The organism is Arthrobacter monumenti, assembly GCF_054511255.1.
This window is the reverse complement of sequence record NZ_JBTNCY010000014.1, coordinates 1-56,402: the sequence shown is the minus strand read 5'-3', so window position 1 is coordinate 56,402 and position 56,402 is coordinate 1. Positions and strand designations below refer to the sequence as shown.

Here is a 56,402-nt window from a genome sequence, read left to right as displayed (position 1 = left end):
CCCCTGCAGGGTATGACGGCGCACTACTTGATTAACTCCACTTTCGAGGTGAAGGCGGGGCAAACCGTATTGACGCATGCCGGCGCCGGTGGTGTGGGCCTTCTCCTGACCCAGCTGCTCAAGGCGAAGGGTGCACGGGTCATCACAACGGTTTCGAGCGAAGAGAAGGAGTCGCTGGCCAGGAAAGCCGGTGCGGACGAAGTCCTGGGATATGAGGGGCTCGTGCCTAACATTAGTGAGCTGACCGGCGGAACAGGCGTGGATGTAGTGTTCGACGGCGTCGGGAAGGCGACGTTTGATGACTCACTGGCGAGCCTGCGCACCCGGGGAACACTCGTGCTCTTCGGAGGCGCCTCCGGCCCGGTTCCCGAATTCGATCTGCAGCGGCTCAACGCCGGAGGATCGCTGTACGTCACCCGGCCGAAACTCGCCGACTACCTGCTGGACGCCGACGAGCGCAGATGGCGCTCGTCGGACCTGTTTAATGCTGTCCTGTCCGGCGACCTGTCCGTCAGTATCGGTGCGACTTACCCGCTGGCCGATGCCGCCGGAGCCCACCGTGACCTCCAGGGTCGCAAGACGACCGGCAAAGTACTCCTCGTGCCGGATTCGCAGGCCGGCTAATAGTACTCTGCCGGCCGGAAGCAGTCCGGCCGGCAGAACAGCTTATCCTCGTTGTACGGCGCCGAGACGCTCGGCAGCCAGGGCCACCGCAGCTTCGCGGGAAGCGGATGCCTCGTCGGCGGTCAGGGTACGATCCGGAGCACGGAATCTCAGGCTGAACGCCAGCGACTTCCGCCCCTCCTCGATTCCCGTTCCGGAATACACGTCGAAGAGGGAAACATCCTCCAACAGGTCGCCCGCACCTTCCCGGAGAACGTCAAGCACCGCGCTGGCCGGCACCCCGGCATCAACGACAAGGGCAACGTCCTGGGTCGCAACGGGATAAGTGGGAATCGACTTGGCGACGATAACGTCCGCAGCCGCTTCGAACAGCGCATCGAGATCCAGCTCCAACGCGACAGTCCTGGCCGGGGCGTCCACGGCAGCCAGCACCTTAGGGTGCAGTTCTCCGGCGTAGCCGACCACAGTCCCGGACCGGAGCAATAGCTGCGCCGTCCGGCCAGGGTGAAACGCCTGATGCTGGCCCTGTCTCGTAATCACCTCGACGCCGAGTACTGAACCGACCAGCGCGGCAACATCCAACGCGTCCGCCCAATCGTACGGGCGGGGATCGTGTCCCGCACCGGCCGGCGAGTTGCATCCAGACATGACCACGCCCAGGTGCTGGGGTTGAGCCGGTATGCCGGCAAGGAGCGAGTCAATGATTTCCGCTGGCGGCAGCTCACCCAGTCCAGGAATTTCCGCAGTCCCGTGCTGTTCCCCGGGCAGGAACACCAGGCCCGTCTCGTAGAGCGACACATCCCGGAATCCGCGGGAAACGTTGCGTTTCAGCACATCCAGGAGTCCCGGAAGCACCGAAGTCCGCAGGAACGGTTCTTCGGCGCTGATCGGATTGGCCAGCCGGATCGCCGGCAGGTCTTTGCCTGCCTCCGCTGAACCGAATCTCTGGTTGGACTCAGCATCGACAAAGGGATACGCCAGCACTTCGGTCAGACCGGCGTCGGCCAGCGCCTGGACGACCCTGCGCCGCTGCTGCTGAACGCGCGTCAGGCCGCGCCCGGGAGGTGCGACCGGCAACCGGGAAGGAATCTTGTCGTAGCCCACCAAGCGGGCGACCTCTTCTGTCAGGTCCGCCTTGTCATTCAGGTCCGGGCGCCAGCTCGGCGCCACGACGGTGAAGCCGTCCGCCTCGGGAGAAACTTCCGCCCCCAGCTCGGTCAGCGTGGAAATAATCTCGTCCGCGGTGAATTCCATGCCGATCCGCGATGAGGTGTAGCCGGCCGGCAGGAAGATCGACCTCGGTGCCGGCGCCGTTCCGGTATCGGTGACAGCCGGGTCGGCGGTGCCGCCACCGAGTTCGGAAAGCAATCCGATAGCGCGTTCGGCCGCAACGGCGGCGACATGCCAGTCGACTCCACGCTCAAACCGGCGCGATGCTTCGGAGGGGAGCCTGTGCCGGCGGGCCGAACGGGCAATGCTGATTTCCTCAAAATGGGCCGCTTCAATCAGGACGTTGGTCGTGGCTCCCGACGTCTCCGTGCTTTCGCCACCCATGACCCCGGCGATTCCGATCGGTCCGGATTCGTCTGTGATCAGCAGGTCCTCCTGATCGAGGGCACGCTCGCGGTCGTCGAGGGTCCGCAGCTTCTCGCCCGGCTGCGCCCGGCGGACGACGATCTCGCCGGAGAGCTTGTCAAGGTCGTACGCGTGCAGCGGCTGACCCAGCTCCAGCATCACGTAGTTGGTGACATCAACAACGAGTGAAATGGAACGAATACCGGCAAGCCGCAGCCGGGCAGCCATCCATGGCGGTGTCGGCGCCGACACATCCAGGTTCCGGATCGTCCGGGCAACGAACCGGTCGCAGCCGGCCCGGCCGAGAATAGGCGCCTGGTCGTCAATCCTGACCGGATAGCCAGCAGCATCCGTCCCGGGCACCGTTACTTGCTCCGCCGGATCGGTGAAGCCTGTCCCTGTCGCGTGAGCGTACTCACGGGCGACACCCCGGATCGAGAAGCAGTATCCGCGGTCCGGGGTCACGTTGATTTCGGCGGCCTCGTCATTGAGTCCCAGGAGCTCGACGGCGTCGCTTCCGATTTCGGCATCCACCCCAATGGTGGACAACACCAAGATCCCATCGTGATCCTCGCCAATACCGAGTTCACGCACGGACGCGATCATGCCATCGGAAATGTGTCCGTAGGTTTTCCGAGGGGCGATCTTGAAGTCCCCGGGCAGCACGGACCCGGGAAGTGTCACCACAACCTTGTCGCCAACGACGAAATTATCAGCGCCACAGACAATGCCGTGCACCGCGTCGCCACCGTCCGCCGCCGTCGTTCCTTCCGGAGCCACTTGCACCTGGCACCAGTTGATGGTCTTGCCGTTGGACTGCGGCTCCGGCTCCTTGGAGAGCACCTCGCCCACAACTATGGGACCGTAGAGTTCGTCTGAGGGACGGTGGACTTCCTCTTCCTCAAGACCGACCCGGACGAGATCGGCCATTACGTCTTCGGCGCTCGCTCCATCCGGCACTTGGGCGTACTCGCGCAGCCATGACAGTGGGACCCGCATCTAAATCTCCATCCCGAAGTGTTCGCTGAACCTGACGTCGCCTTCGATCATGTCGTGCATATCGCCGACGTCATTGCGGAACATCAGCGTCCGCTCTATACCCATTCCGAAGGCGAATCCGGAGTAGATCTCCGGATCGATTCCGGCCGCCGACAGCACCGCTGGATTGACCATCCCGCACCCGCCCCACTCAATCCAGCGGGGGCCGCCCTTGGCCCCGGGGTGCCAGACATCCAGTTCCGCTGATGGTTCGGTGAAGGGGAAGAAGGCCGGACGCAGCCGGATCTCCGCCGCTTCGCCGAGCATCAGCCGGGCAAAGTGCTCCAGTGTTCCTCGGAGGTCCGCCATGCTCAGGTCCTTGTCCACCGCAAGACCCTCGAACTGGTGGAAGACCGGGGTGTGGGTGGCGTCCAGTTCGTCGGTACGGAAAACCTTGCCCGGGCAGAGCACATAAACCGGCAGTTCACGCTCCAACAGCGATCGGACCTGCACCGGCGAGGTGTGGGTCCGGAGCACCAGGTGGGCCTCCGGAGGCTCGACGAAGAAGGTGTCCTGCATGGCACGTGCAGGGTGGTCCGGCTTGAAATTCAGGGCGTCGAAGTTGAACCACTCGGATTCGACTTCGGGACCTTCTGCGATCTCCCATCCCATTCCGACGAAGATGTCACTGACCCTGTCCTGAAGCGTTGAAAGAGGGTGTCTGGCTCCGGCCCTGCGACGCCGGGGAGCGGCCGTGACATCCACGGCTTCCTCGACCAGAATGTTGGCATCGCGTTCGGCCTCAAGCACCACTGTCCGCTCGGCCAGGGCCTTGTTGACCCGTCCGCGGGCAGCGCCCATCAGCTTGCCGGCGTTGGCCTTTTGGTCCTTGGACAGCGTGCCGATTGCACGGTTGGCCAGGCTCAAGGGCGACTTGTCACCGGTATGGGCGAGGCGGACAGCCTTCAGACTTTCCAGGTCCGCCGCTGCGGCGATGGCCGCGAGCGCCTGGTCCACGGCGGTATTGACGGAAGTTTCGTCCAGCGGGTTGGCCGCCGGGGACTCGTTGGAGGGTTCAGTCATCAACAGTTCTCACTTAGAAGTTATGTCGGGCACAGCAAGTCTAGTTGACAGCTGCGACAGCTTCGAAAAAGACCGCCGGGGATCGATTGAACGCAGTTAGAATACTGCCATGCAGGGAAGTCATAGGCTCCGGCAAATCGTCAACATGGTCAACCTTTCCACCCCGCTCGGCGTCGGCATTGCGGCGGCCACCCGCAGTCCGGTCAGCAGGGGTCCGCAGGGTCTCCTGTTCGCTTCCGGATACCGGCCGCGGCTGCCCGCCGCGGCGGCTTATACTGTCGGCAACGTCGTCTTTTTCCGGCAACGGAGCCCGCAGGCAACCGCATCAGCTGCGCTGGTCGGCCACGAAGCAAGGCACAGCACACAGTATGCAATCTGCCTCGGGCTGCCGTTCCTTCCGCTGTATGCGGCGGCCGCCGTGTGGTCACTGTGGCGTTCCGGCGATCCTGCATCCCGGAACGTATTCGAGCGCCATGCAGGCCTGCGGAACGGCGGCTACCCGGAGCGGCCGGTCATCCGGCGTTTTCCGCGGCCGTCATGGTCTTTGATCAAACCTTGATTTCGCGTTTGAGGATCTTGCCGGTCGGTCCTTTGGGCAACTCGTCGGCGATGACCACCCGGCGCGGATACTTATAGGCAGCAATCCGGTCCGCCACAAAGTCCCGGATCTCCTCCGGCTCCACCGGTTCAGCGTCTTCTTTGAGTACAACGACGGCGACGACTTCCTCGCCATGCAACTCGTCCGGCTGTCCGAGGACTGCAGCCTCCGAAACGGCCGGATGTTCGTAAAGGACCTCTTCTACCTCCCGCGGATAAACGTTGTATCCGCCGCGCAGAATCATGTCCTTCTTCCGGTCCACGATGAAGAACACCCTGTCCTCATCCACTCTGGCCATGTCGCCGGTCCGGAACCAGCCATCGGGAATGGCCGCTTCGGTCGCCTCCGGGTTGTTCCAATATCCCTTCATCACGTATCCGCCGGACACCGCCAGCTCCCCTACCTCCCCCGGGGGAACGTCCTGGCCCTCCTCATTCAGGACACGTAATTCCGCCCCGCGGACGGCGGTGCCGATGGAACCAGGTTTGCGGATGCCGTCCATCTGGTTGAAACACACCACAGGTGAGGTCTCGGAAAGTCCGTATCCCTCCAGGAGAGTAGCGTCGAAGGACGATTCAAACCCGCGCAGCACTTCCAGCGGCAACGCAGCACCGCCCGAGGCTGCCATCCGGAGCGCGGAGACGTCATAATTGTCCCGGTCCGGCACCCCGAGCAGGCCAATGTACATAGTGGGAACGCCAAGGAAGATAGTGACCTTGTCCCGCTGGATTATTTCCATTGCCTTCACAGGATCGAACTTGGGCAGGATCGTGATCGTGGCACCAGCGGAGACGGCCGAGTTCAGGGCACAGGTCTGGCCGAAGATGTGGAAGAACGGAAGTCCGCCAAAAAGGACATCATCAGGGGTGATGCTGAACAGGCTGCGGGACAGCTCCGCATTGGACCGAAGGTTCTCATGCGTCAGTTCCGCACCTTTGGGCCTGCCTGTCGTGCCGGACGTGTAGAGAATGACGGCGGTGTCCGAAGGATCAGCCTCGGCGACGGCGGAAACCGCATCATGGCCGCCAAGCATTTTCGCGAAGGAAGCGTCCATACTGACCACTTCGACGCCGCTGGCCTTAGCTCCCTCCTGCACTTCCCCGAGAACCCCTTCGAAGGCGAACGCGAGTTTGGCCCCGGCGTCCTTCAAATGAAATTCCACCTCACGGGCTTTCAACAACGGATTCAAAGGCACGACGACAGCCCCGTATCGAAGGATGCCGTAGTAGACCGCGGGCATTGGCGGAATATTGGGGCTGATCAACGCCACCCGGTCCCCGGGTTGAATGTCGTTGGCCTGGAGCAGGCCTGCGACCCTCTGGCTCAGTCCCTCAATGACACCGTAACCAAGTTCAATGTCATCCATTTTGATAGCCACCTTGTCCGGATTGGACGCCGCGGACTGGACCAGGATGTTCGCCAGGTTGGACATGGATCAGCTCCTTCAAAAGTATGGAGCTTCGTTGCCCCCTAGAAGCATTCTTACCGCCAGCAGCAGCAGGTTACAAGGGATCCCTGATCGCTGTGGAAAAAATCTGCCGAATCAGTGGGTGGCCCCGGCCGCCATGGGAATGTCTTCGCCGGTGGCCACACTGACCCGGACAATCGCTGCCAGGGCCGAAGCCGCCGTCGTTATTTCCATGCTGGCAACCGAACTGTCAGCCACCTGCTCCGGCGCGAAGGGGATGTGGACGAAACCACCTTTGGCATTGCTGTGAACGCCGCGCTGTAGTTCATGCATGAGGGCGTAGAAAACGTGGTTGCACACATATGTGCCGGCGGACTGGGAAATCTCGGCGGCTACTCCCATCCCGAGCAACTCACGGAGGGATGCCTTGATGGGCAGTGAGCTGAAGTATGCGGCCGGTCCACCGTCCACTACAGGGGAATCCACCGGGCTGTTTCCTGCGTTGTCCGGGATGCGGGCGTCGTCGATATTGATCGCGATGCGTTCCAGGGACAGCCGGCCACGGCCGCCTGCCTGCCCGACGCACAAAACCAGGTCTGGCCGCTCGTCGTCGAGTGCCTGGCTGAGGACCCGGGCGGATTGCCCGAAGACGCACGGCAACTCGAAGGTGTGGACTACATATCCGGCGTCAGTCAGCCCGGCTGCCGCAAGCTGAACGGCCCGCCATGACGGATTTATGCTTTGGCCGCCGAAGGGCTCGAAACCTGTCAGCAGAATCTTTGTCGGCATAATCAGAGACTACCTTGAATGTATCTCGAAAGTATGTTCGAATACAGTATGAGGTGGAGCAATCAGACGAACGGACGCCCGCCGTCGGAACCGGCCCTGCTGCCCATGGCCGGATTCCTGCGCTCGGTGCAAACGCCCGAATTTGCAGGGGTGACTTTCCACGAGGTACAGGCCAAATCGGTTCTGAACCGTGTTGGCGGCCGTTCCGCAATGCCTTTCGAATGGACGATCAACCCCTATCGCGGTTGCAGCCATGCCTGCGTCTACTGCTTCGCACGCAAAACACACACCTATCTGGACCTGGATGCCGGTCCGGACTTCGACAGCCAGCTCGTCGTGAAGGTCAATGCCGGCCAGGTGCTGCGGGCAGAACTGTCCAAGGCTTCATGGCAGCGCCACCATGTGGCCATGGGAACCAATACGGACCCGTATCAGCGGGCCGAGGGCAGATATCAGCTGATGCCGGAAATTATCTCGGCCCTCGCCGATTCCGGCACTCCCTTTTCCATACTGACTAAGGGGACGTTGCTCGCCCGGGACATCCCTTTGCTGAAAGAGGCGTCCAAGCAGGTTGAGATCGGGATGGGAATATCATTGGCCTTGACCGATCCGGAGCTCGCCAAACGCCTTGAGCCGGGCACGCCGACGCCGAAGGCACGGCTGCAGTTGATCAGCCGGTTGCGGGACGCCGGCCTTCCCTGCGGGGTCATGGCGATGCCCATCCTGCCCTGGCTCACCGATTCGGATGAAGCCCTTGACTCGTTGCTGTCCCAGCTTGCTGACGCTGGAGCGACCGGTGTCACTGCGGGGCCGCTGCACTTGCGGCCCGGTGCCCGGGAGTGGTTTATGGAATGGCTGGCGCAAGAACATCCACAACTCGTTGGACGATACCGCCGCCTGTATTCCGGTGGAACATACGCGTCGAAGGATTACCGGCGTTGGCTCGCATCACGTGTGGGATATTTCAAGAAACGGCATGGGTTCGATGGCGGTGCCCGCTTCATCCGTTCGGGCCAGGAGGGTGAATCCAGCTACCCGAAAGGAACCATGCCAGCGTCGGTGGATCCTCCTCCCTCGCCTCAGAATGGGCGGCCGAATCAGCATCACATGGGCGATCTCCATCCGACGCTCTTCTAACTTTCCGCCCTTGGCTGGCCCCGCGGTAACCTTGTCAGTCGTCAGCGGCCCAAAGCGGGACCTGTGGTGTTCGTGATTGGCTCACCGATGACTGACAGCAGGCCGGCGACTATCGGATAATCCGCAGGAATCCATGGCAAGGTCTCAAGTGATTCAGCAGCAGCCAGATCCAACCAGTTGAGCAAGTCATGATCTTCCAGCGGACGCGGAACACCTGACGATAATTCAGCCAACCAGACCCGCATCGCTGCACTTTCGTTGAGAAGCCAGCCCTGTTCGTGGGGGCCTCTGACTTCTGTACCGAGACGAACGGCTACGCCAAGTTCCTCCGTCAATTCCCGGTGCAGGGCCTGAGTGCAAGTCTCCCCCGGTTCGACCTTTCCCCCAGGGAACTCCCACAACCCGGCCAACGCCGGCGGTGCGCTCCTTCGGGCGACGAGTAACCGGCTGGGAGAGGCCAGGGAATCGACGATGGCGGCACCGACGACTTGCTTCAATGACGTGATATTTGACTCCACGCTGCAGAGTCTACGCGCCGCGGCGGTATCCTGATGCCGGAACAAATTCACCTGTCCGTTGTTGTATAGAAGGGGTTCCTGCCCTGCAACGGCAATGAGTGATCGAATTACCGGCATTCTCAGCACCACCTCCGGCCTCGCTTCCGGACAGTCCTGCGCAGGTGGCACCGCGGCCGCTGCAGGAGCGGCCGTATCAATTTCCTTTCGACGAAAGACATCAATGCCTTCCTCCGCGCGCAACACGTCCGTCCAGCCGTCGCCGACGGCCGATGCGGGCGCCAGAGCCGTTCAGACACGAACGGCTCTCGCGATCTTTGCCCTCGCCACGGGTGGTTTTGCCATTGGCACCACCGAGTTCGCGATCATGGGTCTGCTCGGTGATGTCGTGGAGGATCTGCAAATCAGCCTTGCCATGGGCGGCCACCTGATCTCCGCCTATGCAGTGGGTGTTGTTGTGGGGGCACCATTGCTGGCTGTTCTCGGTGCACGATTGCCAAGGAAAAAGGTGGCGTTGGGATTGATCCTCCTGTTTACCCTGGCAAATCTCTCCTCTTACGTGGCACCTGATTCTGGTTGGCTGCTGCTGACGCGATTCATTTCGGGCCTGCCGCATGGGGCATATTTCGGGCTCGCGGCCATTATCGCCGCGTCCCTGGTGCCGCCCACCCGGCGTGCCCGCGCCGTCGCCTCGGTAATGCTGGGACTCTCCATCGCGAACGTCATCGGCGTTCCCCTGGCCACCTGGATCGGACAACAATTTGGCTGGCGGCTAATGTTCGTATTCGTGGGGCTTATCGGTTTGCTGACACTTGTCCTCGTAACGAAGTACGTACCGTTTCAGCATGCCGCTGCCGACGCGAGTATCAGGCGGGAGCTCGGCGCCTTGAAACGGATCCAGGTCTGGCTGGCCCTGCTGATTGGCATCGTTGGCTTCGGAGGTTTCTTCGCCGTTTACTCCTACATCAGCCCGACGATGACGCAGGTTACGGGTCTTCCTTCAACTGCTCTTCCGTTCATCGTCGCGCTCTACGGCATCGGCATGGTCGTCGGCAATATTATCGGTGGCAGAATCGCGGACCGATCCGTGATGGGGAGTATCTACGGTTGCATGGTTGCAGTGGCGACTGTTCTTTTGGTATTCAGCTGGGCGGTCCGGATTCCCTGGTCTGCCATACTGCTGGTCTTCTTGGTTGGAGCTGCCGGCTCGATGCTGGTGCCGGCGCTGCAGACCCGGCTGATGGATGTCGCCGGGGACGCGCAATCCTTGGCGGCGTCCCTCAACCATGCCGCCTTGAACACAGCCAACGCACTCGGGGCATTTCTCGGCGGACTCGTCATTACCTGGGGCTGGGGACTCGTTGCGCCGGCGCGGGTCGGTGCTGTACTTGCCGTTCTCGGTCTGCTAATCGCGCTGTTCAGCGGAAAGTTGAATAACCGTCAACGCATTTCATCGGCCGCGGCTGCCTTCGCAGAGTAAACATCCGGTTCCAGGTAAATTACCCGAGCAATCGGGACTGCCTCCCGGATCCGCTGTTCCGCACTATCAATTTCCTCGGCGACGTCTTCGCCAGAATCCGAGCGGCTAATCGCAATCTTTGCTGCCACCAGCAATTCTTCCGGTCCAAGGTGCAGGGTCTTGAGGTGGACTATTTCGGTGCCGGAGGACCCACGCAGTGCTTGCTCAATCTTCTGCACGTCTTCCTTCGTCGCCGATTCACCAAGCAGGAGAGATTTCGTTTCCATCGCAAGGACGATGGCAATGATGACCAGGAGTATGCCGATCATGGCCGTTCCGACCGCATCCCAAACGCTGTTGCCGGTAATCAAAGTGAGGCTGACGCCGAAGAGCGCAAAAGTCAGTCCGAGCAACGCTCCGAGATCTTCAAGCAGGATTACGGGTAGCTCCGGCGATTTGGCCTTGCGCACGAATTCCGCCCAGCTTTTTCCCCCACGCACACGGTTCGACTCAACGATGGCTGTGCGGAACGAGAACGACTCGGCAACGATTGCGCCAACGAGAACGGCGAGCGGCACCCACCACCAAAATCCCTCGATTGGATGCGGATCCTGAAGCTTCTGGTAGGCCTCATAGAGTGCGAAGAGACCGCCAACGCTGAACAGCACTATGGCAACGAGGAATGAATAGATATATCGTTCCCGGCCGTAGCCGAAGGGGTGCTGAGGGCTTGCCTGGCGCTTCGCCTTTTTTCCGCCGACCAAGAGCAGCACTTGGTTACCGGAGTCTGCAACGGAGTGAATCGCTTCAGCAAGCATCGATGATGATGCGGTGAGGATAAAAGCCACGAACTTGAAGACCGCGATCGTAAGATTCGCGATCAGAGCCGCGATAACCGCCTTAGTGCCGCCGCTTCCTGCCACTGCGTACCACCTGTTCTTCATACCGCCGAACATTGAGGATTCTACCTCGCTACGCTACAGCTCGGCAGCGAGTCAACTCGTTCTATGACCTCGGACCATGGATCATGGCCATCGTCGGCGGGCCGCTGGTCGCCTTCCTCTACGGTGCGGTGACCGGACGCAAAAACGCCTAATCTGCGGGACCCATAGTCCGTTGGGCACGGGCGCTGGCATAGAGACATACAGTGGCCGCCGTCGCAAGGTTCAGGCTTTCAGCAGATCCGTAGACGGGAACGGAAACACTGAAATCGGTCATTGCCAATTCCGCTTCGCTCAGACCTTGGGCCTCATTACCGAATATCCAAGCGCTTGGAAGTTCGAGAGCCGGATCGCTGCGTTCCCCTGTTTGCATGGAAGCAGGCACGTCGCCATGTTGGAGGCGCCGGGTGGCGCACTCATCCTGGAGTACGTCCAGATCATATTTCCCATACCCATGGGCCGCAAGCAACTGGAGACCGGACCCATCCAGCCGGCGGGTCAGCGTTCCCAGATCCTCTCCGACGACAACCGGCACGTGGAATATCGATCCAGCAGTTGAGCGGACAGCCTTGGGATTGTAGATATCAACACTTGAAGCAGTGATGACGACGGCGTCGGCGCCGGCAGCATCCGCGGCGCGCAGCACCGCTCCCGCATTGCCCGGATCCCGCATCCGCGAGAAAACCGCAATCAGACGCGGCCGCCGTTCCAGAACTTCAGCAAGTTCGACATCAATGGTGTTACAAACCGCGATGACGCCTTGGGAATTGACCGTATCTCCCATCACCGCGAGCACTTCATCTGTTGCCAAGCGCAGTTTCACGCCGGATACAGGAACATCGAACTCCGGAAAGCGGTTGAGGCATTCCTGCGTCGCAAACAATTGAACGACGACCGCTCGTTCCGAAGCGCCCCGATGGCGGTGAGCAGCCAGCGCCTCACGCACGGCCTGCGGGCCCTCAGCCACAAATTGCCTGCGCTTTAAACGCGCCGGGCGCCCGGCAAGCTTTGCGACATCACGGACCCGGTCTGAACGGGTGTTGGAGATGATCGGCGCTTGCGGGCGCCCGGCGTCATGCACTGTAGGCGGAGCGTTTAGCGGAAACCGGCGGCGACAGGCGCGGAGGTGTCCTCAGGCAGGTTGTCCTTGGCCAGCTTGACCAGCGCGGTGAATGCGGTGGCGTCGCTGATGGCCAACTCAGCCAGCATGCGGCGGTCGACCTCGATTTCGGCGGCCTTCAAACCCTGGATAAACCGGTTATAGGTCATACCATTGGCGCGCGCTGCGGCATTGATGCGCTGGATCCACAGTCGGCGGAAGTCACCCTTGCGCTTGCGGCGGTCGTTGTAGTTGTATACGAACGAGTGGATGACCTGTTCTTTGGCCTTGCGGTACAGGCGCGAACGCTGACCGCGGTATCCGCTTGCGCGCTCGAGAATTACCCGGCGCTTCTTATGGGCGTTGACCGCCCTCTTCACACGTGCCACGTGCGTACTCCTTCAAATTTCATATCCCTTAACCGAACACTGCGGAACAGTCAGGAAAGCTGGTAAATAAGTGGCTGCGGACCGGAAGGTCCAGCCGTTGACGGATGTGGGTTATTTACCCAGCATCTTCTTGATGTTCTTGGCATCAGCCGGGGAGACGATCTTGTCGCTGGCCAGACGGCGGGTCAGCGTCGAGGACTTGTGCTCCAGGTAGTGGCGGCGGTTCGCCTGCTGGCGCTTGAGCTTGCCTGAGCCGGTCAGCTTGAAGCGCTTTTTAGCGCCACTGTGTGTCTTCATCTTCGGCATGGCTACCGATCTCCTTACATATCTCCTCGGGCTGTGCCCTCGGCTCTTGCAATGGTCCGGTGGAACCATTGACGGTTTTTGGACTGGCCGGAACGGCTCAAGCAGGCACGCGGCCTACTTGTCAGCGTCCGACTTACTCTGGCTCGACGGCGTCTTGCCAGCAGGCTTACTGGTGGAACTGGCCCGTGGCTTCGGCGCTGCCGGTTTGCCAACGGGTTTCGGCGCTGCCGGCTTACCGGCAGGTTTCGGAGCCGCCGGTTCAGCGGCAGGTTTCGGAGTTGACTGCTCAGCTTCGGCCGGTTTCGGAGCCGCCGGTTCAGCTTCGGCCGGTTTTGGCTCGGCTTTAGCTTCGGCCGGTTTCGGCTCGGCTTTAGCTTCGGCCGGTTTTGGCTCGGCTTTAGCTGTCGATTTCGTCTCCGGTGCTTTCGGCTGCGCCTCAGCTTCGTCGGGTGCAGTCCGTTCAGCCTCGGATCCCATCGCCTTAAGACCTTCCGGCATGGTGTCCCCCAAGGTCTGCGTCATGGGGGCCTCGCCCTTGGAGACGTCGACACGCTTGGATTCCTTCTGTGCCTTGGCTTCAGACTTCTGGGTGGCCCGGCGCGCCTCGGCTTTGGCCTCCGCCTTGTTCTTCACTGGGCCAATGACCATTACCATATTGCGGCCATCGATCCTCGGATTCGATTCGACACTGCCAACGTCTGAAACGTCTTCAGCGAACTTCTGGAGCAGGCGGATTCCCATCTCCGGGCGTTGCTGTTCACGGCCACGGAACTGGATCATGGCCTTGACCTTGTCCCCCGCCGAAAGGAACCGGCGGGCGTGGCCGGTCTTCGTCTCATAATCGTGCGTGTCAATCTTGAGCCGGAAGCGCACTTCCTTCAAGACGGTGTTCGTCTGGTTCTTGCGTGCCTCACGGGCTTTGACCGCAGCTTCATATTTGTACTTGCCAAAATCCATGAGTTTAGCCACCGGTGGCTTGGCCATCGGCGCAACTTCAACGAGATCAAGGTCTGACTCACTTGCCAGGCGCAGTGCATCTTCGATACGTACGATGCCGACTTGTTCGCCTGCCGGTCCTACCAGCCGCACCTCCGGGACGCGGATCCGATCATTGATTCGTGGCTCGCTAATGTGTAGCTCCTGTTGTTCTGGTAACGGTCACCACCAGCACATGAAGAAGGCCTCCAATTGCTGGTGCAATCGAAGGCCTCAAGTTAGGGTCGGACTGCCACACGCCGGAAGCGTAAGCTCGTAGGTCGCAATGCCGCTGCCTGCGGCACTCCGGTACGCCGACCAAAACCCGGACACCCGTCATCGTCGGCAATACCGGCGGTGCTGGTGACTCAGGTGGGAGAGGACTCCGCTTGCACACTGAACAACCGATCTTCCTGGTCCATTTCCCATCGCAGAGATTTAGCACACGGAAGTACCGACATTCAGTAGGTCTGTGACAAGCTTACCATTATGAGCACTCCAGACAGTAATCAGCCGGCCGGCGGAGACACGCATAACGTTTATGAAGACCCGGCGGCTCAGCAGGAAATACGCGACATTGCTGAAGTGCCTGCGGTCGAGGTCATCAACACCGCAGCTGTCCACCTGATGAGCGCCGCCGCCATTAAATGCGGTCTTGCTGCCAGCGAGGATGCCGCGGAACTGAAGGATCTGGACGAGGCCCGCAAGCTGATCACGGCTCTGGCCGGCTTCGTCACCGCAGCCGCCCCTGAGATTGGCAGCCAGCACGCCGGCCCCTTAAGGGATGGATTACGCTCCCTCCAACTGGCGTTCCGCGAGGAGTCCAGTCATCCGGACGCTCCGGGTCAAGGCCCGGGCGAAAAGTGGACCGGTCCCGTCAACTGACAGGTCCCGGCTGGCAGACGGCTTACTGGTTATTCCGCGCTGGCCAGCTTAACCTCCAGCGAATCCACCCGGTCGACGAATTCCCGGTTGGCGGCAAGGCGGTTCTGTAATTCCCCGACGACCGCCTTTACGTTGGCCTCATCCAAGCCCGGGACAAGTCCGACGATGAGGCGCAATTCAGGTCCCGGCCCACCACCGTCGACGCGCCGCCCGTCGGACAGCAGCGATGCCACACCCGATCCGGGCTGGACCTGCACCGAATGAACCGCCGGAATTCCCTCGGCAGCCGACGCCACAGCCTGACGAACCTCGTCATCGACATACGACGGCGTCCATGCCTTCTGCTGTGCCAAGGACCAGGCGGCCGGCCGGCGGACGACGAACGTCTGCGGAGCCCCAGGATCGATCACCAATAACTGTGCATCCTCGGCGGCAGCGGACAATGCTGCCCGCGGTGTGGAAACGGCAACCGGCCGCGCTTCGGGATGCCAGGCCCGCAGGAATTCCACGCTGCTGAATACCGGAAGCGCCTTACGTCCGTCAGGAGCTTTCAGGCTGACCATCGCCATGTCTGATTCTTTGTCCGTTACCAGGCCACTCGAGGCATTGCCAGTGACAGTTACCTCGGCGACTATCGGGACAAAAACCCGTACGCCAGCCAAGGTTGCAACGACGCCGGCTTCGGTTCCCGTCCCCGAATTGAGTTCATCCAGGGCTCTGCGGTAGCTCTCAGCCGTCTTACCGTCGTCGTTCCCATACTGATGTACTGTTTCACCCTCCGGGCCCAAGTCCCTGCCAGACCACTGGCGGTTAGCGGAATCGGTCATGCCCCCGGCGCCGGCCAATGCTTCGGCAATATGTGGAGGCAGTTTTCCTTCCGGCACTCAGCGGGCCTGCTGCTGGCCTGGCCGGCCAGCGATATCGAGGGCCTGTGGGAGGGTGAAGGCGCCCGAGTACAACGCTTTGCCCACGATGGCTCCTTCAAGGCCTTCGGAGACGAGTTCCCGCAGGGAAGCTATGTCGTCGAGTGTGGCAATGCCACCGGAGGCGACGACGGGCTTGTCGGTCCTGGTAAGCACTTCGCGCAGTAATTCAACGTTTGGGCCGCGAAGCGTACCGTCCTTCGTTACATCCGTGACGACATAGCGCGAGCATCCGGCCGTGTCCAGGCGCTGGAGCACTTCCCAAAGATCGCCACCTTCCCTGGTCCAGCCCCTTGCAGCAAGCGTTGTTCCCCGCACGTCCAGTCCCACAGCGATCGCGTCACCGTGCTTGTCTATTACCCGGGCAGTCCACTCCGGATTTTCAAGCGCCGCAGTACCGAGGTTGACCCGGCGTGCCCCTAGCTTGAGCGCCGCCTCGAGTGAATCGTCATCGCGGATTCCTCCGGACAGTTCAACTTTGATGTCCAGCTGGCCGACGACGCTGCTGAGGAGGTCCAGATTGGATCCGCGACCGAAGGCAGCGTCAAGATCCACAAGATGGACCCATTCTGCTCCGTCATTCTGCCAAGCCAGGGCGGCATCCAGCGGCGATCCGTAACTGGTTTCGCTGCCCGCTTCGCCTTGGACCAGCCGCACGGCCTGACCGTCGGCGACGTCGACCGCCGGCAACAGTTCCAAGACTGGTGATTGATTGACGTTGTTCATACTATTCATGCTCAACTTTCGTTGCTGGAGGAAAATACCGCGGGCCAGGTGTTGCTCAACCGGGAAGCGTCAGGAGCCAGCCCGCAGCAACAGCCATACCGGCAAGAACCCAGAAGCTGACGACCAGGGCCGTTGGCCGCTCCTGGCGGCGGAACGATATGGCACCTCCGGCGAGCAGCCCGGCCAGACCCATCAGCGCCACTGTCCACATATGATCGTTCCCTCCTAGAGTGACTTGATCCAGTTACGCAGCAGTGCTGATCCCGCGTCACCAGATTTTTCCGGATGGAACTGCGTGGCTGACAGCGGACCGTTCTCGACGGCGGCGATAAACGGCGCACCGTGTTCAGCCCAGGTGACCATCGGAGCCTTCATCCGTGGTTGGTTAACGTCGAATTCCCACTTCTGAACGGCATAGGAATGGACGAAGTAGAAGCGCTCATCTTCGATGCCTGCGAACAATCGCGTTCCGCCCGGCACTTGGACCGTGTTCCACCCCATGTGCGGAACGACGTCGGCTGGAAGCCGTTCAACGACTCCCGGCCACTCCCCCATACCCGGCTCGCGGCTCTCATGCTCGGCACTTTCATCGAACAAGATCTGCAATCCAACGCAAATGCCGAGAACTGGACGGCCGCCAGCGACCCTGCGTCCAATCAGACGGGGTCCATCAACGGCCTTCAATTCCTTCATTACTGTGGCGAAGGCCCCGACACCGGGCACCACGAGCCCGTCGGCCTCGAGAACTTTGACCGGATCGGCCGTAAGACTGACATTCGCACCGGCCCGTTCAAGAGCGCGCACCGCTGAGTGCACATTGCCCGATCCATAGTCCAGAACGACGACGCTGGGCAGGCTCTCGTTCGGCGACGCGCTCACAGACTGCCCTTTGTCGATGGGACTCCTTCAACACGCGGATCCGGCTCCACGGCTGCCCGCAGTGCACGCGCGAACGCTTTGAACTGGGATTCAACAATGTGGTGTGGATCGCGGCCAGCTGTGACATTCATATGCAGGCAGATTCTGGCGTGCAGGGTCATGGCCTCAAATATGTGACGTGTCAGCGAACCAGTGAAATGCCCACCGATGAGATGGTACTCCTGGCCGGCCGGCTCTCCTGAATGAACCAGGTATGGTCTACCGGAGACGTCGACGACGGCGTGTGCCAACGCTTCGTCGAGGGGAACGGTGGCTTCCCCGAACCGCCGGATGCCGCGTTTGTTCCCGAGCGCCTGATGCAGCGCTTCGCCAATAGTGATCGCCACGTCCTCCACAGTATGGTGGACATCGATGTGCGTATCTCCATGCGCTTCAACCACGAGGTCCATCAGGGAGTGTTTCGCCAGCGCAGTAAGCATGTGGTCGTAGAACGGCACCGTAGTCTCGATCCGCGACGAGCCTGTTCCATCAAGGTCCAGCTCCACCACGACCGACGACTCGCTGGTTTTCCGTTCGAGGCGTGCCGTTCGTTTGGCGCCGGCTGTTGGCTCTGAACTCATCTGGTCGTTCCTTCATTTGATCTTCATTTCGACAGCAGGGTCGATGCTGGTTGGCCTGGTTCCAATTCGGACAATTCCCGGATCCCGCCCCTAACAGTCTAAGAGCGGTTGGCTACAGAAGCTTCCGGAGTGATTCAAGGAACCGTGTGGTTTCCGCTTCAGTTCCGGCACTAACCCTGAGATAACCCGGAATGCCCACATCGCGGATAAGGACACCATCGTCCAACAGGCCCTGCCAGACTCGGGACGGATTCTCTATCCCGCCGAAGAACACGAAATTCGAATCCGATGGGGCTGGCGCCAGTCCCATGTGCTCCAGTTCCTCGACGATCCGGTCCCGCTGGAGCTTGATGTCCTCAACATTTGCCAACAACGACGGCGCGTTGGCCAGCGCGGCCAGAGCTGTCGCCTGGGTTATGGCAGAGAGGTGGTACGGGAGACGCACCAGCCGCAGGGCATCCGAAATTTCCGGCGCTGCAGCCAAGTAACCGAGCCTGGCTCCGGCGAGGGCAAAAGCTTTGCTCATGGTGCGCGACACGATTAGCCGTTCACGTCCCGGAAGCAGTGCCAGCGCACTCGGCGTGCCAGTATGAGCGAATTCTTCATAGGCTTCATCGACAATGACGATCGAATTGGCCGCGTTGCCGGCTTCGTAGACTGCCTCAACTACGTCGGGGGCCAGAGCGGTGCCGGTCGGATTATTCGGTGAGCAGAGAATGACGATGTTGGGCCGGGTCTCCAGCACCTGTTTTGCTGCACTCTCCGCCGTCAGGGAAAAGTCGCTGGTTCGCTCGCCTGCAATGTACTGGGTCCCGGTAGCACTGGCAAGGAGTGGATACATGGAGTAAGTAGGAGGGAAGCTCATCAATGTACGGCCAGGACCGCCGAAGGCCTGGAGAATCTGCTGAAGCACTTCGTTGGAACCGTTTGCTGCCCACAGATTCTCTTCCGATAATCCATGGCCCAAATATGCTGCCAATGATCGGCGCAACGCCGTGAATTCCCGGTCTGGATAGCGGTTGATCCCGCTCACAGCCTCGGACACCGCATTCACTATGGCTTGGTGAACCGCTGGCGGCACCTCGTGCGTGTTTTCGTTGACGTTCAACATGATGGGAACGTCAATCTGCGGAGCGCCGTATGGCTTCAAACCCTGCAAGTCTTCCCGCAACGGCAGCTTACTGAGGCGGTGGAGCTGTTCATTCACCCTGTCAGCTTATGCTCGTGACCGCAGCCGGTGACAATTCAGTGGCGTAATAGTGATAACGCACACCGTGGACTGTTGCGGCCAGTACCGCGGAACCGGCGTTCTCCTAATCCACGGTGGGCAAGAAGAGCTGCTGACCGACCTGGATGACGGAAGTCTCGAGATCATTCACGGCCATGATGGATTGAACCACATCCCGGGTATCACGGCCGTCCGCTATCACTTCAGCGACCTTCCATACCGTGTCACCCGGCCTGACCGTGTAACTGACATTGGATGTCGCACTCAACGAACCCTCTGTACTTGCCGTGGCCGGTGAATTGAATAGTCCAAGCGTTGTCACCAGCAATGCGGCCAACAGCATCAGTGGAAGCCCGAGGAACAACAGGCGGCCGCGCCTGGTCAACCGTAACGGGGAACATCCGGCTGCAACTTGAGCTGACATGATTTCCAACCTTCCTAGCGTTTACTCAAACTCGAACGTGCGTTCGAGTTATCTTCTTCTTGTTTTAGCACGTATCGACGAACAATGTCGAGACTCGCTAGAACAAATGTTTGAAATTCCCGATCGGCTGGCTTAGCGTTGACACCAGAGTTGATCGCTGAAAACAGTGCATCAGCCACCACCGACAGTTTTCGTCGGCGACAGGAAAATAGGACCGCATGGGCGGTTGGCAGTGGTCGGATTGTTCGATGAAAGGACCGGAACGATGGTGGAACAAGGAGCGGAAGGCTCTGGGGCATCGGAGAAGCCCGTGCGCACCAAAGTGGTCAAGCACCGGCCGACCAAGGGGCTCACCGTTAGGCAGAAGAAGATCCTGGAAACGGTTCAGCGTTCGGTAAGTTCCAAGGGCTATCCGCCTTCCATGCGCGAAATCGGTGACACTGTAGGCCTCGCGAGCCTTTCCAGCGTGACCCACCAGTTGTCCCAGCTCGAACGGCTGGGATACATCCGCCGTGATCCAAAGCGGCCGCGCGCCATGGAGGTTCTCATTCCCTTGACTTTGGGGGAAGAGGCCTTGGCCGTTAAAGGTGCCGGTACACCATCACGTCCCCGGAATTCCCAGGGCACGTCTATTTCAGAGTTCACGACCTCCACCGATACGGCAATGGTTCCACTGGTCGGCCGCATCGCCGCCGGCGGGCCGATCCTTGCCGATCAGGCTGTGGAAGATGTCATGCCCCTCCCCCGTCAATTGGTCGGTCAGGGTGAACTGTTTATGCTTCGCGTCTCAGGCGATTCAATGATCGATGCTGCAATCTGCGACGGGGACTGGGTCGTGGTTCGTCGTCAGAACACTGCTGAAAACGGCGATTTTGTCGCTGCGCTACTCGATGACGAGGCCACGGTTAAAACCTTCCGCCAACGCGACGGACATACTTGGCTCCTGCCCCAGAACACGCGGTATGAACCGATCCTCGGCGACCATGCCACAGTCATGGGCAAGGTCGTATCCGTGCTGCGCAGCGTCTAGCAGCGCACCTGAGTCGCGGAGTCCAGCGGGACAGTACCCCCTGGACTCCATCGCGTAGTGGTCAAGCGTCGATCCTGGCAAGGCGGTCGAGCGCGGACAATACCGTCCCGCGGTCAGTGGTCGCCCAGAACGGTGGCAGTGCTGCCCGTAGAAAACCACCATACCGGGCAGTGGCCAGACGCGAATCCAGTACCGCCACCACACCGCGGTCGGTACTCGACCGGATGAGACGTCCTGCCCCTTGCGCCAGCCGAATGGCAGCGTGGGTTGCCGAGACGCTCATGAATCCATTCCCTCCGGCACGGGCAGCAGCGCGTGACCGGGCGGTCATCATTGGGTCGTCCGGACGGGGAAACGGTATCCGGTCAATCACCACGAGGCGACAGGAATTCCCTGGCACGTCGACGCCTTGCCACAGCGACATTGTGCCAAACAGACAACTGTCCGGTTGCTCACCAAACTGGCGCACCAACGAAGACATGGACGATTCGCCTTGGCAGAGTATTTCCAAGTCGAGCCGGTCCCGCATCGCTTCGGCGGCCTCTTCGGCCGCACGGCGGGATGAAAACAGCCCTAAAGTGCCGCCATTGGAGGCTTTCAAAAGCGCCTCGAGTTCATCGAGTTGTTCGCCTGAAGACCCACGTTCGGGTTTCGGCAGATGGGCTGCGACGTAGAGCATCCCCTGCTTCGGATAATCGAAGGGACTGCCGACGTCGATCCCGGTCCACGAGGGAGCGCCGTCACCGAGCAATCCCAGGGACCCAGCCACCGGTTCAAAGGCTGAGCCGATGGCAAGTGTGGCCGACGTCAGGATTACCGTATGGTCCTCGAACAGTCCTTCCCTCAGCCGGCCGGCGACTGACAGTGGAGCTACGTGCAAAGTTACCGGCTGTGATTCGTCAGCGATACTTGGAGCTTGTGCCGGGAACGCGTTTGGCCTCGAAGCCCAGATAACCTCTCCCGATTCCCGGGAGGCAACCATCCGCTCACACAGTTCGAGAATCACCAGCAGCCTCGATCGGGCCATTTGACGTCCACCGTCGGCGGCATTCGAACTATCTGACTTCGAATCCGACAAAGCAGTACGGGCCGCCTCCCGCACCTGGTTCAATGCTGCGGCTTGCTCCTCGTTGAGTCCGCCCGGCATTAGACCTGTTGGCGTCCCCAGGGTGGCACCCTCGAGGTTCGCTGCGGCCGAATTCAATGCCTCGCCACTGACCGCCGTGTGCTTACGGGCGCTGGAAGCGGCTGCATGGATCATTGCCACAGAGATCTCACCAGATACGGCGCCGGTGACGCGGTCCTGCAGTTCATGGGCCTCGTCGATAACCACGACGTCGTATTCAGGCAGGACTGCCAACCCTTCGAATGCACTAATGGCAAGCATGGCATGGTTGGTGATAACGATGTCGGCCTCGGCCCCCCGGGCACGGGCCAGTTCGCTGAAACAAATATCCGCCAGTGGGCACTTATTCGCTCCCAGACACTCCAGCGCACTGACAGATACTTGCTTCCATGCCCTGTCGCTGACACCGGGTGTCAGATCGTCGCGGTCACCGGTTTCGGTTTCCTCCGCCCACTCGCGAAGTCTGACGACTTCGCGGCCAAGCGCCGATGTCGGTCCTGTCTGTGTATCACCATTGACGCCGCCGGCAGGTGGATGCGGTGCGCTGGCGTCTTCACCCAGTTGGAACAGTGCCGCTTCCGGTGCGTCTTCTGAAGGAAATCCGCCCTCGAGCTTGTGCTTGCAGACATAGTTACCTCGTCCTTTGACCAAGGCGACGTCGACTTCCCGCTCGAGCTGCGGTGTGATCGCTTCGAGCAGCCGGGGGAGGTCTCTCCCCACGATTTGAGCCTGCAGCGCAAGCGTCGCCGTCGAGACGACTGCAGGTTTGTCGCTGTGTATGGCGTGGGCAATCAGCGGCACCAGGTAGGCGAGGGATTTGCCGGTGCCGGTTCCGGCCTGGACCAGCAGATGTCTTCCACTATCGATCGCTTCTGCCACCTGGCTGGCCATTTCATGTTGACCGGTCCGGTTCTGCCCACCCATAGCGGAGACCGCTGTGTCGAGAAGCTGAATGGATTTATGCGCGGCTTCCTCTGTTTCAGCCATGCGTGACGAACGGCTCCAGCTCTGCCGCCAGGGCCTCCCGCACCAGAACCTCGAGGCGGGTTCCTTCCTCCATGTGCTCTGTCGCCAGGATTTCGGAATCCTGCTCATGCAGCCGGTTCACCAAGTCGCCACGCTGGTATGGAATCATCAGTTCCAGCTTCACAGAGGGACGGGGAATTCCATCGCTGATGGCCAGCAGCAGGTTCTGGATGCCTTCTCCGGTGCGCGCGGAAACGACGACATGGTTCGGTTCACGCCGGCGCAACCGGTCGACCACGATAGGATCAGCAGCGTCGGCCTTGTTCAACACAATGATTTCCGGAATCCTGCGTGCCTCAACCTCGGCCAGAACCTCACGGACAGCGGCTATCTGCCCTTCCGGATCCGGATGCGATACATCCACCACATGCAGGATCAAATCCGCATCAGCCACCTCCTCCAGCGTTGACCGGAATGCTTCGATCAGCTGGGTGGGCAGGGAACGGACAAATCCTACGGTGTCTGAAAGCGTGTAGCCGATTCCGTCCGCGGTTTCGGCCTTGCGAACAGTGGGGTCCAGAGTCGCAAAAAGAGCGTTCTCCACCAGGGCACCGGCATCCGTCAGCCTGTTCAACAATGACGATTTTCCCGCGTTGGTGTATCCGGCGATGGCCACTGACGGAACCGAATGACGACGGCGGTTGGCTCGCTTCGTATCCCTGGCCGGCTTCATGGCAGCGATCTCCCGGCGAAGGCGCGCCATCCGGGTCCTGATTCTGCGGCGGTCCAGCTCAATCTTTGTCTCGCCTGGTCCCCTCGACCCGATACCCCCGCCTGCGACACCGACACGTCCACCGGCCTGCCGCGACAGCGATTCGCCCCAGCCGCGCAACCGTGGCAACAGATATTCAAGCTGGGCGAGCTCCACCTGCGCCTTGCCCTCGCGCGACTTCGCGTGCTGGGCGAAAATATCGAGAATGAGGGCAGTCCGGTCAATGACCTTGACCTTGACGATGTCCTCCAGACCGCGCCGCTGCGACGGAGCGAGCTCACTGTCGACGATGACAGTGTCCGCTTCCGTGGCCACAACGATGTCCTTGAGCTCCTGGGCTTTGCCTGAACCAAGGAAGGTGCCCGGATCCGGCTTCAGCCTGCGCTGGATGAGTCCATCCATCACCTCGGAACCAGCGGTCGCCGCCAAGGACGAAAGTTCACGCAGAGAGTTTTCCGCTCCTTGGAGCGTGCCCTCCGTCCAAAGTCCCGCCAGGACGACTTTTTCAAGCCGCAGTTGCCGGTATTCGACTTCGGTAACGTCTTCGAGTTCAGTTGATAGTCCGGCGACCCGGCGCAAGGCACGGCGCTCGGCCAGTTCCTGCTGATCGCCGTCGAAATCGCCATGCTCCTGGCTCTGGTCAGCTATCGCCTGCGCCTGATAACCATCCCGCGATGTGGTCTGCTGCTTTCCGGTGGCCGCGGTGTTGTTTTCCGTCGAAGCCGGGCCGGCATCCTTGGACAGGATGCGGTCGATTACCGCTTGGATCTCTTCCCGGCTCAGGTCCGGATCGGGTGTTTGCGGATGAGGGCGATTAGTGGTCATGTTCTCCTTCGAAACTTTCTACCCTTATTCTAATCCCCAAGACCCTCGCGCCAGTAGCAGCTTTTGGAGTCGGTGGATAAGTAAGGCCGGCATAAATACCGCGGCGGCAGTTCTGCGGATAGTGTTTGCGACTATGGGGTCTGATCATTACTTCAGCGCACAGCCTTCTGGTGAGGAGTCGCGCCGGCCGCTGCGGGTGGTTCTCGCCGGTGCCAGCAGGGACTTGAACACCGCGGGTGGAATTTTTAGTCCCGGCCGAATCGATCAAGGAACTGCTGTCCTGCTCAACTCCGTACCAGCCCCTCCTCCTTCCGGCAACCTGCTGGACATCGGATGTGGTTGGGGGCCGATCGCGCTCACCATGGGTTTGAATTCTCCAGACTCACGCGTGTACGCAGTGGACGTTAACGAGCGGTCCCTGGGCCTAACCCGGGATAATGCCGCGGCACTGGAACTTACCAATGTAACGGTCGCAAAGCCGGAGGACATCGACCCGGAACTTCGCTTCGACACGATCTGGTCCAATCCCCCGATCCGGGTAGGCAAAGCAGAACTTCACTCGCTGCTGAAGCTGTGGATTAACCGCCTTGCGGCCGGCGGCACGGCCTGGCTGGTCGTACAACGCAACCTTGGGTCGGATTCGCTGCAAAAATGGATGGCCGGGGAATTTGGACCAGGTTTCCAAGTCACCCGGGCACACAGCTCCCAGGGGTTCCGCATCCTGCGGATTTGGCGCGATACCACGCAGCCGTAGGTCGCCCCGGTATCGTCTCTATGGACTAAACAAGCGTCCCATTGGCCACCAGGACAGCGGGGCCGCCCAGGAGTATGTGTTCCCGGCCGTCGTCCGCCGTGAAGAAATTCACCGAAACGACGCCGCCCGGCACTTGGACAGCCCAGTTGTCCGGTGCACCGGCGCCCGCCCAGAAACGGATAGCCACAGCCGCGGCACAGGCACCGGTCCCGCAGGACTGGGTCTCGCCCACGCCGCGTTCATGAACCCGCATTGAGATCACACCAACCCCGTCGGTCACGAGCGGGTCCGCGGGCAGCACGAACTCGACATTCGTTCCGTCCGGAGGCGTCGGATCAACTATGGGCGCATGATGAAGATCCGCGGTCCGCAGCTCATCCGCATGCGCCAGCGCCACTACCGTATGTGGATTCCCCATATTCACTGACAATGCCGGCCGGACGACCTGCAAGCCACCGGCTTCTACAAGGGAATCCGTTCCCTGATTAGCGGCTTCAACCGGGAAGATAAAGTCCCACGGCCCCATATCGACGGCGTAACCCTCCGCCTCACGCTTGACGGCCTTCGGCCCGCCGCGGGTGCCGATGAGGAGGACTTCTCCCTCCGGCAGGTGGACAAGCCCCTGATCAATGAGGAAGTGCACGAATACGCGAACACCATTGCCGCACATCTCAACCGCGGAACCATCCGAATTGCGATAGTCCATAAACCATTCGGCATCGCCGGCAGTCTCGAGCAATGCCCTGCCTTCCGGTAGATTGCGGGAATGTATGGCGCGGACCAGGCCGTCGCCACCGACGCCCTGGTGACGGTCGCAGATCCTGACCACTGCAGCTTCATCGATGGCATACTTGCCATCCGGGTCGGCCACCAGGACAAAATCATTGCCGGTTCCGTGTCCCTTGCTGAAGGGCAGCCCCGCCAATGACCCGAGGGAACCCTCACTCATATTTCCGCTCATTCCTCCACAGTACTGGTTATGGATTCGAGAGCCTTCCCCACGAGATCCGGGTCCATCCACGGCAACCATTCGATTCTCGGGTCCCCCCGGAACCAGGTCAGCTGACGGCGGGCAAACTTGCGGGTGGCTGCAATTGTGGCAGCGGCCGCTTCCTCGACAGTCATCGTCCCGTCGATGACCTGCAGGAACTGGGCGTAACCGAGTGCGCGCGCGGCAGTCTTCCCGCTACGGAGTCCACGCCCCTCCAGTATCCGCACTTCCTCTTCCAACCCGGACTCCACCATCCGGTGGACGCGTTGGGCGAGCCGCTCCTTCAATTCCTCCCGGTCCACCTCAAGCCCGAGCTGCACAGCAGGTTGGAAGTACTCACGCCGGGGCATGTATGAGCTGAATTGCCGACCGGTCAGCCGGTACACCTCCAACGCGCGCACAATCCTTCGCGCATCCGTCAACCGTTCTGCCGAAATGGGGTCCACTTCGTGCAACTGCTCAAGGAGTGGACCCACCCCTGCTTGTTCAAGCTCCTGCTCGAGACCGGCACGGATGGCTGGATCGGTACCAGGAAACTCCAAGATATCCAGTGCCGCCCGGACATAGAGACCGGACCCACCCACCAGAATTGGCACGTTGCCGCGGCTACGGATGTTCTGAATGGCAACCCTCGCCTGATGCTGGAAGGCAGAGACACTCGCCTCCTCGGACACATCCAGAATGTCGAAAAGATGATGCGGTACATCCTTCCGCTCCTCGATGGGCATTTTGGCAGTGCCGATATCCATACCGCGATAGAACTGCATGGCGTCGGCATTGATAATTTCACCGTCGAGTTCCTGTGCCAATGTCACCGCCAGGTCGGACTTTCCCGATCCTGTGGGTCCGACGACGGCAACCACAGGCACGCGTGGCGTGCCGCCCGGCTCCAACAATCGGGAGCCGGTCTCAGGCACGGGGCGGCAATGTGGGCATGCCCAGTAAGACGCCTTTTCCCTCCGCGGAAGGACCGGGTACCGGCGCGCCGCACGACTCGGCCTGCGAACGGTCCCAAGCCTCGCCCGCGCGCGAGCTCCGGACAAGATAATCATTGTCATCAGCGGATGCCGGATCAGCGATCAAGTGGAAAGGGGCGGCATCGGTAATCGTCACCGTCACCAGGTCGCCCGGCCGTGGCGTCGTGCCGCCGTCCGGAATGGAGAAGTGCACAAGCCGCTGATCCCTTGCCCTGCCGGAAAGCCGGTGGGTCTCAGCAGCCTTCCGCCCCTGGTTGGCAGTGACCATCACTTCGACCTGGTTCCCAACTTGTTTCCGGTTTTCCTCGGCCGAAATCCGGTCTTGCAGGTCTGTGAGCCGTTCGTAACGCTCCTGGACTATTGCTTTTGGCAGCTGGTGGTCCATCCCGGCCGCCGGCGTGCCGGGCCGCTTGGAGTATTGGAAGGTGAAGGCGCTGGAAAAGCGGGAGGCCTCCACGACATCGAGCGTGGCTTGGAAATCCTCTTCGGTTTCGCCGGGGAAACCAACAATGATGTCGGTGGTAATGGCGGCATTCGGGATCCGTTCCCGTACCCGCTCCAGAATGCCCAGGAATTTCTTCGACCGGTAGGACCGGCGCATGTCCTTCAGCACCTTGTCGGAGCCGGACTGCAACGGCATGTGCAGTTGCGGCATAACATTGGGTGTTTCCGCCATCGCGTCAATGACGTCGTCGGTGAATGCCGCCGGGTGCGGGCTGGTGAACCGCACGCGTTCCAGACCATCGATTTCCCCACAAGCGCGGAGCAGCTTCGCAAAGGCGCCACGGTCGCCAAATTCAACTCCGTAGGAATTGACGTTCTGCCCCAGCAGCGTGACCTCAATGGCGCCGTCGTCCACGAGGGCCTGAATCTCTGCAAGGATGTCACCCGGCCGACGGTCCCGCTCCTTGCCCCGCAACGAGGGAACTATGCAGAACGTGCAGGTGTTGTTACAGCCGACCGATATGGAGACCCAACCCGAGTAGACCGCATCGCGCTTGGTGGGCAGGGTTGAGGGGAACACATCAAGTGACTCGAGGATTTCCAGCTGTGCCTCGTTATTGTGCCGGGCCCGTTCGAGCAGGGTCGGCAAGGAACCAATATTGTGGGTGCCGAATACCACGTCAACCCAGGGCGCCTTCGCAATGATCTCATCCTGGTCCTTCTGAGCCAGGCACCCGCCCACGGCAATCTGCATGCCCTCATGTGCTTCCTTCACCGAAGCCAGCATGCCGAGGTTTCCGTACAGCTTGTTGTCGGCGTTTTCCCGTACGGCACAGGTATTGAAAACGACGACGTCGGCCTGGTCGCCGCCGGCGGCGACGTAGCCAGCTTCCTCCAAGAGTCCCGACATACGTTCTGAATCATGAACGTTCATCTGGCAACCAAAAGTCCGTACCTGGTACGTCCTCGGCTGTGTATTGGAGGTCTCATGGTTTGGGGCGGGGATGGTCAGTGTCACCCTACAAGGGTAAGACGTCCCAGCCCGCAGACCACAATCGTCAGCGGCCGCCGGAACCACGAGGTCCTGCCGCTAATCCTCTTCGAGCCCGTCGATTGCTTCCCCCACCACTTGAAAGGCAAGGGAGGGCGAATACCCTTTGCGTGCCAGCATCGAAACCAACCGCCTGGTGTGCTTGTCCCGGACGGCGCGGTCGGCGTAGTCGATGTCGGTTTTCAGCTTTCTCCCGACCAGCTCCCGGGCTGCCTGCAACTCGTCGCCGTCGGTGATCTGGCTCAGCGCCTCTTCGGCCAGATCACCGGTGATGCCCTTGTCTGCAAGTTCGCGCTGGAGCGCACGGGCCGCCAACCCTTTGGTTTGGACTCTGCTGCGCACCCACATTCTGGCGAACTCGGCGTCGTCAATGAGCTGGACTTCTTCAAAGCGGTCGAGGACATCCTCGGCAACCTCGTCCGGGACGTCCCGGTCCGCCAGTTTACGGGCGAGCTGATGACGGCTTTTCGGTGAGGCAGTCAATTGGCGCAAGACTATGGACCGTGCCACATCATGCGGATCGGCTTCGGCTGTGTCATCAGCGGAGGTACCAGGCGTCGGACCCGTTCCGCTATTACTGAACGGAGCCATCCGTTCCTAGAACTTGTCTCCGCCGACTGCCTTCAGCTTTGGTTCAGTCTCCGGTGTCTCTTCAATTTTGGCGCCAACACCGAGCTTTTCCTTGATCAGGCGCTCGAGTTCGTCGGCAAGCTCAGGATTGTCCCGCAGGAACCTCCGTGAGTTCTCCATTCCCTGGCCCAGCTGGTCGCCGTCGTAGGTGAACCAGGAACCAGACTTCTTGATGAGTCCATGCTCGACGCCCATGTCGATGATTCCGCCTTCGCGGGAAATCCCCTGGCCGTAGATGATGTCGAACTCCGCCACCTTGAAGGGCGGCGCCATCTTGTTCTTGACGATCTTTGCCTTGGTCCTGTTGCCAACCGAGTCAGCCCCTTCTTTCAGGGTCTGGATGCGGCGGACGTCGATACGCACAGAGGCATAGAACTTCAAGGCCTTGCCACCGGTGGTCGTTTCCGGGCTGCCGAAAAAGACACCGATCTTTTCGCGCAGCTGGTTGATGAAGATAGCCGTTGTCTTGGTCTGGTTCAGCCGGCCAGCGATCTTACGCAGTGCCTGGCTCATCAAACGGGCCTGAAGGCCAACATGGCTGTCGCCCATCTCGCCTTCGATTTCGGCCCGCGGCACCAGTGCGGCGACGGAGTCGATGACAATTACGTCCAACGATCCGGAACCGACCAGCATGTCCATGATCTCCAGCGCCTGTTCTCCGGTGTCGGGCTGCGAGACCAGGAGTGCATCAGTATCCACGCCCAGTTTTTGCGCATACTCGGGATCCAGGGCATGTTCGGCATCGATGAATGCCGCGATGCCGCCGTTGCGCTGCGCATTGGCAACAGCATGCAGCGCCACCGTCGTCTTACCCGATGACTCGGGACCGTAAATCTCAACAACCCTGCCACGCGGCAATCCCCCGATACCAAGGGCAATGTCGAGCGAAATGGCTCCAGTGGGTATCACCTCAACCGGCGCACGGGTGTCATCACCCAAACGCATGATGGATCCCTTGCCATACTGCTTGTCAATTTGCGCCAGAGCGGCTTCCAGGGCCTTCTCGCGATCGGCTGGTGCCGGCATTATTCACCTCGATGTCTAGTGGCCTGTTGGCCGTTTATATGTCTGGCTACGACGTTAGACCCTCCCACCGACAGAACAAGAGCTCATTCGGTGATTGTGGATAAGCATGATCCGCGGGCGATGTGTCCTCTGCTTAATAGTTTAGTGCCGTCCGAACAGGTATTCGAAGAGGAACACTGGCGTGTCGCTTAGCTGCTGCGTGGCTTAATATCGCGCCCCCACCGACGTTCGGCGGGAACGTCCTGAACATCGCAGATGGCGAACCACACCCTCCTGGGGTCCTCACCGTCCCTCAGCGCGGCGGCAGCAGTGCGTCCCGAAAGGCCGGCCAGCACAAGGTCATCAGCGAGGACTTTGGAATAACCGGACCCAAACTCGTCGTCCATCAGCCGCCAGAACTCACTCATTCGCACTTGTTGAGTCTCTCATGATCCTGCCCCGCACGGCCAAGCCGGCAGCACTCTAGAATGGGTTCATGAGTGAGACCGAGGAGTCCTCCACCGGGCCGGACCCGCGCAGCGCCATCGAGCAACTGGAACAGCAACTCAGCATGCTGTGGCGCCGTTCCAGGTCGATCTCGCACCGGGTGGCTCGTGATGTTCATCCAGACATGGAGCCAGCTGCCTATGGTCTGCTCATCATCCTGCAGAGTGAAGGGGCGATGCGGCTGACGGAACTGGCGGCCAATATTGGCGTCGGAAAACCGTCGGTCAGCCGCCAGGTGACGTTATTGGAAAGCCTGGGCCTCGTCAGGAAGCAAGCCGATCCGTTCGACGGACGGGCGCAGACGATCACCTTGACGGAAAAGGGACTGAACCAGCTCTTGGCGACACAACTTGCCCGGAAGCAGGCCTTCCGCAACAGATTGTCGGATTGGTCTGAACATGATGTCGAGCATTTGGCTGTGCTGCTGGCCAGGCTCAATGAAGAGTACACCAAAGAAAAGTGAAGCCCGCCGGACGAACCAGCGGGCTTCAGCGTCTTAGTTGTTTCAGTTATGGGATCAGTACGAGCTGGGGGCGAGGCCCCGGTCCAGTTCGTCGGTGAGGTCCCCGGACAGGTCACGGGCAAACTCCCGTGAGAATTCCTGTGGAACGGTATCTGGAACGGCTACGCCTTCCGCCTCGGCCAGACGCTCACTCACTTCGCGCAACATCAGCGACAGCGGAACATCAAGTGCCGAGCAGATGGATGAAAGGAGCTCCGATGAGGCTTCCTTCTGTCCACGCTCGACTTCGCTCAGATACCCAAGAGACACGCGTGCATTATGCGAGACTTCGCGGAGGGTGCGGCCCTGGCGTTGACGGACCTGACGCAGTACCTCACCAATCTCATGGCGTAGAACGACCATTTTGCGCTCCTTCTGTTCTGGTTGGGCATTTTCTGCCAGACCCACATCACGCCAACGGACCACACCGTTTACGGATACGGGTTGCTTTACCATCTGGATCGCCTTGCTCCCTTACTCTACGGACGCTGCCTGCCGGATCTGCTTACGGCTGGGGCCGTTGTACTACATCTTATGCCGCCAGTGCACCGACTGCCGACACTATTAGTAACTGTTGCCAAAAGGAAATTGTTCCCACGCATCGATAATCTACCTGGATGAGCCCGCCGCGTCGATGGCTTGATGAAGCTGCAGCAGGGCATGCCGGCAGGCTTGGGACTGAATTTCAGCACGGCTGCCCGAGAATTCATACTTGCTCGACCATGCCCCATATTCATCTGCCAGGGCGATATATACCGTGCCTACAGCCTGGCCATCGTGCGGTTCAGGGCCGGCGACGCCGGTGGTGGCAACTGCCAGGGAAGCTTCAGCGAGACGCCGCACGCCCTGGGCCATTTGACGTGCGACGTCGGCATCAACGGATCCGTTGGTGGCCAGCAGGGCGCCGCTGACGCCAAGCACATTCTCCTTGACAGTGTTCCGGTAGGCCACGACTGCGCCGTTAAGCATGCCCGACGCGCCGGGAACAGAAGCAAGCTCGGCGCAGACCATGCCGGCAGTCAACGATTCCGCGGTTGCCACCGTAATGCCGGAGGCCAGGGCATCGGCGACGAGTTGGTTCACATCTGGAGCAGCCTCGGTCCGGTGGGAAGTCGTCACCGCTGCACCTGGTCTGTTCCGCGGGCACCAGAATGCAACCGCACCGCTTGGACCACGTAGTCAACGCCGGTGACGACAGTGACGGCCGCCGCAATCAGCATGGCCGCCAGCGCGACCCATTCCATCCAGCCGCCCAGCAGGTCCGCCAGCGGCATCAGGTACAACAGCACAGCGGCGGTCTGCAGCACCGTCTTCAGTTTCCCTCCACGGGAGGCCGGAATAACGCCGTACCTGATCACCACGAACCGAAGCACGGTAATGAACAGTTCCCTGCCGAGGATGACAATCGTGATCCACCAAGGCATCCCGTCTATAACGCTCAAAAGGATCAGGGCTGAACCGATCAGCAGCTTATCGGCGATCGGATCGGCGATCTTACCGAAATTAGTGATCAGGCCCCTGCTGCGGGCAATATCTCCGTCGAGCTTGTCGGTATATATTGCGACGGCAAATGCCAACACAGCCAGCCACCGCGCAACGCCGTTCTCTCCCTCATCGAGGAGCAGCAACCAGATAAACAGCGGCACCAGCAGCACGCGGATCACTGTCAGAACATTGGCGATGTTCAGGGTTGGAACTTTTTCAGGCTGCAGAGAAGTCACTTACTAAGGCTACAACCGCCTGGCCGGTAAACGTATTGTGTCTGGAGCCCGTGCGCAACCGGATTTCCCCGCCCGTCAGCGGCCGGTCAGGCCCCAGGCGTCTTCGGACGAATCCCCGTCGTCGCCATCTGCGCCGTCGTAATACTGCTCGGCCGTGTGCTGCAGAGACGCCTCGACCTGATCTAGCTGGCCGGTCGCGGGATCCGCTGCCTGAATGGCGTGTGGCTGGGTGGCATCGTCCCCTGCTGGAGAAGCCTGCGCCGGCGGGTCGTCGCCGCGGATGGTCGCCATGGTGGCTGCCAGATCGTCGGGGCTGACCAGCACGTCGCGTGCCTTGGATCCTTCGGAAGGACCAACCACTCCCCTGGATTCAAGCAGATCCATCAGCCGGCCCGCCTTGGCGAAGCCAACCCGGAGCTTACGCTGCAGCATCGACGTCGAACCAAACTGAGTTGTGACGACCAGCTCGGTTGCCTGCAGCAGGACATCCATATCGTCGCCGATATCGTCGTCGATCTGCTTCTTCGGCGCCACTTGGGTGACATCATCACGGTAGACGGCCTGCAACTGGCCCTTCACATGGGCGACGACGTCGTGGATTTCAGTTTCGGTAACCCAAGCGCCCTGCACACGCATTGGTTTGGAGGCTCCCATCGGGAGGAACAGCGCGTCACCCTGGCCGATCAGCTTCTCGGCGCCGGCCTGGTCCAACACGACCCGCGAGTCAGTGACAGACGACGTCGCAAAGGCCATGCGTGAGGGCACGTTGGCCTTGATCAGTCCGGTCACCACATCCACCGACGGCCGCTGGGTTGCGAGCACCAGGTGGATACCGGCGGCGCGTGCCAGCTGCGTAATGCGGACGATGGAATCTTCCACGTCCCGGGGCGCGACCATCATGAGGTCGGCAAGCTCGTCCACCATCACCAGCAGGTAGGGGTACGGCTTCATGACGCGCTTGCTGTCAGGCGGCGGAGTCACCTTCCCGTTACGCACGGCCTTGTTGAAGTCATCGATGTGCTTGAAACCGTAGGTCGACAGGTCGTCGTACCGGGTGTCCATCTCGCGAACCACCCACTGCAGCGCCTCCGCTGCCTTCTTGGGGTTGGTGATGATCGGCGTGATCAGGTGCGGGACGCCCTCGTAGGCAGTCAACTCAACGCGCTTCGGGTCCACCATGACCATGCGCACCTCGTCCGGCGTCGCACGCATCAGGATTGAGGTGATCATTGAGTTCACGAATGAGGATTTACCCGCTCCGGTGGCGCCGGCGACCAAGAGGTGGGGCATCTTCGCCAGGTTGGCGACGACGAAGCCGCCTTCGACGTCCTTGCCCACACCCATCACCATCGGATGTTCGGTGCGGCGGGCGACCTGGGAACGCAGCACGTCGCCGAGCGAGACGGTTTCGCGGTCCGAGTTTGGAATCTCGATACCGATGGCGGACTTTCCCGGAATCGGCGAAAGGATGCGGACATCGGCGCTGGCCACAGCGTACGAGATATTCTTCGACAGTGCCGTGACCCGTTCAACCTTGATGCCCGGCCCGAGCTCGATCTCGTAGCGGGTTACCGTGGGACCGCGCGAGAATCCGCTGACAGTGGCATCGACCCCGAATTCCTTGAACACCTTGGTCAGGGACTCGACGACGGATTCGTTGGCGGCCGAACGTTCCTTGGGCGGAGTACCCGGCGCCAACGCGTCCGTGGCGGGAAGGGTGTAGGTGACATCGCCGGCGAGCTGCAGCTGTTCAGTTCGTTGCGGGATGGGACCGGCGGGCATTTGCGGCTGCACCGGCGACGACGGCACGGGCGCGGGAGGCTCTTCCCTGGCGGGGCTTCCGGCAGACGGCTTTCCATTGACCATGCTGATTGCCTCGGTGGCCTGTTCGGTCGATTCCCCGAGTCCCTGCTGGCGCTTGATTTTCCTGGTGGCAAGTTCGGATGCCGTCGGCCGTTTCACACCCGGGGGCAGAGCGGGACCCGCAGCTTCCGGTTTCTGCTCGTCGTCCAGCACGGCGCGTTCGAACGCCTCATCACCGTAGTAGCCGTCCAACTCTCCGGCGTCGTGATCCTGGTTTTTCTTCCGGCGCAGTCCGCGTTTCCTGGCCGCCTTCGGCTGCTTCTTGGTCTTCTTGTCGCCGTAGAGGTAGCTTTGGTCGTGCCCGTCGTCATCTCCTTCGGCCGGATAGGCGGGCAGGTCCTGACCCATCAGGTGCTCATAGAGCGCCCGCAGCCGCGCTGGAATGGCCCGGTAAGGTGTGGCGGTGACGATCAGCATGCCGGTGAAGCCGAGCACGCTGAGCAGCACGAGTACGCCCCACTTCGTGATTGCCGCGGCCAGTGGAGCGGCGAGCAGGAAGCCCACCATGCCGCCTGCGTCCCAAAGTGGTTCGAGGCCAATGATCAGGCGTGGTTCTCCACCGACGATGTGGGAGATTCCGCAGCCGCTGAAAAGCATGACCAGCAATCCGATGCCAACCCGGTTGTTCCCCCTCGGATCTTCCGGGCGGCGGATCAGCCGGACGGCACAGATCAGTAGCACGAACGGCAGTGTCAGAGCCATCCAGCCCAAAGTTCCGGCGGCGACGGCGTGAACCCCGCGGGCGAACCAACCGGTCAGCGCCCACCATTCCACGGCAGCGACCAGCGCGCCGAGCACCAGCAGGAAAAACCCGGCACCGTCACGCCGGACGGCCGGGTCGACACTGCTGACGTCATGGCCCATCCGCCGGATACCGCCGGCGGTCAAACGGGCCATTCCCATCCAGCTCCCGGTGATCATGCGCACCGGCCAGGCGGGCCGGGTTTCAACAGGTTCAGGCTGTGATTTTGACGATCCGGAACTGCTCTTGGAACGTGCCGAAGAAGAGCGCGCAGCACTGCTTGAGCTTTTACTGCGCGACTGCGTGCCTGTCTGACGGGCGGGGGAAGTACGAGTCGCCATAGTATCTACGGTACTCCGGATCCGGCCCGGGCCCGTGGATTTGGGGCGTCCATGCCCGGTGTCGCCCGCCACATCCGCGGGCAGGCGGAGGGGTTTAAGCCTCCAGCACCACGGGAATGATCATTGGACGACGGCGATACCGCTTGTTCACCCAAGTACCCACCACGCGCCGCACCGACTGCTGCAGCTGGTAGGTGGTGTGGTCCTTGCTGTTGGTCACACCCTCCTCAAGAGCCGCATTGATTTTTGGAATGATCTCGTCGAAGACGGCGTCATCCTCGGCGAAGCCGCGGGCATGGATCTCCGGTCCGGTGACAATCTTGCCGGTCGAGCGGTTGACCACCGCGATGATGGAGATGAATCCTTCATCGCCGAGGATCCGCCGGTCTTTCAGATCCGCGTCGGTGATTTCTCCAACGCTCGAGCCATCGACATATACGTAACCGCATTCGACCGAACCCACGATCCGCGCCTTTCCATCCACCAGGTCGACGACAGATCCGTCATCGGTCAGCAGGATGTTCTTCTGCGGGATCCCGGTCTGCTCCGCAAGCCGGCCATTGGCGATCAGGTGCCGTGTCTCGCCATGGACCGGCATGACATTGCGTGGACGGAGGATGTTGTAGCAGTAAAGCAGCTCCCCCGCCGCGGCATGGCCGGAGACGTGCACTTTGGCGCTGCCCTTGTGCACGACGTCCGCGCCGAGCTTGAGCAAACCGTTGATGACCCGGAAAACCGCGTTCTCGTTGCCCGGAATCAGCGATGAGGCGAGGATGACTGTGTCGCCGTCGCCAACTTCGACCCGGTGATCGCCATTGGCCATTCTCGACAGTGCTGCCATCGGTTCGCCCTGGGAACCGGTACACATCAGCACGATCTGGTTATCGGGGATGTTGTCCACGTTCTTGATGTCGACCAGGATGCCGTCCGGCACGGTGAGGTATCCCAGCTGGGCGGCAATGTTCATGTTGCGGACCATTGAGCGCCCGACCAACGCCACCCTGCGGCCCTCCTTCTCGGCCGCGTTCAGCACCTGCTGGACCCGGTGCACATGGGACGAAAATGACGCGACAATGATGCGCTTCCGGACCGAGCCGAAGATTCCCTCCAGCGTCGGGCCAATCTCGCGTTCCGCCGTCGTGAATCCAGGAACATCCGCATTGGTGGAGTCAACCATGAGCAGGTCCACGCCCTCTTCGCCGAGCCGGGAGAAGGCGCGCAGGTCCGTGATCCGGCCGTCGAGGGGCAATTGGTCCATCTTGAAGTCACCGGTATGCAGGACGTTGCCGGCCTCGGTCCGGAGGAAGACCGCGAGCGCATCCGGAATGGAATGGTTGACGGCAACGAATTCGCATTCGAACGGTCCGAGCCGCTCGATCTGGCCTTCTGAAACCGTGAGCGTGTAGGGCTTGATGCGGTGTTCGGTCAGCTTGGCCTCGATCAGCGCCAGGGTCAGCTGGGAACCGATCAGTGGGATGTCCGGGCGGCGCTTGAGCAGGTACGGCACCGCGCCAATGTGGTCCTCGTGTCCGTGAGTCAATATGACGGCGACAATGTCGTCGAGCCGGTCCTCGATGTAGGAGAAGTCGGGCAGGATCAGGTCCACGCCGGGCTGGTGCTCCTCAGGAAACAGGACGCCGCAATCGACGATGAGCAGTTTGCCGTTCAGTTCGAAGACAGCCATGTTGCGGCCGATCTCCCCCAGTCCGCCCAGCGGAACAATCCGCATGGTTCCTTCCTTCAGGCGCGGAGGGGTCATCAGGCGCGGCATAGCTGTTTGGCTCATCGGGATAGTTCCATTCCGGCGTCAGCGAGGTCTGCCCGCATCAGCCCGTGTTCGGCGGAGGTGGGTGCAGTCAGGGGAAGGCGCACCGTGGGATCCGGCAATACGCCCTGCCAGGAAAGAATTTCTTTAGCCGCGACGGCGCCCGGAACCCGGGTCATAGCGGCGCGGATGGCGGGCTCGAGCTCAAAGTGAATGCGCCGGGCCGTCGGCAGGTCTCCCGCCCGGACGGCATCCACCAGCTGGCGGAACTGCGCCGTCGCCAGGTGTGTCGTCACGCCCACAACGCCGGCGGCACCGAGCGACATCCATGGCAAGGTGAGGCCGTCGTCGCCGGAATAAAACACCAGATCGGAGTTCGCCATTACGTAGGAGGCGGCGGCGAAGTCCGCCTTGGCGTCCTTAACGGCGACGATCTGCGGATGTTCCGCGAGCCTCAGCATGGTATCGGGCATGATCGGAACCGACGACCGGCCGGGAATGTCATACAGCATGATCGGCAGGTCGGTCTTATTAGCCACCGCTTCGAAGTGTGCCTGCACGCCTGACTGGGTCGGCTTGAGGTAATACGGGGTCACAAGGAGGAGTCCGTCGACGCCGGTCCCGGCGGCCATCTCCGACAGGAGCACCGAGTGCGCCGTGTCATTGCTGCCGGTCCCTGCTATAACACTGGCACGGTCGCCAACAGACTCGACCACGGCGCGGAACAACGACACCTTTTCCTCATCGTCAAGAGTCGAGCTCTCGCCCGTGGTGCCGGCGACCACCAGGCCGTCGCACCCGTCGGAGACAAGTTTGTCCGCGAGACGGGCGGTTTCATCAAGGTCAATCGTGCCGTCCGCGCGCATGGGTGTGACCATGGCCGTCAGCAGGGAACCGAACAGGGACCCACCGGGGGCAATGTCAGAGTCAGCCATAGGTAAAACGTTACCTGTCATGCTGCCTTTTCCGGGTATTGGCTTAATGTAAGGCTTATCGCATCCGTCCACATGAGAGCATCAAGCTATGCCAAGCGCCAGCGCCAATGCGCTCACCCACCGCCTGACTGGTATTGACGCCGCACGTGGACTGGCGCTGCTCGGAATGATGGCAACCCACATCATTCCGCTTTACGACGGCGGTGTTCCCACCTTTGTGGCAACGACTTTCTCCGGCAGGTCCGCTGCGCTCTTCGCGGTCCTGGCCGGTGTCTCGCTGGCTCTTTACACCGGCCGGGACCACCCGCACCGCGGGGAATCACTGACCGCCGACCGGCGCGGGCTGGCCGTTCGTGCGCTGGTGATCGCCGTCTTCGGCTTTGCTATCGGCGTGACGGAAACGTCGATCGCGATCATCCTGGTCCACTATGCGTTCCTGTTCCTGGTGGCACTGCCTTTCGCCGGCCTGCGGTTGCGGCCGCTGATCGCATGGGCCACAGCATGGTTGTTGGTTTCCCCCGTCGTGGCCCACCTCGTCCGGCCGCTGCTGCGGGACGCGCTGGCCGAGCCCGAACTGGGGCATAACCCCGTCTGGACGGATCTGCTCAATCCGGCAACCTTCGCCGCCGACATCTTCTTCACCGGCTACTATCCGGTGGCACAGTGGCTCGGTTACCTTCTGGTCGGCATGGCGATCGGCAGACTGGATCTGAACAAGGTCCGGACCCACGTCTCCCTGATTGTTGCTGGGATTGGGGTCGCCGCCTTCGCTAAAGGGCTGGGCGGCTTCTTCATGTACGACCTTGGCGGCCTGCTGGCGCTGATGTCTACAGAGCAGGGCAGGCAGGTGCCGCTGGAAGCCATGATGCAGGTCAGCCTGTCTCCGGTCGAGCAGTCCGGATCATGGTGGTGGCTGGCCAGCGCTGCGCCGCATTCCGGGACCACATTGGATTTGCTGCACACCAGTGCGACCGCCGCCGTCGCAATCGGTTTATGCCTGCTGGCAACCCATTGGTACCGGAACCTTCTGCTGCCGCTGTCCGGGGCGGGGGCGATGACACTGACCCTGTACACGGCCCACATCATCGCGCTCTCAATTGGTCCGGCGGACGACTCTCCGCTGGGGCAAGTGGCCCTGTTCTGGATTTACACTGCAGTTGCCTTCCTGCTCGGAACGGTGTTCTCGCTGCTCAAGTGGCGCGGGCCGCTGGAGTCCATGACCTCGATGATGACGACGACGGCGCGGGGCAGCCTGTCCGACCGGGTTTAGGCTTCGACGGGGTTAGGCTTCGACCCGGCTGCTGCGGTACATCGAAATGGCATCGCGCATGGATTTGCGGGCCCGGCGCCGGTCGCCGGCGGCATCGTAGGCGCAGGAGAGACGGAACCAGGAACGCCAATCGTCCGGAGTTGCCTGCGCTTCAGCCTTGTACTTTTCAAACTCGGCGTCCGCTGCGTCGCGGACAATGCGGCCCGCCGGCGTCCGGGGCAGAGTGTCCTCCGGCAACCCTCCTTCAGCAGCGAGGATTTTGGCGAGCTTTTCCATCCGGGCACCGAAACTGATTTCCCGCACCAGCGCCCACAAACCCACCACTGGCAACAGGAAAATAGCCGCGCCGAGGATTTTCGCGGCGGCTTCGGGGGCCATCAGCAGGATCCACCCACGGTGGGCGGTGACCACGAGGTAGAAAACGAGCAGCAGGACAACCAGGAATACCCAGATTTTTGTCTTCATCGGCGCCGTTACGCTTCCAGGTCCAGATAGCCATCGAGTCCCACCGTCAAACCGGGATGGTCCGCCACGGACCGGATACCCAGCAGAACACCGGGCATGAACGATTCCCGGTCGAAGGAGTCGTGCCGGATGCTCAACTGCTCACCCGGCGAACCCAGCAGGACTTCCTGGTGGGCGACCAGACCGCGCAGCCGCACGCTGTGCACGTGGATATCCTCAACGGTCGCCCCGCGTGCCCCGTCGAGGGCGGTCTCGGTGGCATCGGGGCCCGGACCTATCCCGGCTTCCCGCCGGGCAGCCGCTATCTGCTGCGCCGTCCGGACAGCCGTTCCAGAGGGAGCATCCACCTTGTCCGGATGGTGCAGTTCCAGCACCTCAACAGATTCGAAGTATTTCGCCGCTTTGGCCGCGAACGATGTCGCCAACACAGAACCGAGCGCGAAGTTCGGGGCGATGAGTACGCCGGTTCCGGGATGCTGTTCCAGCAGTTCGGACAATGCCGACAACCGCTCCTCATCCCATCCGGTGGTGCCAACGACGGCGTGTATACCGTGCTGGACGGCGAATCCGACGTTTTCTTCGCTGCTGGAGGGAACAGTCAAATCAACGACGACGTCGGTCCCCGATTCCGTCAGCGTCTCCAGTGAATCTCCCCGGCCAAGGGCGGCCGTCAACTCCAAGTCTTCGGCCGCCTCGACGGCACGGACGGCTGCCGAGCCCATCCGGCCCCGGGCACCCAGAACGGCCACTCGCACTCGTCTACTCATACATCCAGCGTACCGGTGGCTTTCGGCCGTTACTGACAGTCACCAACGGCCGTTAGCCGATACCGACCCACTCAACATCGCCATCGGTAAAGAACTGCTCCTTCCAGATGGGCACCTCCGCCTTAACCCGCTCAACCAGCATGGAACACGCCTCAAAGGCTGCTCTGCGGTGGGCTGCCGCCGCCGCGCAGACGAGAGCAGTATCACCAATCTGCAAGTCTCCGATCCGGTGTCCAACCCACAACCGCACACCGGGATGAGCCGCCGCGGCCTCGTCGGCGAGCCGCTGGATGACAGCGCCGGCGGTTGGATGTGAACTGTAGCTCAGCCGTTCCACTTCCCTGCCGCCGTCGTGGTCCCGGATCACGCCGCTGAAGCTGACGACGGCTCCGCACTCCTCCGAGCTGACCGCCGCCATCGCCGTCTCCAGGCTGAGCGGCTCCGCGCTGACCAGAGCGGCCAGAACCGGGCCCTCGTTAACCGTGTGCATTCTGTCCCTCCAACTGCTCACAAATATGGTCCAGCATAGGTTCCAGGACATTCAGCCCATCCTGCACCCCGCCGGGCGATCCCGGAAGGTTGATCACGAAGGTCGGCCCCGCGGTCCCGGCCCAGCCCCGGCTCAGGCTCGCCAGCGGTGTGTTGGCCCGGCCGGCGGAGCGGATGGCTTCCATCACGCCCGGGAGCTGCCGGTCAAGGAAACCTTCGGTGATCTCCGGGGTCCGGTCGTCCGGGCTCAGTCCGGTGCCGCCGCTGGTGATCACCACAGAGGGCCGCTGTTTAAGCATCTCCGCCAGCACCGCCCGCACCGGTTCGCCATCCGGAATCACCTCGGTCCGGTCCACGCTGTAGCCACAGTCCTCGAGCCAATTCCTGATCAGTGGGCCGCACTTGTCCTCATACACCCCAGCGGCGGCCCTTGTGGAGGCGATGATGATGCCGGCGGATCTCATACGGTCCAGTCTCCGCTCTTGCCGCCGCTCTTGGCGAGGACCTTGATCCCCGAGATTTCGGCGTGCTTGTCCACCGCCTTGATCATGTCGTACAGCGTCAGGGCTGCGACCGAGACGGCGGTCAACGCCTCCATCTCGACGCCGGTCACCGCCGTCGTACTGACCTGCGCCTCAATGCGGACTCCGCTTTCCTGTGGGGCAAAATCGACGGTGACCTTGCTCAGCGGCAATGGATGGCACAGCGGGATCAACGACGACGTCTGTTTGGCTCCCATGATGCCCGCCACCCTGGCAACGGCGAGCGCGTCGCCCTTGGGCAGCTCTCCTGTGCTGATCATTTCCACCACACCGGCATTGGTATGCAGCCATGCCTCAGCGGTGGCCCGGCGCGCCGTCTCGCGCTTGGCGGAGACGTCCACCATGTGCGCGGTCCCGTCCGGGCGGACATGGGTCAGCCCTGATGTTTCCGCCCTCGCGTCTGAAGGTTTTGTTGGTTCTGCCGGGTCTGTTGGCTCTGCCGGGTCTGTTGGTTCTGTCATGAATTGCCCTCTTCAGTCATTTGTTGCTGCGGATGATCCAGCAGCCAGATCCGTACCTTCTCCCCCGCCTCGACGTTGGCCGTGCCGTCAGGAATATGGACCAGCGCGTTAGCCTCGGCGAGCGCGTGCACCAGATGCGAACCTGCTCCGCCTACGAGCCGGACCGAACCGTCGTCGGAATATACCCCACGCCGCACCTGGTACTTCCCCGACGGCGAGGCCACCGTTCCGGCCAGCCGGGCTGTAAGTTCCGGCCGCGGCCGTGGGCAGCCGGTCAGGGCGGCCAGAGCGGGACGGAGGAACATTTCGAAGGAAACGAGCCCGCTGACCGGGTTGCCGGGAAAACCAATGAACGGTACCGAATCGACCAGGCCGATGGCCTGCGGGCCGCCCGGCTGCATCGCCACAGAGGTGAATTCCACCGGCTGGTGCGCCAGAGCCTGCCGGACGACCTCATAGGCGCCCTTGCTGATGCCTCCGGCGGTCAGGATCAGGTCAACATGGCCTTCGCGCAGGTCGCGGCGCAGCTGATCCAGGAAAGGTCCCACCTCGTCCGTCACCAACCGGCAGTTCCGCACCAGTACACCGGCTACCTCCAGCGAGGTGCGCAGCAGCGTGGTGTTCGCGTCGTAGATCCGGCCGGGCGGGAGCTGTTCTCCGGGCTGGACCACCTCGTCGCCGGTCGCGAGCAGCAGGACGGTGGGACGCTTCCGGACCTTTACCTCCGCCATTCCGAAGGCGGCCAGCAGCCCCAGCTGCGGAGCCTGCAGGACGGTTCCGCCGCGCATGGCGGTCGCGCCTGCGGCGATGTCGCTGCCGGTCCGGCGGACGAATTGGTCCGGCGGCGTGCCGGTGGGAAGCGCAACCACCTGACTTCCGCCGTCGTTATCCGGGAAAAATGTGTCCGGCGACGCCTGTTCAATCGGTACGACGGCGTCCGCACCTTGCGGGAGCATGGCACCGGTCATGATCGGCGCGGCATAGCCGGGTTCGAGGGGAGCCGGCTCAACTCCTGCCGGGATCGCAGCGCCAACCGAAAGCGTAACGGTTTCAATTGACCCGCCGCCGTGTCCCGCGTCCGCCAAGTCGGATGAACGGACGGCATAACCGTCCATTTGCGAATTATCGAACGAGGGCAGCGATATCGGTGCCGGCAGCTCCTCCGCCAGGACGCGATGAACCGCTCCTGCGAGCGGCACCGTTTCAGCACCCAGGGTGGCCAGCGGACGCAACAGCTCCAGCACTCTGCGTTGGTGTTCCGCAACCGTTGCCGGCATCAACGCAGCTCCTCCACTGGTCGGATTGTTCCGCTCCAGACTACTTGTTCCTGTCCGGGAGCGGGCAAAAGTCAGCCTATCGAAACGCTGATGCTGTGGTGTCCGGTTGCGCCGCTGGGGACGGGTGGGGCGAAGTCGGCAGTCTGGACGTCACCGTTCCGGTCAATGGCGCGGACCGTCAGCTCATATTCGCCGGGTTCAAGCACGACGTCGGCCACCCACTGCCGCCAGGTGTCTTCCGAGATCGCTTCGGCGAGTTCCGCCGGTTGCCACGGACCGTCGTCGACCTGCACTTCAACCGCGCGCACGCCCACATGCTGCGCCCACGCAACTCCGCCGAGGCGAAGCCTGCCAGATGGCCGGTTTGCTCCATCGCGGGGCGTATCGATCCGGGAGGACAACTTGATCGGCCCCCGAGCTGCCCAGCCCCGGGTTGTCCAATAGGCCACCTCGTCGGCGAAGCGGGTCACTTTCAGCTCTGTCACCCACTTGGTGGCGGAAACATAGCCATACAGCCCGGGCACCACCATGCGCACCGGGAAACCGTGCTCAAACGGAAGCGGCGCGCCGTTCATCCCCACGGCCAGTACGGCATCCCGCTCGTCGGTGAGGACCTCCAGCGGTGTACCGGCGGTCCAGCCGTCCGTACTGGTCGACAAGACCATGTCCGCATCACCGGCAGGGCCTGCCTCGGCCAGCAGCTCGCGGATTGGCCACCCCAGCCATCTCGCATTGCCGATTAGGTCCCCGCCAACCGGGTTGGAAACGCAGGCGAGGGTGACATAGCGTTCAATCAGCGGTTTGGACATCAGCTCCGCGAAGTCGATCTCCACCTCTTTGTCGACCAGCCCGGTAACCTTCAGCTTCCACGTGTCCGGATCCACCCTGGGAACGGTGAACGCGGTGTCGATCCGGTAGAACTCGTCTGTCGGCGTGACCAGCTCCGGCATGCCATCCAGCGGAATCGAGGCTTCGTCCGGAATGGGTTGGGCCGGTGACGACGGCGGCGGCAACATGACCGAAGCGCGCAGCTTCGCGACATTGACCTGCACGCTGCGGAGCGTGGTGCTGATATAGCCGCCGATGACGGCGACGGCGGCTCCGGCCCCGGTGGCCACCAGGAAGCGCCGGCGGGCCATAGCCGCTTCTGCAGGATCTTCCGCGGCCTTCAGTGCCCGAAGACGGTTGATCAAGGCTGGAAGGATGATGACCCCGAGCGCAGCCCCTGCCAGCGGTGCAATAACCGACGACGGTCCTGCCTGCGGCCGCGAATAAACGGCCACCAGACCAACCAGGCTGAACAACACAATGATGGCAACGCCCGAGTACCGGCGCTTGTATTCTGCAATCCCGGCGATGGCCGCCAGCACAGCAATCACCAGCACCATGGTCACCAGCAGCGCAGCCTTGTCGGCAGTACCGAAAGTGTCGATGGCCCATTCCTTCAGCGGCTGGGGCATCAGGTCGATGGTGGCCGATCCCACTGCCGAGATGGGTGACACCGCCGGGCTGATGAAGGCGGCCAGCAGTTCGCCGGCCACGGCGACAAAAGCCACCGCGACAATGCCGGCAAGGGCTGCCAGCCAGCTCGTTCTGTTCATTTGCCGCTCCTCGGTATCGCCGCCTGTAGGTGACGGCGCCTCTTTCGGCCCTGTTCCTCCAGCATAGGTTTATTCGGACCGGCCGGGGCAGGCGGATGGGTCAAACGTATGCGAATCGTAAGCTGCGGGTCTGACTACGCTCCGCACGTCTTCAGTGCCGGGGCAGGAGGCGGTCGACGCCGTACTTGGCGAGCGTCAGGATGATGAGGTACAGCCCGATCAGCATCAGTGAAATGCCGAGAGCCATCTGCGGCTGGGCGGAGTTCAGGCTCAGTTCGATCTGCAGCGGCAGAGTCCGGGTCTGCCCCTCGATGCTCCCCGCGAAGGTAATGGTCGCACCGTATTCACCCAGCGACCGGGCAAAGGCCAGCAGCACACCGACCGTCACTCCCGGCATGGCCAACGGCAGCGTCACGTGGCGCAGGATCGTCGTCGGTCCCGCCCCCAGCGTCGCAGCCGCCATCTCCAGTTCCGGATCAACCTGCCGCAGACTGCTCAGCGCCGCCACCACGAAGAATGGCAGCGACACAAAAACCTGCACGACGACGACGGCCGCCGGGGAGAAGCCCACGCCAAGACCGAAATTCTCCAACAGGCGTCCAAAGAAACCTTGCCGGCCCCAGAAGTAGAGCAGGGCTATTCCGGACACGACCGGTGAGAGCACCAGCGGGATCAGCAACAACCCGCGCAACGCCTCGATCCAAGGGCCCTCGAGCTTGCTCAGAATGATCGCCAGTGGAAGCCCCAACGCCGCGCACAGCACGGTCGAAGCGACCGCCGTACCCAGCGACAGCCCCAACGACGTCAGGGTTTCAGGGCTGAGCAGGATCCCGCCGAGGCTGCCCCATGGCGCTTCCAGGATCAAGGCGAACAGCGGGCCTGCGCAGAGGAAGATTCCGACGGCGGCTGGAAACCAGAGCCAGCGCGGCAGCGTCGCCGACGATCGTTTATTCACCGAAGCCGGCCTCCCGCAGGATCCTGCCCGATTGAGCCCCGGTCAGCCACTGCTGGAAATCCACCGCGTCCGGATCGTCCGCCCCATAGGTGGTCAATGCCGCCGGGTACTCGTTGGGCTCCACGTTCTGCAGCGGGATGCTGGTTACTCCCTGTCCGCGGGCGGCGAGTGCATCAGTGGTGTACACCAATCCCGCATCGACCTGTCCGGCGGCCACCTTCGTCAGCACCGACCGTACACTGTCTTCGGAGGCAGGTTGTTCCAGCTGCAGCCCTGCGGCATCCAGCACCCGTTCCGCCGCGCGCCCGCAGGGAACTCCCGGAGCGCATCGTGCCACCGTGATTCCATCCCTGCCCAGATCGGACAGACCGTTGATATTGGCAGGGTTTCCGGGAGCAACGGCAATGGTGATGTCGTTGGTGGCAATGACATCCGTCTTTCCTGCCAGCAGACCGGTGCCAACCAGGGCATCCATGGCGGCACGGTCGGCGGTAACCAGCACTCCCGGCCGGGCCCCCGACTTCAACTGCTGGACCAGCTGCGTGCTCGAACCGTAGTTGACCGCGAACTGCGTTCCGGGATGGGCCTCGGCATAGGTTTTCGTCAGTTTTTCCATAACGTCCGTCAATGACGACGCCGCAAATACCGTCACCGTGCCGGGCGCCGGCGTGCCGCAACCGGTCAAGGCAAGGCAAAGCAGGACGAGATACAGTCCGGCCCTGCGGAAACAGCGGTTTTTGCGCATCCTCCGAGCATAAACGCCAGACGCATTCCAAGCCCGCCGCTACTTGGCGTAGTCTCTGTTCATGAGCGTTTCACTGGGAATGCCGCAGGTAAAAAAGGCTGGCACCCCCGACGACGGGCAACAGCAGACGTTGCCCTCGCGCCCCGGCGATGCAGGACCGTCCCTGATCGACCGGTTCGGCAGGGTGGCCACCGATATGCGGCTGTCATTAATCGATAAGTGCAATCTGCGCTGTACGTATTGCATGCCGGCCGATGGCCTTGCCTGGTTGCCGAAGGAGCTGCTCATGTCGGCCGGCGAGATCACCCGGCTGGTGCGCATCGCCGTCGAACATCTGGGCGTCCGTGAACTGCGCCTGACCGGTGGTGAACCGCTGGTCAGGGCGGATCTGGTCGACATCATCAGAGGCATCCGCGCGAACCACGCGGATCTGCCGATATCGCTCACCACGAATGCGCTCGGCCTCGACAAGAAGGCCTCCGCATTGAAGGAAGCCGGCCTGACACGGATTAACGTGTCCCTCGATTCGCTCTGCCCCGAAACTTTCGCCCAGTTGACCCGCCGGGACAATCTGAAGCGGGTACTCGCCGGCGTCGATGGAGCTGCTGCCGCCGGGCTGGGCCCAATCAAGATCAATGCCGTGCTGATGCGTGGAATCAACGACGCCGAAGCGCCGGACCTGGTCAGTTGGGCCACCCGGAATGGTCACGAACTGCGCTTCATCGAGCAGATGCCGCTCGATGCCGACCATGGCTGGACCAGGAAGAATATGGTCACGGCCGCGGAAGTTAAAGAACGGCTCTCCGGCCGGTTCGATCTGCGTCCTGATCCCCGGGACCGGGACGGCGCTCCTGCCGAACGGTGGGAAGTCCGCGACCCGTACGATGGCGCCCTGCTCGGCGTCATCGGCATCATCGCCTCCGTTACGGAACCATTCTGCGCGGACTGTAAGCGGACCCGCATTACGGCCGAAGGTAAGGTCCGCAGCTGCCTGTTTTCCCACGAGGAAACGGATCTGATGGAGCTGCTGCGCTCCGATGCCTCCGACGTGGACGTCGCGGACCGTTGGCGGGCGGCGATGTGGGCTAAACCAGCCGCTCACGGCATGGACCATGTCGGCCTGGACGCACCGGACTTCGTTCAGCCCGAGCGCTCGATGAGCGCCATCGGCGGTTAGGGCCGGCGGACCATGATCGTGAGATATTTCGGTGCTGCCCGGGCGGCGACAGGCATCGACGAGGAGAAGCTTGAGATCCGTCAGGGCACAACGCTCAATGACGTTCTGGTGAAACTCGTGCAGCGGCATCCCTCCGTGGAGGAGGGACGGCCTTCACTCAGCTCGGTGATTATCCGCAGCAGTTTTTTGCGTAATGAAGTGGCACTGAAGGACCACACCGCGCCGCTGGCCGAGGACGACGTCGTCGACGTACTGCCGCCTTTTGCAGGCGGTTAGCACCTTTTGCGCGGGCCGCTTGAGGCCTTTGCGCGTCGGCTGGAGCCTTTGCGAAACGACTTGAGGCAAGTCTTCTGCTAGAGCCCAGCGGCCTCATGAAGATAGAGCGGCAGGAGTTCCTGCCAGCGCGCGTCCCAGCGTTCCCCGACGCCGGAATTGCCCTCAAGATATGCCGCGAGGGCTTCAAGGTACGCTTGCCAGCCTGCACCGTAGGCCGCGGCGGTATCCTCCTGCATCCGGTGGTGCTCGAGTGTCAGGACCGTTCCCTGCTGCCCGGCGGAAAGAGTTGCGGCCACTGTCGAATCTGAGTGGTCCTGCATTTCCCAGCTGAGCACCAACCGCGAACCTGCTGCGCATTCCTCTATGGTGCCGCTAATCTGCTGCTCCGGGTTGTCGGCGTCGAACACCACGTGGCAGCGGCCGCCCTCGGTGAGTTCTCCCTTGACAGTTGCAAACCATCCGGCGAGCTTCCCGGGTTCGGTGATGGTCTGCCACAGCACATTCCGCTCCACGGGAAAGGCATGTTCAAGCCGTACATCCACGGTGTCGCCGTGCCTGCTGAGTTGGCCGGAAATTCCGGAAACGTCGCTCATTTTCGGTGCTCCTTCCGCTCCGCTACGCGGAACCGTCGGGATTAGCTGCGGAATTCGCTGTCGTCCGGAAAGGGTCCGACGACGGTGGTGGTCCGCGGTGCCGCGGCCAGCTCTGCGGCCAGTTCCCGGATCTCCCCGGGGGTTACGTCGTTGATGCGCTTGAGGGTTTCATCGATGTCGACGAATTCGCCGGTGATAAGTTCAGCCCGTCCCAGCCGCGACATCCTTGAGCCGGAATCCTCCAGCGCCAGCACTATCCCTCCGGACAGTTGCCCGACCGCCTTTTTCAGCTCGGTATCGGTAATGAGGTCGGTGGCAAGTTTGTCCAGCTCGTCGCCGAGCAGGTCAATAACCTGTTTTGCCTTGGCGGGCATGCAGCCGGCGTACATGGCAAAGTAGCCTGCATCGGCATAGCCGACGGAAAACGAGTAGGTGGAATAGGCCAGTCCGCGCTTTTCCCTGATCTCCTGGAAAAGCCGCGAGGACATTCCTCCACCCAGCACGGTATTGAGCGCACTCATGACGAACTTCCGTTCATCCGTGGCCACCAGCGACGGGCAGCCAACAATGATGTTCGCCTGTTCGACGGCGCGCTCTATTACCTGCACTCCCCCCGTCCCAGGCCGTGCGGCCTGCTCGGCGGTGCGGCGGGCGACCGGGGCTGCGCCGTCGGGCAATTCCCATCCGGCCCGATGAAGGGCTTCCATTACCTGGGCGCAAACTTCATCGTGGTTGAGGCCGCCGGCCGCCGTGACGACCAGTTCATCCGGGCGGTAGTAGCGCTTGTAATGCCGCAGCACCGACTCCCGGGAAATGGCCTTGATGGCCTCGGGGGTGCCGCCGATGGGACGGCCGAGCGGATGGTCGCCAAAGACTGATTCGACGAAGGATTCATGCGCCACGTCGGCCGGATCATCCCGGTCCATGGCGATCTCCTCGAGAATGACGTCCCGTTCCTGCTCCAGTTCGGCTGGATCAAGCACGGCCGACGTCACCATGTCAGCGATCGTCTCGATGGCCATGGGCAGGTCGGTGTCGAGCACCCTGGCGTAATAGCAGGTGCTTTCCTTCGCAGTCGCGGCGTTGGACTCACCACCGACCTCGTCAAATGCCGAGGCGATGTCCATGGCGCTGCGGTGGGTGGTTCCCTTGAACAACAGGTGTTCCAAAAAGTGAGTGGACCCGTGTTCGCCCTCCAGCTCGTCGCGGGAACCCACGCCGAGCCAGAATCCAATGGTGGCCGACCGCTGCCCTGGCATGGACTCGGTCAGCACCCGCACGCCGCCCGGGAGGACGGACCGGCGGACGATGTCGCCACCCTCGGTGCCAATGACGACGTCGAGCGGACCCGGCGCCGCCGCGGGGGCGGCGCCGGGCTCGAAGTTTTCCGGTTGCACCGGCGGGTCCTCCCGCAGACCCTGTTCTTTCCGCAAGCGGGCATTGCCTGTTGCGGAATGGTGGTCATGGCCTGGGGAGGATGCCAGCGGCAACGGAACTACGGGCATATTACTCTGCAGCGCCCTCTGCGGGGTCCTCAGAGTGAACCCGCTCCTGCTCCTCGGAGGAAGCCGGCGAGTCAGAGGACTCATCAGCGACCACCGGGGACAGGGACAGCTTTCCGCGGTCGTCAACCTTGGTGATTTCCACCTGGATTTTTTGTCCCACGGAGACGACGTCGTCGACATTGTCCACGCGCTTGCCGCCGGCCAGCTTCCTCAGTTCGGAGATGTGCAGGAGCCCATCCTTGCCCGGTGTCAGGGAAACGAACGCACCGAACGTGGTCGTCTTGACGACCGTGCCCAGATACCGCTCGCCGACCTCGGGGACGGTCGGGTTCGCAATGGCGTTGATCGCCGAGCGTGCTGCTTCAGCGGACGGGCCATCGGTTGCGCCGATGTAGACGGTGCCATCATCTTCGATCGAGATATCGGCGCCCGTGTCGTCCTGGATCTGGTTGATCATCTTGCCCTTCGGGCCAATGACCTCACCGATCTTGTCGACGGGTACCTTCACGCTGATCACGCGGGGGGCGAACTCGGACAGTTCATCCGGGTTGTCGATCGCAGCGTTGATGACTCCGAGGATGTGCAGGCGGGCCTCACGGGCCTGCTTCAGCGCGGCGCCCAGCACGGAAGCCGGAAGACCATCCAGCTTAGTGTCAAGCTGGATCGCGGTCACGAACTCAGACGTACCGGCAACCTTGAAGTCCATGTCGCCGAAGGCATCTTCGGCGCCAAGGATGTCCGTCAGTGCCGCGTAGCGCGTCTGACCGTCGACCTGGTCGGAAACCAGGCCCATGGCGATACCGGCAACGGGAGCACGCAGCGGGACACCGGCGTTGAGCAGCGACAGCGTCGAAGCGCAGACCGAACCCATCGACGTCGAACCGTTGGAGCTGAGCGCCTCGGAAACCTGGCGGATGGCGTAAGGGAATTCCTCACGCGTCGGCAGCACCGGCATCAATGCCCGCTCGGCGAGAGCTCCGTGGCCGATTTCTCGGCGCTTGGGCGAACCAACACGACCGGTTTCACCGGTGGAGTACGGCGGGAAGTTGTAGTTGTGCATGTACCGCTTGTGCTTCTCCGGCGACAGTGAGTCGATCTGCTGTTCCATCTTGAGCATGTTCAGCGTCGTGACACCCATGATCTGGGTTTCGCCGCGTTCGAAGATGGCCGAGCCGTGGACGCGGGGCAGAACCTCAACCTCGGCAGTCAGCTGGCGGATGTCCGTCAGGCCGCGGCCGTCAATACGAACCTGCTCGGTGAGGATCCGCTGCCGGACCACCTTCTTGGTCACCGCGCGGAAGGCGCCCGAAAGCTCCTTCTCACGGCCCTCGAACTGGCCGGACAGGTTCTCCATTACCTCTGCCTTGAGGTCATCGGAGGCGTTGTCCCGCTCCTGCTTGTCGGCGATGGAGAATACCTTGGCCAGCTTGTCCGCAGCTGCGGATTCGACGGCGGCGTAGGTGTCGTCCTCGTAGTCCAGGAACCGCGGGAATTCGGCGACAGGCTTGGCCGCCTGCGCCGCCAGGTTGGCCTGCGCGTCCACCAGGGTCTTGATGAAAGGCTTTGCAGCTTCCAGACCCTCGGCCACAATCTCCTCGGTAGGAGCGGTCGCGCCCTCGTCCTTGATCAGGTTCCAGGAATTGTTCGTGGCCTCGGCCTCGACCATCATGATGGCGACGTCTTCGCTGCCGTCATCGTTCTTCACGACACGGCCAGCGACGACCATGTTGAAGACGGCCTTCTCCAGCTCGGAGTGCTTCGGGAAGGCAACCCACTGGTCCTCGACCAGGGCAACGCGCACGCCGCCGATCGGGCCGGAGAACGGCAGGCCGGAAATCTGCGTTGACATTGATGCAGCGTTGATGGCGACAACGTCGTACAGCTCATCCGGGTTAATGGACAGCACCGTGATGACGACCTGGACCTCGTTGCGGAGTCCGCTCACGAAGGACGGACGCAGCGGGCGGTCGATAAGTCGGCAAGCCAGGATCGCGTCCGTTGAAGGGCGGCCTTCGCGGCGGAAGAACGACCCAGGGATGCGGCCGGCAGCGTACATGCGCTCTTCGACGTCGACAGTCAGCGGGAAGAAGTCGAAGCCTTCGCGGGGCTGCTTGCCTGCCGAGGTGGCGGAAAGAAGTGATGTGTCGTCGTCGACGTACACCATGGCAGCTCCGGCTGCCTGCTTGGCGACACGGCCGGTTTCGAAGCGGATGGTGCGTGTGCCGTACTTGCCGTTATCAATGACGGCTTCTGAGAATTTGATTTCGGGACCCTCCAAGAGAGTCACCTCCATTTCCTTGTTCTGGAGGCAGAAGGCACCGTTTTTTGGTTTCCTTGTCCGATTGCACCCGGTCTTCGATCGAGACCCACGGGCCGCCTCCGCACCAACGTAGGTGCGGAAACTTCCCGGAGGTCACTACCGAGGACCGCGAATGCACGATGCCTGCTGGCTCCTGGTTGGTGTTTATGTAGTTGTATTTGTGCGAAAGGCGGCCCTTCGACAGTTTCCGCCACGGAGGCGTGGAAACCGATCGAAGTGCCGCCCTGCATGCTGACTACCGGCGGATGCCGAGGCGCTCAATGAGCTTACGGTAGCGGTCGATGTCAGACTTCTTCAAGTAGGTCAGAAGGCGCTTGCGTCGCCCGACCAAGGCCATCAGCCCGCGGCGGGTGTGGTGGTCGTGCTTGTGCTCTTTGAGGTGCTCGGTCAGACCTGAGATGCGCTTGGTGAGCATCGCGATCTGAACCTCCGGCGAACCGGTGTCTCCCTCGCTGGTGCCGAAATCCTTCATGATTTCCTGTTTTACAGCGGCGTCTAATGCCACAAATAACTCCTTGAGTTGTGCCGTGCCAAATATGCATAACAAAATCCAGCCGCCACGGACTGCCGCCGGATCACTGCTCAGTTTACGGCCTGCGACGGTGATATGTCGAAATACCAGCTGAGAGCATCCTCACCTCACCCACAAGTGGTTAAGGGTTCCTCCAAGGTCAGGGGCGCATTCTCGTCATGAACACTATTGCCCACCTTAGGCGTGCATCATGTTGAGTCCCAAAGAATCCGGCGGCACCCATTCCAGCCGTGCCATTAATGAACGGCGCTGGACCGCTTCCACCGTGAAACCTTTCGTCGCCGGCGCCACCGGTTTTGCCCTCGGCGCCGGACTCCTTTCTGCCACCATGACCGGATTGGCGGCCTCGCCTCCAGGGGCCGAGACTGCTTCCAACGATGGGAAGGCAGGCAGGGCCGCCGTCGTCTCCGGCAACGCCGGCCCGGCAGTCCGGGTGGCCGAGTCGCCCGCCGGAGGCACCTTCCACGGCAGCGAGGGTGACGACGTTCTAACCGGCACCGGCGGCAACGACAGCATTCTCGGCGCCGGCGGCAACGACCGGGTCACCGCACTCGGAGGTGATGATGTCCTGACCGGCGACAACGGGGACGACGCCATCGACGCTGGACCGGGCTTCGACATCATCTTCGGCGGCGAGGGCAGTGACTTCACCACCGGTGGAGCCGATGGTAACGAACATATCCTGGGCAGCGGCAATGACTTCACGGTCAGCGGTGACGGCGCAAACACTGTATTCGGCGGTGACGGCGATGATTGGGTCGAAGGTGGCAGCAACGGCGATCTGATCTTGAGTGACGCCGGCAGCCCCTATGACGAACCGGTCAATGGACTGGGGGACGACGTCCTGATCAGCAATGGAGGTCAGGACGATTTCCACTCCGGAGGTGGAGACGACGTCATGCTCGCCGGCGGCGGGGTACAGCGGAACGACGGCGCAGATGGTTTCGACTGGTCAACCCACACCAGGGAAGCCGGAGCCGCGAACGTGGATCTCCGCATGGTGTTTGAAGAGGACACCCCTCCAGATACTGCGGACAGGTACCTCTCAGTGGAGGCCCTCTCCGGCGGGGAAGACGATGATGTGCTCCGCGGCGACGACAGGGTTCCTGCCAACGACGCTGCGGAATCCGGCAATGCTTTGGACGCCGCAGGCATTGCACGTATCGCGGGCCTGGCGGATCTCCTGCCGCAGGGTACCGCCACTTGGGGTGCTGGAAACTTCATCTTCGGCGGCGACGGCAGCGACATTCTGGAAGGGCGCGGCGCCAACGATATTATCGACGGCGATGCCGCCTTGCACGTGCGGCTCAGCGTGCGCACAAACCCTTCAGACCCGGCATCCGAGACCGCGTCAGCTGCATCTCTGGATGAACTGCAGGAAGACATCCTCGCCGGCACCATCGATCCTGCCAGCATTGTGGCAGTACTGGAGATGCGGGTGGACCGTGAATCGTCTGAAGACGACACGGCTGTGTTCTCCGGCGCCCAGGCGGAGTACGACGTCTCAACCACAGATGGCGTGACAACGGTAGTCCACGCCCGTGGAACCGGGGCCGACGGCACAGACATCTTGTCCGGCATCGAAATGCTTCAGTTCAGTGACATCGTTTTGGATTTGGAGACTGGAGAGTCTGAATCACCTGATCCAACCGAAGACCCGACAGAAGAACCCACCACCGACCCAACCGAAGACCCGACAGAAGAACCCACCACCGACCCAACCGAAGACCCGACAGAAGAACCCACCATCGACCCAACCGAAGACCCGACAGAAGAACCCACCACCGACCCAACTGACGAACCAAGCGACGAACCCGGTGACGACACAGCACCCGTTGTAACTGCCTCGAAGACTGCGGGAGCTTACCGCTATGGATCAACAGTCGAACTCACTGCCGATGAGGCTGCGGATATCTACTATTCGATTGATGGGTCCACTCCAACAGCCGATAGCAAGCCTTACACAGCCCCGATAACCATCGAGGGTCCGATCGAGTTGAAGTACATCGGTATTGACGAAGCCGGTAATGCATCAGACGTTCGCTCCCATACCTACACACTCGACTTCCAGGATGTTTCTTCTGAAACTATGTGGAAGACGCAGATTGATTGGGCTGTTGAGCAGGGCATCACTACGGGTTGGAAGGATGGCACATTCCGCCCGTACGCGGACACGAACAGGGATGCGATGGCTGCGTTCCTATATCGGCTGGCCGGCAGCCCCGACTTCGATGCACCGGCGGAGTCGCCGTTCGTGGACTACGACTCCGACAGCCTCTTCTATAAGGAGGTCACCTGGCTGTATTCCCAGGGAATCACAAAGGGTTGGACCGGCGGACCGTTGGACAAGACGGTCGAATACCGCCCATTCACTCCGATCACGCGTGACGCGATGGCTGCTTTCATCTACCGATTCGCCACCGCCAAGGGCGACACCTTCGACGGTCCGGCTCCAGGATACAAGGGGCCGGCAAAGTCGCCATTCGTGGACTACAGCCCGGACAACCTGTTCTATGACGAGGTTTCCTGGCTGGCGGAGCAGGGAATCAGCACCGGCTGGACAAATGGCACCAACGACACCACGGCGGAGTACCGGCCGTTCATACCTATCAATCGGGATGCCATGACGGTGTTTATGTGGAGACTGGCAGGAGAGGGCTAGATTCCTCCCAGTCAAAACCAAATATCCAAACAAGAGTGGTCTCAGGCGAATAATTCAAATGAGACCACTCTTGCCGCGTCTTGGTCCTATACGTCTAACTATCGTTTTCGTCAATGGTTTGAGCTGATCTTGAGGGAATCTTGTGCGGACTCTTGACTTTGGCGTGGATCCGGTGGTGGGTATACCCCATTTGGGGCGGTGCGGTACCCCTACAAGTAGGGCTGTGAATCACATCACAAAGTGGGAAGTATTGGGGG

57 protein-coding genes (1 of these 57 running past the window's edge) are annotated in these 56,402 nt (G+C 61.7%); 13 read left to right on the top strand and 44 right to left on the bottom strand.

Annotation, left to right across the window (positions count from 1 at the left end; genetic code table 11):
* Nucleotides 1-624, top strand: the 3' portion of a protein-coding gene (locus ACX80B_RS17245; RefSeq protein WP_459298428.1) for a quinone oxidoreductase family protein. It extends 357 nt beyond the left edge of the window; 624 of the gene's 981 nt are visible here — the last part of the coding sequence; its start codon lies off the left edge, out of view; it ends in the stop codon at nucleotides 622-624.
* Between the two features lie 42 nt (nucleotides 625-666).
* On the opposite strand, the gene pheT is transcribed toward ACX80B_RS17245, so the two are convergent.
* Together pheT and pheS are read right to left on the bottom strand one after the other, a co-directional pair.
* Entirely contained in the window at nucleotides 667-3,198 is a 2,532-nt protein-coding gene (gene pheT, locus ACX80B_RS17240; RefSeq protein WP_459298426.1) for a phenylalanine--tRNA ligase subunit beta, read from the bottom strand.
* Entirely contained in the window at nucleotides 3,199-4,260 is a 1,062-nt protein-coding gene (gene pheS, locus ACX80B_RS17235) for a phenylalanine--tRNA ligase subunit alpha (protein WP_459298424.1), read from the bottom strand.
* Between the two features lie 109 nt (nucleotides 4,261-4,369).
* On the opposite strand from pheS, the gene ACX80B_RS17230 reads away from it, so the two are divergent.
* Complete coding sequence (locus ACX80B_RS17230; protein ID WP_459298421.1) at nucleotides 4,370-4,819, top strand: eCIS core domain-containing protein; 450 nt, start codon at nucleotides 4,370-4,372, stop codon at nucleotides 4,817-4,819.
* On the opposite strand, the gene ACX80B_RS17225 is transcribed toward ACX80B_RS17230, so the two are convergent.
* Together ACX80B_RS17225 and pcp are read right to left on the bottom strand one after the other, a co-directional pair.
* Nucleotides 4,809-6,290, bottom strand: coding sequence for a long-chain-fatty-acid--CoA ligase (locus ACX80B_RS17225; protein ID WP_459298419.1), 1,482 nt, complete (start codon nucleotides 6,288-6,290; stop codon nucleotides 4,809-4,811). The genes ACX80B_RS17230 and ACX80B_RS17225 overlap by 11 nt on opposite strands.
* A gap of 111 nt (nucleotides 6,291-6,401) precedes the next feature.
* The gene (gene pcp, locus ACX80B_RS17220) at nucleotides 6,402-7,055 is read right to left on the bottom strand and encodes a pyroglutamyl-peptidase I (protein WP_459298417.1); all 654 of its coding nucleotides are present in this window, start codon (nucleotides 7,053-7,055) and stop codon (nucleotides 6,402-6,404) included.
* A gap of 48 nt (nucleotides 7,056-7,103) precedes the next feature.
* Between pcp and ACX80B_RS17215 the strand changes: the two genes are divergently transcribed.
* Nucleotides 7,104-8,192 (top strand): Rv2578c family radical SAM protein, encoded by a 1,089-nt coding sequence (locus ACX80B_RS17215; RefSeq protein WP_459298415.1) that lies wholly within the window; start codon nucleotides 7,104-7,106, stop codon nucleotides 8,190-8,192.
* A gap of 41 nt (nucleotides 8,193-8,233) precedes the next feature.
* Here the strand turns inward: ACX80B_RS17215 and ACX80B_RS17210 are convergent, their stop codons facing one another.
* Complete coding sequence (locus ACX80B_RS17210) at nucleotides 8,234-8,698, bottom strand: (deoxy)nucleoside triphosphate pyrophosphohydrolase (RefSeq protein WP_459298461.1); 465 nt, start codon at nucleotides 8,696-8,698, stop codon at nucleotides 8,234-8,236.
* Between the two features lie 232 nt (nucleotides 8,699-8,930).
* On the opposite strand from ACX80B_RS17210, the gene ACX80B_RS17205 reads away from it, so the two are divergent.
* Entirely contained in the window at nucleotides 8,931-10,187 is a 1,257-nt protein-coding gene (locus ACX80B_RS17205) for an MFS transporter (protein WP_459298459.1), read from the top strand.
* Here ACX80B_RS17205 and ACX80B_RS17200 read toward each other — a convergent pair.
* The gene (locus ACX80B_RS17200; RefSeq protein ID WP_459298457.1) at nucleotides 10,148-11,089 is read right to left on the bottom strand and encodes a cation diffusion facilitator family transporter; all 942 of its coding nucleotides are present in this window, start codon (nucleotides 11,087-11,089) and stop codon (nucleotides 10,148-10,150) included. The genes ACX80B_RS17205 and ACX80B_RS17200 overlap by 40 nt on opposite strands.
* Before the next feature lie 32 nt (nucleotides 11,090-11,121).
* Here ACX80B_RS17200 and ACX80B_RS17195 point away from each other — a divergent pair, with 32 nt between their 5' ends.
* Nucleotides 11,122-11,262, top strand: coding sequence for a hypothetical protein (locus ACX80B_RS17195; RefSeq protein ID WP_459298413.1), 141 nt, complete (start codon nucleotides 11,122-11,124; stop codon nucleotides 11,260-11,262).
* On the opposite strand, the gene ACX80B_RS17190 is transcribed toward ACX80B_RS17195, so the two are convergent.
* From ACX80B_RS17190 to infC, 4 genes are all read right to left on the bottom strand, one after another.
* Complete coding sequence (locus tag ACX80B_RS17190) at nucleotides 11,259-12,188, bottom strand: TrmH family RNA methyltransferase (RefSeq protein ID WP_459298411.1); 930 nt, start codon at nucleotides 12,186-12,188, stop codon at nucleotides 11,259-11,261. The two genes, ACX80B_RS17195 and ACX80B_RS17190, sit on opposite strands and share 4 nt — an antisense overlap.
* Before the next feature lie 14 nt (nucleotides 12,189-12,202).
* Nucleotides 12,203-12,595, bottom strand: coding sequence for a 50S ribosomal protein L20 (gene rplT / locus ACX80B_RS17185; protein WP_459298409.1), 393 nt, complete (start codon nucleotides 12,593-12,595; stop codon nucleotides 12,203-12,205).
* 111 nt (nucleotides 12,596-12,706) lie between these two features.
* Nucleotides 12,707-12,901 (bottom strand): 50S ribosomal protein L35, encoded by a 195-nt coding sequence (gene rpmI / locus ACX80B_RS17180; RefSeq protein WP_026535736.1) that lies wholly within the window; start codon nucleotides 12,899-12,901, stop codon nucleotides 12,707-12,709.
* Nucleotides 12,902-13,015: 114 nt separating this feature from the next.
* Nucleotides 13,016-13,990 carry a translation initiation factor IF-3 gene (gene infC / locus ACX80B_RS17175; protein ID WP_459298406.1) on the bottom strand — a complete coding sequence of 325 codons (975 nt, stop codon included), beginning with the start codon at nucleotides 13,988-13,990 and terminating at the stop codon, nucleotides 13,016-13,018.
* Nucleotides 13,991-14,365: 375 nt separating this feature from the next.
* Between infC and ACX80B_RS17170 the strand changes: the two genes are divergently transcribed.
* Nucleotides 14,366-14,761, top strand: a complete 396-nt coding sequence (locus tag ACX80B_RS17170) for a DUF1844 domain-containing protein (RefSeq protein ID WP_459298404.1) — start codon at nucleotides 14,366-14,368, stop codon at nucleotides 14,759-14,761.
* Between the two features lie 29 nt (nucleotides 14,762-14,790).
* Here the strand turns inward: ACX80B_RS17170 and ACX80B_RS17165 are convergent, their stop codons facing one another.
* The 7 genes from ACX80B_RS17165 to ACX80B_RS17135 form a co-directional block, all read right to left on the bottom strand.
* Complete coding sequence (locus ACX80B_RS17165; protein WP_459298402.1) at nucleotides 14,791-15,645, bottom strand: SseB family protein; 855 nt, start codon at nucleotides 15,643-15,645, stop codon at nucleotides 14,791-14,793.
* Nucleotides 15,646-16,410 (bottom strand): bifunctional 1-(5-phosphoribosyl)-5-((5-phosphoribosylamino)methylideneamino)imidazole-4-carboxamide isomerase/phosphoribosylanthranilate isomerase PriA, encoded by a 765-nt coding sequence (priA, locus tag ACX80B_RS17160; RefSeq protein WP_459298400.1) that lies wholly within the window; start codon nucleotides 16,408-16,410, stop codon nucleotides 15,646-15,648.
* Nucleotides 16,411-16,465: 55 nt separating this feature from the next.
* On the bottom strand, nucleotides 16,466-16,621 hold the full coding sequence (locus tag ACX80B_RS17155; RefSeq protein ID WP_459298398.1) for a hypothetical protein: 156 nt from the start codon (nucleotides 16,619-16,621) through the stop codon (nucleotides 16,466-16,468).
* A gap of 14 nt (nucleotides 16,622-16,635) precedes the next feature.
* The gene (gene hisH, locus ACX80B_RS17150; RefSeq protein ID WP_459298396.1) at nucleotides 16,636-17,289 is read right to left on the bottom strand and encodes an imidazole glycerol phosphate synthase subunit HisH; all 654 of its coding nucleotides are present in this window, start codon (nucleotides 17,287-17,289) and stop codon (nucleotides 16,636-16,638) included.
* Nucleotides 17,286-17,909 (bottom strand): imidazoleglycerol-phosphate dehydratase HisB, encoded by a 624-nt coding sequence (hisB, locus tag ACX80B_RS17145; protein ID WP_459298394.1) that lies wholly within the window; start codon nucleotides 17,907-17,909, stop codon nucleotides 17,286-17,288. The genes hisH and hisB overlap by 4 nt, the downstream gene beginning before the upstream one ends.
* 112 nt (nucleotides 17,910-18,021) lie before the next feature.
* Nucleotides 18,022-19,116, bottom strand: a complete 1,095-nt coding sequence (locus ACX80B_RS17140) for a histidinol-phosphate transaminase (RefSeq protein ID WP_459298392.1) — start codon at nucleotides 19,114-19,116, stop codon at nucleotides 18,022-18,024.
* Between the two features lie 106 nt (nucleotides 19,117-19,222).
* Entirely contained in the window at nucleotides 19,223-19,561 is a 339-nt protein-coding gene (locus tag ACX80B_RS17135; RefSeq protein ID WP_459298390.1) for a LysM peptidoglycan-binding domain-containing protein, read from the bottom strand.
* 265 nt (nucleotides 19,562-19,826) lie between these two features.
* Here ACX80B_RS17135 and lexA point away from each other — a divergent pair, with 265 nt between their 5' ends.
* Nucleotides 19,827-20,591 carry a transcriptional repressor LexA gene (gene lexA / locus ACX80B_RS17130; RefSeq protein WP_459298388.1) on the top strand — a complete coding sequence of 255 codons (765 nt, stop codon included), beginning with the start codon at nucleotides 19,827-19,829 and terminating at the stop codon, nucleotides 20,589-20,591.
* 61 nt (nucleotides 20,592-20,652) lie between these two features.
* On the opposite strand, the gene ACX80B_RS17125 is transcribed toward lexA, so the two are convergent.
* Nucleotides 20,653-22,704 carry an ATP-dependent DNA helicase gene (locus ACX80B_RS17125; RefSeq protein ID WP_459298386.1) on the bottom strand — a complete coding sequence of 684 codons (2,052 nt, stop codon included), beginning with the start codon at nucleotides 22,702-22,704 and terminating at the stop codon, nucleotides 20,653-20,655.
* Nucleotides 22,697-24,280: a GTPase HflX gene (hflX, locus tag ACX80B_RS17120; RefSeq protein WP_459298384.1), complete on the bottom strand. Its 1,584-nt coding sequence runs from the start codon at nucleotides 24,278-24,280 to the stop codon at nucleotides 22,697-22,699. The genes ACX80B_RS17125 and hflX overlap by 8 nt, the downstream gene beginning before the upstream one ends.
* Nucleotides 24,281-24,413: 133 nt before the next feature.
* Here hflX and ACX80B_RS17115 point away from each other — a divergent pair, with 133 nt between their 5' ends.
* Nucleotides 24,414-25,034 carry a class I SAM-dependent methyltransferase gene (locus ACX80B_RS17115; RefSeq protein ID WP_459298382.1) on the top strand — a complete coding sequence of 207 codons (621 nt, stop codon included), beginning with the start codon at nucleotides 24,414-24,416 and terminating at the stop codon, nucleotides 25,032-25,034.
* A gap of 25 nt (nucleotides 25,035-25,059) precedes the next feature.
* On the opposite strand, the gene dapF is transcribed toward ACX80B_RS17115, so the two are convergent.
* The 6 genes from dapF to ACX80B_RS17085 form a co-directional block, all read right to left on the bottom strand.
* The gene (dapF, locus tag ACX80B_RS17110) at nucleotides 25,060-25,995 is read right to left on the bottom strand and encodes a diaminopimelate epimerase (protein ID WP_459298380.1); all 936 of its coding nucleotides are present in this window, start codon (nucleotides 25,993-25,995) and stop codon (nucleotides 25,060-25,062) included.
* Nucleotides 25,992-26,942, bottom strand: a complete 951-nt coding sequence (gene miaA, locus ACX80B_RS17105; protein ID WP_459298378.1) for a tRNA (adenosine(37)-N6)-dimethylallyltransferase MiaA — start codon at nucleotides 26,940-26,942, stop codon at nucleotides 25,992-25,994. The genes dapF and miaA overlap by 4 nt, the downstream gene beginning before the upstream one ends.
* Nucleotides 26,935-28,464: a tRNA (N6-isopentenyl adenosine(37)-C2)-methylthiotransferase MiaB gene (miaB, locus tag ACX80B_RS17100; protein ID WP_459298376.1), complete on the bottom strand. Its 1,530-nt coding sequence runs from the start codon at nucleotides 28,462-28,464 to the stop codon at nucleotides 26,935-26,937. Before miaB ends, miaA begins: the two co-directional genes overlap by 8 nt.
* A gap of 72 nt (nucleotides 28,465-28,536) precedes the next feature.
* Nucleotides 28,537-29,007: a regulatory protein RecX gene (locus ACX80B_RS17095; protein WP_459298455.1), complete on the bottom strand. Its 471-nt coding sequence runs from the start codon at nucleotides 29,005-29,007 to the stop codon at nucleotides 28,537-28,539.
* An 87-nt stretch (nucleotides 29,008-29,094) separates the two neighbouring features.
* Complete coding sequence (recA, locus tag ACX80B_RS17090) at nucleotides 29,095-30,153, bottom strand: recombinase RecA (protein WP_026536251.1); 1,059 nt, start codon at nucleotides 30,151-30,153, stop codon at nucleotides 29,095-29,097.
* A 188-nt stretch (nucleotides 30,154-30,341) separates the two neighbouring features.
* Complete coding sequence (locus tag ACX80B_RS17085) at nucleotides 30,342-30,566, bottom strand: DUF3046 domain-containing protein (RefSeq protein WP_459298374.1); 225 nt, start codon at nucleotides 30,564-30,566, stop codon at nucleotides 30,342-30,344.
* Between the two features lie 62 nt (nucleotides 30,567-30,628).
* Between ACX80B_RS17085 and ACX80B_RS17080 the strand changes: the two genes are divergently transcribed.
* The gene (locus ACX80B_RS17080) at nucleotides 30,629-31,102 is read left to right on the top strand and encodes a MarR family winged helix-turn-helix transcriptional regulator (RefSeq protein WP_459298372.1); all 474 of its coding nucleotides are present in this window, start codon (nucleotides 30,629-30,631) and stop codon (nucleotides 31,100-31,102) included.
* A gap of 54 nt (nucleotides 31,103-31,156) precedes the next feature.
* Here ACX80B_RS17080 and ACX80B_RS17075 read toward each other — a convergent pair whose 3' ends face one another.
* The 6 genes from ACX80B_RS17075 to dapA all read right to left on the bottom strand — a co-directional run bounded on the left by ACX80B_RS17075 (nucleotide 31,157) and on the right by dapA (nucleotide 38,508).
* Nucleotides 31,157-31,597, bottom strand: coding sequence for a helix-turn-helix domain-containing protein (locus ACX80B_RS17075; protein ID WP_459298370.1), 441 nt, complete (start codon nucleotides 31,595-31,597; stop codon nucleotides 31,157-31,159).
* Nucleotides 31,598-31,750: 153 nt separating this feature from the next.
* Nucleotides 31,751-32,260 carry a CinA family protein gene (locus ACX80B_RS17070; RefSeq protein ID WP_459298368.1) on the bottom strand — a complete coding sequence of 170 codons (510 nt, stop codon included), beginning with the start codon at nucleotides 32,258-32,260 and terminating at the stop codon, nucleotides 31,751-31,753.
* A complete protein-coding gene (pgsA, locus tag ACX80B_RS17065) occupies nucleotides 32,257-32,862 on the bottom strand; it encodes a CDP-diacylglycerol--glycerol-3-phosphate 3-phosphatidyltransferase (RefSeq protein WP_459298366.1) in 606 nt (201 codons plus the stop codon). The genes ACX80B_RS17070 and pgsA overlap by 4 nt, the downstream gene beginning before the upstream one ends.
* Nucleotides 32,863-32,937: 75 nt before the next feature.
* Nucleotides 32,938-35,808 (bottom strand): FtsK/SpoIIIE family DNA translocase, encoded by a 2,871-nt coding sequence (locus ACX80B_RS17060; RefSeq protein WP_459298364.1) that lies wholly within the window; start codon nucleotides 35,806-35,808, stop codon nucleotides 32,938-32,940.
* A gap of 94 nt (nucleotides 35,809-35,902) precedes the next feature.
* Nucleotides 35,903-37,594 carry a ribonuclease J gene (locus ACX80B_RS17055; RefSeq protein WP_459298362.1) on the bottom strand — a complete coding sequence of 564 codons (1,692 nt, stop codon included), beginning with the start codon at nucleotides 37,592-37,594 and terminating at the stop codon, nucleotides 35,903-35,905.
* Nucleotides 37,591-38,508, bottom strand: a complete 918-nt coding sequence (gene dapA, locus ACX80B_RS17050) for a 4-hydroxy-tetrahydrodipicolinate synthase (protein WP_459298360.1) — start codon at nucleotides 38,506-38,508, stop codon at nucleotides 37,591-37,593. The genes ACX80B_RS17055 and dapA overlap by 4 nt, the downstream gene beginning before the upstream one ends.
* An 88-nt stretch (nucleotides 38,509-38,596) precedes the next feature.
* Between dapA and ACX80B_RS17045 the strand changes: the two genes are divergently transcribed.
* Nucleotides 38,597-39,778 (top strand): heparan-alpha-glucosaminide N-acetyltransferase domain-containing protein, encoded by a 1,182-nt coding sequence (locus tag ACX80B_RS17045; RefSeq protein WP_459298358.1) that lies wholly within the window; start codon nucleotides 38,597-38,599, stop codon nucleotides 39,776-39,778.
* Nucleotides 39,779-39,790: 12 nt separating this feature from the next.
* On the opposite strand, the gene ACX80B_RS17040 is transcribed toward ACX80B_RS17045, so the two are convergent.
* The 9 genes from ACX80B_RS17040 to modA form a co-directional block, all read right to left on the bottom strand.
* Nucleotides 39,791-40,243: a hypothetical protein gene (locus ACX80B_RS17040; RefSeq protein WP_459298356.1), complete on the bottom strand. Its 453-nt coding sequence runs from the start codon at nucleotides 40,241-40,243 to the stop codon at nucleotides 39,791-39,793.
* 8 nt (nucleotides 40,244-40,251) lie between these two features.
* Entirely contained in the window at nucleotides 40,252-41,010 is a 759-nt protein-coding gene (gene dapB / locus ACX80B_RS17035) for a 4-hydroxy-tetrahydrodipicolinate reductase (protein WP_459298354.1), read from the bottom strand.
* A 52-nt stretch (nucleotides 41,011-41,062) separates the two neighbouring features.
* Nucleotides 41,063-41,500, bottom strand: coding sequence for a molybdenum cofactor biosynthesis protein MoaE (locus ACX80B_RS17030; RefSeq protein ID WP_459298352.1), 438 nt, complete (start codon nucleotides 41,498-41,500; stop codon nucleotides 41,063-41,065).
* A complete protein-coding gene (locus ACX80B_RS17025) occupies nucleotides 41,487-41,963 on the bottom strand; it encodes a MogA/MoaB family molybdenum cofactor biosynthesis protein (RefSeq protein ID WP_459298350.1) in 477 nt (158 codons plus the stop codon). The genes ACX80B_RS17030 and ACX80B_RS17025 overlap by 14 nt, the downstream gene beginning before the upstream one ends.
* Entirely contained in the window at nucleotides 41,960-42,502 is a 543-nt protein-coding gene (gene moaC / locus ACX80B_RS17020) for a cyclic pyranopterin monophosphate synthase MoaC (RefSeq protein ID WP_459298348.1), read from the bottom strand. Before moaC ends, ACX80B_RS17025 begins: the two co-directional genes overlap by 4 nt.
* Nucleotides 42,499-43,779, bottom strand: coding sequence for a molybdopterin molybdotransferase MoeA (locus tag ACX80B_RS17015; RefSeq protein ID WP_459298346.1), 1,281 nt, complete (start codon nucleotides 43,777-43,779; stop codon nucleotides 42,499-42,501). The genes moaC and ACX80B_RS17015 overlap by 4 nt, the downstream gene beginning before the upstream one ends.
* A gap of 71 nt (nucleotides 43,780-43,850) precedes the next feature.
* Nucleotides 43,851-45,380: a molybdopterin-dependent oxidoreductase gene (locus tag ACX80B_RS17010; protein WP_459298344.1), complete on the bottom strand. Its 1,530-nt coding sequence runs from the start codon at nucleotides 45,378-45,380 to the stop codon at nucleotides 43,851-43,853.
* A 151-nt stretch (nucleotides 45,381-45,531) separates the two neighbouring features.
* Nucleotides 45,532-46,335, bottom strand: coding sequence for an ABC transporter permease (locus ACX80B_RS17005; protein ID WP_459298342.1), 804 nt, complete (start codon nucleotides 46,333-46,335; stop codon nucleotides 45,532-45,534).
* Complete coding sequence (gene modA, locus ACX80B_RS17000) at nucleotides 46,328-47,080, bottom strand: molybdate ABC transporter substrate-binding protein (protein WP_459298340.1); 753 nt, start codon at nucleotides 47,078-47,080, stop codon at nucleotides 46,328-46,330. Before modA ends, ACX80B_RS17005 begins: the two co-directional genes overlap by 8 nt.
* Before the next feature lie 61 nt (nucleotides 47,081-47,141).
* Between modA and moaA the strand changes: the two genes are divergently transcribed.
* Together moaA and ACX80B_RS16990 are read left to right on the top strand one after the other, a co-directional pair.
* Nucleotides 47,142-48,257: a GTP 3',8-cyclase MoaA gene (gene moaA, locus ACX80B_RS16995; protein WP_459298338.1), complete on the top strand. Its 1,116-nt coding sequence runs from the start codon at nucleotides 47,142-47,144 to the stop codon at nucleotides 48,255-48,257.
* A 12-nt stretch (nucleotides 48,258-48,269) separates the two neighbouring features.
* A complete protein-coding gene (locus tag ACX80B_RS16990; protein WP_459298336.1) occupies nucleotides 48,270-48,533 on the top strand; it encodes a MoaD/ThiS family protein in 264 nt (87 codons plus the stop codon).
* A 77-nt stretch (nucleotides 48,534-48,610) separates the two neighbouring features.
* On the opposite strand, the gene ACX80B_RS16985 is transcribed toward ACX80B_RS16990, so the two are convergent.
* The 4 genes from ACX80B_RS16985 to rpsO form a co-directional block, all read right to left on the bottom strand.
* Nucleotides 48,611-49,126 (bottom strand): SRPBCC domain-containing protein, encoded by a 516-nt coding sequence (locus ACX80B_RS16985; RefSeq protein ID WP_459298334.1) that lies wholly within the window; start codon nucleotides 49,124-49,126, stop codon nucleotides 48,611-48,613.
* A 41-nt stretch (nucleotides 49,127-49,167) separates the two neighbouring features.
* The gene (locus tag ACX80B_RS16980; protein WP_459298332.1) at nucleotides 49,168-50,631 is read right to left on the bottom strand and encodes a M16 family metallopeptidase; all 1,464 of its coding nucleotides are present in this window, start codon (nucleotides 50,629-50,631) and stop codon (nucleotides 49,168-49,170) included.
* A 1-nt stretch (nucleotide 50,632) separates the two neighbouring features.
* The gene (locus tag ACX80B_RS16975) at nucleotides 50,633-52,909 is read right to left on the bottom strand and encodes a polyribonucleotide nucleotidyltransferase (protein ID WP_459298453.1); all 2,277 of its coding nucleotides are present in this window, start codon (nucleotides 52,907-52,909) and stop codon (nucleotides 50,633-50,635) included.
* Nucleotides 52,910-53,186: 277 nt separating this feature from the next.
* Nucleotides 53,187-53,456 carry a 30S ribosomal protein S15 gene (gene rpsO, locus ACX80B_RS16970; protein WP_026536228.1) on the bottom strand — a complete coding sequence of 90 codons (270 nt, stop codon included), beginning with the start codon at nucleotides 53,454-53,456 and terminating at the stop codon, nucleotides 53,187-53,189.
* A gap of 217 nt (nucleotides 53,457-53,673) precedes the next feature.
* Between rpsO and ACX80B_RS16965 the strand changes: the two genes are divergently transcribed.
* Complete coding sequence (locus tag ACX80B_RS16965; protein WP_459298330.1) at nucleotides 53,674-56,145, top strand: chitobiase/beta-hexosaminidase C-terminal domain-containing protein; 2,472 nt, start codon at nucleotides 53,674-53,676, stop codon at nucleotides 56,143-56,145.
* Nucleotides 56,146-56,402: the final 257 nt, after the last annotated feature.

Coding starts and splice junctions, on each gene's coding strand:
- pheT (WP_459298426.1), bottom strand. CDS start 3,198: ATGCGGGTCCCACTGTCATGGCTGCGCGAGTACGCCCAAGTGCCGGAT.
- pheS (WP_459298424.1), bottom strand. CDS start 4,260: ATGACTGAACCCTCCAACGAGTCCCCGGCGGCCAACCCGCTGGACGAA.
- ACX80B_RS17230 (WP_459298421.1), top strand. CDS start 4,370: ATGCAGGGAAGTCATAGGCTCCGGCAAATCGTCAACATGGTCAACCTT.
- ACX80B_RS17225 (WP_459298419.1), bottom strand. CDS start 6,290: ATGTCCAACCTGGCGAACATCCTGGTCCAGTCCGCGGCGTCCAATCCG.
- pcp (WP_459298417.1), bottom strand. CDS start 7,055: ATGCCGACAAAGATTCTGCTGACAGGTTTCGAGCCCTTCGGCGGCCAA.
- ACX80B_RS17215 (WP_459298415.1), top strand. CDS start 7,104: ATGAGGTGGAGCAATCAGACGAACGGACGCCCGCCGTCGGAACCGGCC.
- ACX80B_RS17205 (WP_459298459.1), top strand. CDS start 8,931: ATGCCTTCCTCCGCGCGCAACACGTCCGTCCAGCCGTCGCCGACGGCC.
- rpmI (WP_026535736.1), bottom strand. CDS start 12,901: ATGCCGAAGATGAAGACACACAGTGGCGCTAAAAAGCGCTTCAAGCTG.
- ACX80B_RS17170 (WP_459298404.1), top strand. CDS start 14,366: ATGAGCACTCCAGACAGTAATCAGCCGGCCGGCGGAGACACGCATAAC.
- priA (WP_459298400.1), bottom strand. CDS start 16,410: ATGAACAACGTCAATCAATCACCAGTCTTGGAACTGTTGCCGGCGGTC.
- ACX80B_RS17155 (WP_459298398.1), bottom strand. CDS start 16,621: ATGTGGACAGTGGCGCTGATGGGTCTGGCCGGGCTGCTCGCCGGAGGT.
- hisB (WP_459298394.1), bottom strand. CDS start 17,909: ATGAGTTCAGAGCCAACAGCCGGCGCCAAACGAACGGCACGCCTCGAA.
- ACX80B_RS17135 (WP_459298390.1), bottom strand. CDS start 19,561: ATGTCAGCTCAAGTTGCAGCCGGATGTTCCCCGTTACGGTTGACCAGG.
- lexA (WP_459298388.1), top strand. CDS start 19,827: ATGGTGGAACAAGGAGCGGAAGGCTCTGGGGCATCGGAGAAGCCCGTG.
- ACX80B_RS17125 (WP_459298386.1), bottom strand. CDS start 22,704: ATGGCTGAAACAGAGGAAGCCGCGCATAAATCCATTCAGCTTCTCGAC.
- hflX (WP_459298384.1), bottom strand. CDS start 24,280: ATGACCACTAATCGCCCTCATCCGCAAACACCCGATCCGGACCTGAGC.
- ACX80B_RS17115 (WP_459298382.1), top strand. CDS start 24,414: ATGGGGTCTGATCATTACTTCAGCGCACAGCCTTCTGGTGAGGAGTCG.
- dapF (WP_459298380.1), bottom strand. CDS start 25,995: ATGAGCGGAAATATGAGTGAGGGTTCCCTCGGGTCATTGGCGGGGCTG.
- recA (WP_026536251.1), bottom strand. CDS start 30,153: ATGCCGGCACCAGCCGATCGCGAGAAGGCCCTGGAAGCCGCTCTGGCG.
- ACX80B_RS17080 (WP_459298372.1), top strand. CDS start 30,629: ATGAGTGAGACCGAGGAGTCCTCCACCGGGCCGGACCCGCGCAGCGCC.
- ACX80B_RS17075 (WP_459298370.1), bottom strand. CDS start 31,597: ATGGTAAAGCAACCCGTATCCGTAAACGGTGTGGTCCGTTGGCGTGAT.
- ACX80B_RS17060 (WP_459298364.1), bottom strand. CDS start 35,808: ATGGCGACTCGTACTTCCCCCGCCCGTCAGACAGGCACGCAGTCGCGC.
- ACX80B_RS17055 (WP_459298362.1), bottom strand. CDS start 37,594: ATGAGCCAAACAGCTATGCCGCGCCTGATGACCCCTCCGCGCCTGAAG.
- dapA (WP_459298360.1), bottom strand. CDS start 38,508: ATGGCTGACTCTGACATTGCCCCCGGTGGGTCCCTGTTCGGTTCCCTG.
- ACX80B_RS17045 (WP_459298358.1), top strand. CDS start 38,597: ATGCCAAGCGCCAGCGCCAATGCGCTCACCCACCGCCTGACTGGTATT.
- ACX80B_RS17040 (WP_459298356.1), bottom strand. CDS start 40,243: ATGAAGACAAAAATCTGGGTATTCCTGGTTGTCCTGCTGCTCGTTTTC.
- dapB (WP_459298354.1), bottom strand. CDS start 41,010: ATGAGTAGACGAGTGCGAGTGGCCGTTCTGGGTGCCCGGGGCCGGATG.
- ACX80B_RS17030 (WP_459298352.1), bottom strand. CDS start 41,500: ATGCACACGGTTAACGAGGGCCCGGTTCTGGCCGCTCTGGTCAGCGCG.
- ACX80B_RS17025 (WP_459298350.1), bottom strand. CDS start 41,963: ATGAGATCCGCCGGCATCATCATCGCCTCCACAAGGGCCGCCGCTGGG.
- moaC (WP_459298348.1), bottom strand. CDS start 42,502: ATGACAGAACCAACAGACCCGGCAGAGCCAACAGACCCGGCAGAACCA.
- ACX80B_RS17015 (WP_459298346.1), bottom strand. CDS start 43,779: ATGCCGGCAACGGTTGCGGAACACCAACGCAGAGTGCTGGAGCTGTTG.
- ACX80B_RS17010 (WP_459298344.1), bottom strand. CDS start 45,380: ATGAACAGAACGAGCTGGCTGGCAGCCCTTGCCGGCATTGTCGCGGTG.
- modA (WP_459298340.1), bottom strand. CDS start 47,080: ATGCGCAAAAACCGCTGTTTCCGCAGGGCCGGACTGTATCTCGTCCTG.
- moaA (WP_459298338.1), top strand. CDS start 47,142: ATGAGCGTTTCACTGGGAATGCCGCAGGTAAAAAAGGCTGGCACCCCC.
- ACX80B_RS16990 (WP_459298336.1), top strand. CDS start 48,270: ATGATCGTGAGATATTTCGGTGCTGCCCGGGCGGCGACAGGCATCGAC.
- ACX80B_RS16985 (WP_459298334.1), bottom strand. CDS start 49,126: ATGAGCGACGTTTCCGGAATTTCCGGCCAACTCAGCAGGCACGGCGAC.
- ACX80B_RS16980 (WP_459298332.1), bottom strand. CDS start 50,631: ATGCCCGTAGTTCCGTTGCCGCTGGCATCCTCCCCAGGCCATGACCAC.
- ACX80B_RS16965 (WP_459298330.1), top strand. CDS start 53,674: ATGTTGAGTCCCAAAGAATCCGGCGGCACCCATTCCAGCCGTGCCATT.